Raw genomic sequence first — 57,671 nt, 5'->3', positions numbered from 1 at the left:
ATTCCTGACTATTTGGATAAAGAACCAAATACACCAGCTGGTGCAAGAGTTGATTCCAACGGTAGAACAATGGATTCTGATGGTGATGGTATTCCTGACCATATGGACAAGTGTCCATTTGCTCCAGGTCCAGCTTCCAATGGCGGATGTCCAATTGAAGAAGTAAAAGAAATTGACTACTTCAAAAAGGCTATCAACGAAGGATATGTAAACACTTACTTCGCGTTTGATAGTGCCAAACCACTTGGATATTCTTCATCTGCTGTAAACTATGTGGCCAACTTCTTGAAGAGAAACCCTGGTGTTAGCGTAGAATTGAAAGGTTATGCTGACGAATTAGGTCCTGAAGATTATAACATTAAGTTGTCTGAAAAAAGAGCTAAAGCGGTATTTGACATCCTTGTAGCCGCAGGTATTGATGCTTCAAGACTTTCTTACAAAGGATATGGCGAAGATACTAGCGTAGATAAGGCTTCTGATAATGCCCGTCAATTGGCTAGAAGAGTTAGCTTCGAAGTAAAATAATTTGATTAATTGCAATAAATATTAAAGGCTGTCTTAAAGAGACGGCCTTTTTTGTTTTTTAGGTTTCTCATTTTATCAAAATGGCTTGTTTTTGAAGTTATTCAATAGAATAGGAATACCTAAAAAAAGGTCCTTCGAATCTGATTCGAAGGACCTTTTTTTTATTGAACCGTAATTTTATTTAATCAATTCTGACAATGTCTGCTCCCAAGGCATTAAGCCTTTGGTCAATATATTGATATCCCCTGTCAATTTGTTCAATATTGTCAATGATAGAAGTGCCTTCCGCAGATAAAGCTGCAATTAACAAAGAGACACCTGCCCTGATATCAGGTGAGGTCATCCTTATTCCCCGTAACGGGTATTTTCTATCCAGACCAATTACTGTGGCTCTATGTGGATCGCATAGAATAATCTGTGCTCCCATATCAATCAACTTATCAACGAAGAATAAGCGGCTTTCAAACATTTTTTGATGGACCAAAACTGTACCTTTAGCCTGAGTAGCGGTGACTAAAACAATACTTAGTAAATCAGGTGTAAAACCAGGCCAAATGGCATCCGCTACGGTCAGTATAGAACCATCAATAAAGGATTCTATTTCATAGTGTTTTTGGGCTGGAATGAAGATGTCATCCCCGCGGAATTCCATCTTGATGCCCATTCTTTTAAAAGTATCAGGGATAATTCCCAACCTATGAATTTGCGCATCTTTTATGGTAATTTCTGATTGGGTCATGGCCGCAAGCCCTATAAATGAACCGATTTCTATCATATCGGGCAACATGGTATGCATGGTTCCTTTTAATTTTTTCACTCCTTCGATATGGAGAAGATTGGATCCAATACCTGTAATTTTTGCTCCCATCCTGTTCAACATATCACAAAGCTGCTGAATATAAGGCTCGCATGCAGCATTGTAAATGGTGGTTTTTCCTTCTGCGAGGACAGCTGCCATAATGATATTGGCTGTTCCTGTTACAGAGGCTTCATCCAAAAGCATGTAAGTACCTTTCAGGTTTTTTCCATCAATATGATAGATTTCTTTCTTTTTATCGTAGTGGAATTCAGCTCCTAGTTTTTGGAAACCAAAGAAATGGGTGTCCATTCTCCTTCTGCCAATTTTATCTCCTCCGGGTTTGGACAATCTTCCATGACCAAATCTCGCTAATAATGGGCCTAGAATCATTACTGAACCCCTTAAAGAAGAAGCCTTCTTTAGGAAATCATCGGTTTCCAGGTAATTTAGGTCTACATTGTCGGCTTGAAAAGTGTAAGATTCTGGCCCGATTTTATTTACCTTCACCCCCATGTCTGACAATAACTCAATGAGTTTGTTTACATCTCGAATGTTGGGGATTTTGTTTACCGTAACCTTCTCCGAAGTCAAGAGGACAGCACAAAGAATTTGCAAAGCCTCATTTTTAGCTCCTTGGGGAATGATTTCGCCTTTTAGCTTCAAGCCTCCCCTTACTTTGAATGATGACATTTATCTACGTTTTTTGGAATGCCCCCCATTTCTTCTTCTATCGTTGCCGCTGAATTTTCTTCTGCCTCCTCCTGAGGAAGAGGATTCAGAATCCGAAGGCAATTTAAAATCTCTCCTGGTATTGGTTTCGAAAAGTCCCATCTCCCTAACTTTTTCCAAATCTATATGGAGCTTTCCCTTGGATAGCGTTTTAATGTCATCAAGGATAATTGCGTCATCAAAGTTGTCCCTATTCCAGGTTGAATGAAAACTCCTCATCAATTGTCCAATATAAATAATGGCTGCTTCCTGCTCCTCATCATCCTCAATTTCTACTGCTTTTTCAATGAGTTTTTCAATATTTCTGCCATAATGCTTGAATTTCACTTCTCCTTTTGGATATCCTACCCTTTGTGGTTTTCTAAAAAGTAAGTCCTCTGCAGGCTTTGGATAAGGCCCATCCACATCCAATTTGAAACCTGACATGATATGTATATCATCCCATATTTTTTGGTCATTTTCAGCTTTCATCTGGGGGTTGAGCTGTTTGACCAATTCTACCAAGGCAAATGCACTCTGTGTACGCTTTTCCCTATCTTCCATTTCGGAAATGTGCATTGCTAATCTTTGAATATTTTTTCCGTACTCTTTAAGAGTTACTGAATGTTTACTGCTGTCTCTGTTCTCCATAAAGTGGTCATGAATGATGGGTGGTTAAAGCTTAAAAATCTTTATATATGCACCCGGCTAATCAATAATTCGAAGCTTTGCAAAGCTAAGTAATAATACCTTTTCTCCAAAATTATCAAATTGTATGGTTGCTTTCCTATTAATTCCTTCAATTTCTATTTTATTGACTTTCCCAAAGCCAAATTTTGGATGTTCCACCAACATGCCTTCCTGCAGATTATTGGTGTTCGAAGGCTTAAAATCCGGACTGGGTGTGTGGATTTTTGCTGTTGTCATTGTCCTGGTCGCTGGCTTTTTCAAACCAATAAACCCCGATTTTCCTTCACTGGATTCTTCCCTGAATGCCCCGGGAAATGCAGTAGTCATCCTCTTATTTACCTTAATACAGGCAGGATCAACCTCCTCTAAGAATCTGCTGGGTTCACAATTGAGTAAGCGGCCAAAACGATAACGCGTCAAAGCATATGTTAAGTATAATTTTTCCATGGCCCTAGTGGTCGCTACATAGAATAACCTTCTTTCCTCTTCTAAGTCTTCTCTGCTTTGCATCATCATTTGGGAAGGGAAAAGATCCTCCTCCATACCTACTACAAAAACCTGCTTGAACTCCAATCCTTTAGAAGAATGTATGGTCATCAAGGTAACTGCATCGGTACTGTCCTTGTCCCGGTCATTATCTGTCAACAGGGCGATTTCCTGGAGGAAAGCCCCCAAACTCTTATCCTCATTTTCCGGATTATCCACATATTCTTTAATGGCATTCAATAATTCCTGAACGTTTTCATACCTGTTCAGGCCCTCAATGGTTTTGTCTTCATACAGCTCCCGAAGTAATCCTGATTGCTTGGCAATGGAGTTGGCAGCTTCAAATGCATCCTTTCTTTCCGTTTCAATACCAAAACTTTTGATCATTGTGGCAAAATCATCGACAGCATTGGCAGCCCTACCACTAAGAAAACTATTCGCATTGATGATAACTTCCCAAAGTGAAATATCATGCTCATAAGCAGCAACTATGATTTTTTCTACTGTGGTATCCCCTATTCCTCTTTTAGGATAATTGATGATGCGCTTAAATGCTTCTTCGTCTTCCCTATTGACAACGAACCTCATATAGGCCATCAGATCTTTGATTTCTTTCCTTTGGTAGAAGGAAAGCCCCCCTACTATTTTGTAAGTGATGTTCATCTTTCTCAGAGCTTCTTCAATGGCCCTGGATTGTGAATTGGTCCGGTAAAGGACAGCGAAATCGTTATTGGATAATTTTTTGTTGTTTTTTTCTTCAAATATAGTTGTGGCCACCATCCTGCCTTCTTCATTGTCCGAACTGGCCTTGATCAGCTCAATCAACTCTCCGTGGTGGTTTTGGGTCCAGATATCTTTTTTAAGTTGTGCTTTGTTTTTGGCGATAATGCTGTTGGCTGCCTGAACAATATTTTTTGTGGAGCGGTAATTTTGTTCCAGCTTCACTACAAATAAATCGGGATAATCTTTTTCAAAATTCAGGATATTCTGAATATCTGCACCCCTAAAAGCATAAATGCTCTGTGCATCATCTCCGACTACACAGATATTTTGATGTACCGCTGCTAATTTTTTGGTAATGAGGTATTGGGATAGGTTAGTGTCCTGAAATTCATCTACCATCACATATTTGAAACGCTGTTGGTACTTGTTGAGTACATCCAAATGATCTCTGAAAAGCACATTGGTGTTAAACAATAAATCGTCAAAGTCCATGGCCCCGGATTTAAACAGGCGTTTTTGATAATTCCGATAGATTTCACCCATTCGTGGTTTCATAGCCGCTTCATCATCTGCCTTGATATAAGGATCATTGAGGTAATTTTCCCAGGAAATCAACCTGTTTTTTGCCCCGGAAATCCTCGATAATACAGTGCTTGGTTTATAGACCTTGTCATCTAACTTCATCTCTTTGACAATAGTCCGTAAAAGTGACTTACTGTCATCCGTATCATAAATAGAAAAGTTGGAGGGATATCCGATTTTCTCTGCTTCAACCCGTAGAATTTTGGCGAAAATTGAATGAAATGTGCCCATCCAGGTGTTTCTGGCTTCTAGACCAATGAGTTTCTCAATCCTTTGCTTCATTTCACTGGCCGCCTTGTTGGTAAAGGTAAGGGAAAGGATTTGAAAAGGATCAATTCCTTTAGCATGGATGAGATGAGCTATTCGGTAAGTAAGCACTCTTGTTTTGCCGGATCCTGCGCCTGCGATGATCATCACAGGCCCTTCAGTATGTTCAACAGCTTCTCTTTGGGGGGGGTTGAGTCCTTTTAAATAATCCATGCTTCAATTATTCCAACAAGCTTCAAAGTTAATGCTTTTTGTATAGGGAGGGAAAATAAAAATTTTCAAATTTTTTCTGTGGTTATTTTTAAAAATAATCTTGTTTTTTGTTTTAACTAAGTCATCTGCCTTTCTTTCCCTATTTCAGGTTGCTGGTATTTATAGCCTTCAATTTCAATTTCAGGTCTTTAATTTTCATTCGTCTTCTTCCATTTCCACCTATCATGGCTCCACAAGTAAAGTTCAGGATATTGCCGTATGTTTTCTTCTAAGCATTTGATGAATTCATCTGTTATGCTATGTTCTTCTGAATTTACATATGGGGGAGTACCGATTATCTCATACTTGAAATGGTAATGACCCCTTTTAGGTTTGCTGATATGGGAATAGAAAACAGGGTGGTTGAATTTCTTGGTCAATTTTTCAGCACCCTCAAAAAATGCTGTCTCGCGGTTCATAAAATTGGCCCAATATCTGATTTCTCTGTTATTGGGACGCTGATCTGCTGCAAGGACTATACATCTAGGTTGGTTTCGCTTCCTGAGATAATCTCTTTGAAATCCATCCTTCTCAACCATGTTGCCCCCAAACCTGGTCCTTATTTTAAACATTAAATTTTCAAAAAAGGGATTTTTGATTTTTGTATACACCACATCCAAGTTGTTGCTGACATTGGCAATTACGTGCTGAAGATGTAGCTCCCAATTGAAAAAATGTCCGGTTAGTCCTATGATTACCTCTCCCTTCTCTACGGCTTCCGGGATTATTTGGTAATTCTCAATCGTTATTCTCCGGTTAAGTTCCTTTTTGCTAATACTGTACATCTTGATGATTTCCGCAAAAGAATCTGTGAGGTTCCGATAGAATTTTTTGGCAATTTTTCTCCGTTCTAGTTCAGACTTTTCAGGAAATGCGAATTTCAAGTTTTCAAAAATGACTTTTTGTCGGTATTTGACAATGTGGTATCCAATTAGATAAAAGATATCCGAAAAAATATATAAAACCCATAGGGGAAGAAAAGATATTAATTTGAATAAAAACATGCCAATTGGTTTGTTTGCCTAATTTTGTAAATTTCAATTTAAGGCTCAAAATAAGCCAAAAGCACTGACTTTATTCAAAAAAATTAGTGATAAATTCACCCTTTGATTACTTTTGAATCTTATGTCTGAAGTTCAGCGAAAAAAATATACCGAAAAGGAAAAGAACCACATATTTGATCAGGAGTTTATGCCCCACATAGATTCCATGTACAACTTTGCCTATCGACTTACTTTTGATGAAGATGATGCCAAGGATTTGGTGCAGGATACCTATCTCAAAGCTTATCGGTTTATCAATTCATTTGAGCAGGGAACCAATGCTAAAGCCTGGCTTTTTAGGATTCTGAAAAATTCCTTTATCAATGATTACAGGAAGAAAAGTAAACAGCCTTCTAAAATTGATTATCAGGAAGTTGAAACTTATTACAACTCAGATGATGTTGATTATAGCAGTACTACGGATTTGAGAGTTGATGCTGTCAAAGACATGCTGGGTGATGAGATATCCAATGCCCTTAACAGTCTTGCCGTAGATTTTAGGACGGTTATCATTCTTTGTGACTTGGAAGGTTTTACCTATGAAGAGATGGCCAAGATATTGGATATACCAATAGGAACAGTGAGGTCAAGATTGCACAGAGCCAGGAACTTATTGAAAGATAAATTACGTTCCTATGCACAGACTATGGGTTATGATACCGACGAAGAAGAATAATAAGATTAAGATATTTTGCTAAATTAAGATTACTGATTATTAAAATGGATAACAATTCATCATCATCCGAAGGAAGAAAGCAGTCATGCGCTGATGTAAGCAAATGCTTTCAGCTTTTGGAAAGTATTTTGGACGGAGAACATATACCTAATTCAAAAGAGGTGCTTCAGGAAAAACTGGATAAATGCCAACCATGTTTCCAGCATTTTCATTTAGAGCAGGCCATCAGGGAAGTGCTAAAAACCAAATGCAGCAAGCAAGCAACTCCAAATGAACTGGTATTAAGGATCAGGGAGAAAATACAGGAAATTAAGTAGGATGTCTACCGGTAAGGCAATTATATTTTCCGCTCCTTCAGGTTCTGGTAAAACCACCATAGTCAGACATCTGCTGGGTAAATTTCCGAATTTGGGATTTTCCATCTCTGCATCTACAAGGGATAAAAGAGGGAGAACTGAAGAAAATGGCAAAGATTATTATTTTTTGACACCGGAAGAATTCAAGAAGAAAATCGATGAGGAGGCTTTTATTGAATGGGAGGAAGTTTATGAAGGTAATTTTTATGGTACTTTAAAAGAAGAAATACAAAGGCTTTGGGATGAAGGAAAACATGTTATTTTTGATGTAGATGTGAAGGGTGGGGTGAATCTTAAAAAATATTTTGGCGATAAAGCGCTTGCAATATATGTAAAAGTCCCCTCTTTGGAGGTATTGCATGAGCGGCTTAGAGATAGAGGGACTGAAACAGATGAAAGCCTTTCGAGAAGGTTGTTTAAAGCGAAGTTTGAATCCACCTTTGAAGATAAATTTGACGTGACCATTCTCAATGATGACATACAAAAATCATTTAAAGATGCAGAACAATTGGTCGGTGATTTTCTTTCCAAATAAACCCCTGTTTTACTTTGAAAATCGGCTTATTTTTCGGATCTTTTAATCCTATTCACATCGGGCATTTAATCATTGCCAATGTGATGCAGGATCAGACAGACCTGGATGAAGTGTGGTTTGTCGTAAGTCCGCAAAATCCCTTTAAGAAACAAAAATCTTTATTGCATGAATTTGATCGGCTAAAGATGGTAGAGCTCGCCATTGCCGATCATTTTTATTTTAGGGCTACCGATGTTGAGTTTCACATGCCCCGTCCAAGTTACACCATCGACACCTTGGCCTATCTTTCTGAAAAACACCCCCAACACCAATTTATTGTGATGATAGGAGGTGATAACCTTACCCATTTTCACAAATGGAAAAATCATGAGCAGATTTTGGAGCATTATGGTTTATATGTTTATCCTCGCCCGGGAGAACAACTGGTCTTTGAGCACTCTAATGTCCGCTTTGTTGAAGCTCCTCTGATGGATATCTCGGCCACTTTTATCCGTCAGACTATCAAAAGAGGTCATTCTGTGAAATATCTTTTACCCCAGCCAGTGGAAGAATATATCAAGGATAAGAAACTTTTTTTATAAAAGCTCTTATAAATCAATTGTTTAATTTACGATATTTATATTCTTTTAAACCTTTCATCTTTTATGAAACGCTTATGTGTGATTTTCCTTTTTTTATTGAATTTTTCCTGTGATGAAAAGGAAGTCCCAAAAGATATTGAGCCAATAGCAATTGAAGATAGAATGACCCTTGCAGAATTGAGTGAGGTAAGGGCTTTTTTGGATGTAGAACAAATTGGAGAGGATTTTGAGACAGGTTTTGTTTTTATGCTTGAATTAACGGATGATCCTGAGCCTAAATTTCTTCATGTAAGTAATGATGAATTGATTTGTGGTTTTCTGAATGATCAAATGGTATATGGAACAACCTTCAGTTCTAATTGTGCTAGAGCCGACTATTTTGAGCGCTATCTGTACGGTGGTTCTAAAGGAGGAAATTATCGAATGCATGTGACTATTAGCGGTAAAATAAAAGAGAAATTTGATTATGATCTTTTTTCCGGTAAACCATTTGTATTGGAAAACATCTTTAAGATTCCTTCCTGCCCAATTGTCTTTGAGGAAAAAGAAATGAGTCCAAACCTTGAAAATAATTTTTGGCAATTGCATGGGTTTATTGATGAAAATGGAGAAATACTGTCCTACCCCACCTGTGAAGACCCGAGAATTGGGATATACTTTTATGACACTTTATTATTAGGTACCCCAATAGAATTCCCTGAAGCAAAGACTTTTGAAGTCCAAACAGCCGCGAACACCCGTCCTTACCAACTTTTCTCTGTATATTCTATTGAAGGTGAAGGAAGAATAAGAATAAGCTTGGCAGTAAATTCAGGTTGGATGCCGCCCAGACCTCCCACAATTCCAACTGATAATTTTTACCGGTTGACTATGGAAATCAAAAATAAATATGACAGCCTCAACCTCATCCTAAGGGCTCCAAATGAAATAGAATATGCTATTGACGGGAATGTGCTTGAGCTTTACAACCCTGGAACTGGGGTGAGAGGAAGGTTTTTTATTCCTTGATATGCGTCCGATCGTCACATTTATTGTCCATGGTCAAATTAGCCGAAAGTCAAAATTGCTCAGGTTAATCAATGAAACCTTTGCGGGAGATTTTGTTGTAAAAGTAAAGCAGACCACTGAATTTCATCATGCCGATTTGCTGACAACCAAAGCGCTCGAAGAAGGGACCGATTTTTTGATTGCTGTCGGTGGAGATGGTACTGTCCATGAAGTAGTGAATGCTTACTTGAGCTTTGGTTTGCTTAAAGAAGTTCCTATTGGAATTATTCCGCACGGTCGTGGGAATGACTTTGTGAAAAGTCTCGGAATCCATCAAAACTTAAAAAGTCTGTTAAATGCTGTTCAAAAAAACCAACCCAAATCTATTGATGTGGGTTGGATGATGTTTTCTGATTCAGATAGGAATATCATCAACCGTTATTTTGTTAATATTTCTGACATTGGCCTTGGAGGACTGGCAGTCCAAATGATCAAAAACAGACCTAAATTCCTTTCCCCAAATATTTCCTATGCATGGGCAATTTTCAAATCCCTGATTTTCTACAAAAGTCAAAATGTGAAAATAATTACTCATGACTGGTCTTATGAAGGGAATGTCATGAGCCTATGTATGGCCAATGGAAAATATTTTGGAAGTGGTCTTTGTATAGCCCCTGAAGCGGAATTGGATGATGGCATTGCGGAAATTGTCATCATAGGGAATGTAGGTATTTGGGATTACCTGACCAAAATCTCGCAATTAAAAAGTGGGAAGAAAATCATTCATCCAAAAGTTTTTTATGGGAAGGCAAAAAAATGCAGCATAGAAAGCCAGGTTCCTATACCAATTGACATGGATGGGGAGTTTGTAGGTTATACTCCTTTAAAAATGGAAATGCTACAAAAGAAGGTAAAGATTTTGATCTGATATAAGAGTTAATCAGCATATTTCAAATTAGTCCTTCTTTACCTTGGGCAATCTCATAAAGCAGCTCCCTGGAACGGTGCAATTGTGCTTTAACAGTTCCCAATGGCTTATCCAGTTCTTGAGCTATTTCTTCATAGGATAACTCATCAAAATATCGTAATTGGACTAATTTTCGGTATTTGGCGGGTAGTTTGTCTACAAAAATCCTAACCATTTCAATCCGTTGGGATTTGATGAATTCATCCTGTGGGTTTTTATCATCATCCTCCACATCAATTGTTACTGAATTGCCTCCGTCATCACTCAAAGTGGTATTGAGACTCATTGTTTTCAGTTTTTTCTTCCGGATAAAGTCGATCGTGTTATTAGTAGCGATCCTAAAGAGCCATGTACTGAAAGTATAATCTTTTTTGAATTTATGGAGGTTTCTGAAAGCTTTGGCAAATGCCTCCATGGTCAGGTCCTCTGCATCATCTGCGTCCCTGATCATTTTGAGGATCATAAAATAAACAGCTTTTTTGTAGCGCTTCATCAAAGTAGCAAAAGCCTGTTGATCTTTATTGTTGACAGCTTTGTCAATCAGATCAAAATCCTCTAAAGCTTTGTTTGAAAATCCTCTTTCGTTTATTTCCATCTAACTTTTTTTGACTGGTACCCTAACGTGCCTAAAATCCAAAAGTAACCCAAATACATGACGTCGAAAAATCCTGTCCAAAACACTTTGGTTTCCCCCTCCAGTTTTTTTCTCGCCGATGTGAATACTGATGTCAGCAGTATGGATCGGACAATAATAATACCTAAAATAATTACAAATTGTTCCCAATTCTGCTCAATTCCCATTAAAGTGAGCAAAGAAATTCCAGTTAACCAAAATAAAAGGTGCGTAAATGAGTAAATCCCAATTTTCTGTTTATCCCCTGCTTTATAATATTTACCTGCGTGAAAATGTCTTTTCTTTTGGGTAAAGTAATCCTTCCAGGTTGTTTTCGGAGTAGAGAGGGTAATGCTATCCGGATCTACCACAACTGCAGTATTGTTTCCATCTGCATACATGTTGACAAAAAGGTCGTCATCTCCACAGTTAATATGCCATAGCCCTTTGAAGGCCTTTTTTTCCATAAAAAAACTCCTCCTATAACAAAGATTCCTGCCAACACCCATAAATGGTGCTTTCCATAATGCAAAGGAAATATATTGCAGTGCAGTCCATAAAGTTTCAAATTGAATCCAACTGTTTAAAAAACCATCATTTGAATTGTACTGGGAGTAACCTAAAGAAAATGTTTTGTTCGTTTCCCTTACCGGTGCTGTCATTAACCTTATCCATTTATCTGTTTTAGGAATACAATCTGCATCCGTCAACAATAGGACGTCATTTTTAGCAACTTTGATACCAAGTGTGAGTGCATATTTTTTGGAAGTAACATGTTCCGGAGTGTATTGAATGGTTACTGTTCTTAATTTTGGGTAAATGGTCATCATTTCTTCCAAAAGAAATCTTGTACCGTCGTGGGACCGGTCATTGACGATCATTACCTCATAATTAGGATAATCCTGATTGCATAAAGCAGGTATTAGTTTTTTGAGGTTTCCTTTTTCATTATGGGCCGCTACAATAACTGTTACCCCTTCATAGTTTAAAAGTGAAGGGCTTTTAGGGTTTTTATAAAAAAAGGAAATCCGTCCAAATAATACCACGATATAAAAAAGTTGCACAATAAGCGCAGTCAAAAATGTGATCCATAAAATATCGAATACCATTCCCTTTCCATTAACACACAAATATAAAATCAAATTGAGCATTCATTTAGAATATGCTTATATTTTTGTGTTTAGTTTGGGAGAAAAAAACGAAGAGGGTTCAAAACACCTCTTGATTTAATATTCGGGATGAAATTCAAATTAGAGAATATAGACAGTAAAAGCAAAGCCAGGGCAGGTACTATAAAAACTGACCATGGGGATATTGAGACCCCTATCTTTATGCCGGTAGGTACAGCAGGTTCTGTGAAAGCTGTTCATCAGAGAGAGCTTACCTATGATATCAAAGCGCAGATTATTTTAGGGAATACCTATCATTTATATTTAAGGCCGGGGCTGGATGTATTGGAGAAGGCAGGAGGACTACACCGGTTTAACGGTTGGTCCAAACCAATTCTGACTGACAGTGGGGGATATCAGGTTTTTTCTTTGGCTGAAAATAGGAAGCTAACGGAAGAAGGGGCTATTTTTAAGTCCCATATTGATGGCTCAAAGCATGTATTTACCCCTGAACGGGTCATGGATATCCAAAGGATTATTGGGGCTGACATCATCATGGCTTTTGATGAATGTCCGCCTTATCCCTGCGATTACACCTATGCCAGAAAATCCATGGAATTGACCCATCGATGGTTGAAACGATGCATTGACCGTTTTGATAATACAGAAAGTAAATATGGATACAGCCAGACTCTTTTTCCAATTGTCCAGGGGAGTGTATTTCCTGACTTAAGGAAACAATCCGCGGAATTTATTGCCTCCTGCGGCAGAGAAGGCAATGCTATAGGAGGCTTGTCTGTAGGTGAGCCGGTGGAAGAAATGTATGCCATGACAGAAATGGTAACAGATATTCTTCCCAAAGAAAAACCCAGGTATTTGATGGGTGTAGGGACCCCAGCTAACATCTTGGAGTGTATCGCTTTGGGTGTAGACATGTTTGATTGTGTTATGCCAACCCGAAATGCAAGGAACGGAATGTTGTTTACCTCAGAAGGAATCATTAATATCCGTAATGAGAAATGGAAGGATGATTTCAAACCAATAGATCCCCATATCAATTCCTATGTCAGTTCATTTTACTCAAAAGCCTATTTGAGGCATTTGACTATTTCGAAGGAAATATTGGCCGCTCAGATTGCAAGTATCCATAACTTGAGTTTTTATCTTTGGCTTGTTGGGCAAGCAAGGGAACACATCAAAGAAGGTGATTTTGCCAGCTGGAAAAACCAGATGGTTGAAAAAGTAAGCAGAAGATTATAACATGAAAATACTGGACAAACTGATTATCAAGGATTTTCTCAAGACCTATTTTTTTGTAGTGTTGATGCTGATCCTTATTGTCCTGGTGTTGGATTTTACCGAAAAAAATGATGCTTTTATCAGGAACAAAGTTCCTGCAAAGCATATTCTGGTTTATTTGGGTAACTATGGACTGTATCTCAACAACTTACTAACCCCTATCACCGTATTTATTTCCGTAATTTTTATTACATCCAAAATGGCAGGGAGAACTGAAATTATTGCCATTTTAAGCAGTGGAGTAAGTTTTGTAAGATTGCTTTTGCCTTATTTGATGGGAGCTTCCCTAATCGGGATTGCCAGTTTCTTACTAAATGGCTGGGTTTTGCCAGGCGCTACTGCAGGAGTTACGGAATTCAAATCCAGGTGGTTGGAAGAAAATAAATTCTACACTGAAAACAACATCCATATCAAAGTGGCTCCTGATGTTTATGCCTATATTTCCAGGTATTATACTTCTGGAAATACTGGATATAATTTCACCTTAGAGCAAATCAGGGATGGTGAACTCATTGCCAAACTTTCTGCAGACAGGATCGTGTGGGACACAGCTATTAATTCTTGGTCTGTAAAAAACTGGAGGTTACGGGAATTGAATGAAATGGGGGAGAAGTATACCGTAGGGGAATCTCTCGATACCCTGTTGTCCATTACACCTAATGATTTTGACCTTCCCACCAACCATCATGAAACACTGAAGTTGCCTGATCTGAAAAGGCAGATTCGGGTTTTGGAAGAAAGGGGAGCTGATAACGTCAATTATTACATCATCGAATTGTATGTCAGGTACATGTCGCCTTTTGCGGCCATCATTCTGACCTTTATTGGCGTAATTGTTTCTTCTCGCAAGACAAGGGGAGGATCTGGTTTTCAGATTGCCCTAGGATTTCTTTTAGCCTTTATCTATATCATCATGTTTTTACTTTCAAGGACTTTCGCTGAGGCAGGTACAGCTTATCCACTGCTGTCTGTCTGGATACCCAATTTTGTTTTTGCTCTGACCGGTCTATTGCTCTATAAAACTGTTCCAAGATAGTATGCATTCGGAAGCTTCTGTAAAGGATTATCTGGTACTCCACTTTATCGTTTTGATTTGGGGTTTCACAGCAGTTTTGGGTCTGCTGATCAGTATTCCGTCCATAGAAATTGTATTCTATAGAACCTTGATAGCCTCTTTGATTTTGGCTGGAATGTTTATTTATCAAAAGACATCTATCCGGGTTTCCCAACAAGAACTGATTAAAATTGTTGGAAACGGATTTATTATCTCTCTCCATTGGATACTCTTTTTTTGGGCCGCCAGGGTTTCCACTGCCTCTGTTTGCCTGGCAGGGATGGCGACCACATCCCTTTGGACTGCTCTTCTGGAGCCGTTGGCCAACAGAAATAAAATTAAGCCATTTGAACTGTTTTTGGGACTTTTGGTGATTGTAGGTTTATATGTGATTTTCAGATTTGAATTCGATTATTGGCTGGGGCTGCTGATGGCAGTTACATCTGCTTTCTTAAGTGCAGTCTTCACAGTCATTAACGGGCGATTTACCAAAAGACATAGTCCTTATATTTTGACTTTTTATGAAATGTTCGGAGCTTGTGTTTTTGCAGCACTACTTTTACCGCTATATGGATATTTTTTTGCACCGGAAGGTCTTCAGCTGATTCCATCTGCCATGGACTGGCTATGGTTATTATTATTGGCCGGTATTTGCACTGTTTATGCCTTTTCAGTTTCGGTGGAGCTGATGAGAAGAGTAAGTGCCTTTGCAGTAAATCTGACCATCAACCTTGAGCCTGTTTATGGGATTATCCTGGCTGTTTTGGTTTTTGGGGAAAAAGAAAAAATGACAGGAGGGTTTTACCTGGGAACCTTGATCATTTTGATTTCAGTGCTGATTTACCCCTTGTATAATTATTACCTGAGAAGGAAGGCAAGGGGGAATAATCTGTTGAGGGCTTGAGATGGGGTAATGAATATTTCAGCTCCATTTAATATCTGGAAGAATTCTACATATGTCTTAACAGTGTCCTGAGTTATTTTCTGACTTTACGGGAATTAAATCCTTTAAAGTTATGACTTTACGGGAATTAAATCCTTTAAAGTTATGACTTTACGGGAATTTTAATTTAAAATATCTTATCTTTGTCCATATAAACCTTTGATTAGATGAATTTTGAAAGAATCATCCAAGACTCCCTAGAAAAAAAAATTTTCTCGGGTAAAGCGATTGTCTTGCTTGGGCCTAGACAAGTAGGCAAGACTACGTTGGTAAGGGCTATTTTAAAAAAAAGGGATGAAAAGTTCCTTTACATGGATTGTGATGATCCGACAGTACAGGATATTCTTGAAAATGCAAATACTGAGACGTTGCGCACCATTATCTCAGATAATAAAATAGTATACATTGATGAGGCGCAGCGTGTCAGTAATATTGGATTAAAAGCGAAAATTATGGTGGATCAACTTAGCCATGTGCAATTGGTATTAAGTGGGTCTTCTGCTTTCGAATTGAATGAAAAGGTCCAAGAACCACTCACAGGAAGGAAATGGACTTTTCATTTATGGCCAATTTCGTGGCTTGAATATGAGAAGGAGGTAGGCTATTTGAAAGCAGAACAAAGTTTGGAAAACAGACTGGTGTATGGATTTTACCCAGACGTTATCAAGCAGTCTACTCAAGAGGTGGAAGTGCTTAAGGAATTGGCAGAAAGCTATCTCTACAAAGACGTTTTGATCTATGGGAATCTAAAAAAGCCTAAGCTGGTACAAAACATCCTTGAAGCCTTGGCTTTTCAAGTGGGCAACGAGGTGAAATATAAAGAATTGGGGGAGACGGTCGGTGCAGACCCGAAAACTGTCGCTTCTTACATCGATGTACTTGAAAAGGCGTTTGTGATTTTTAGTCTATCCTCCTACAGCAAAAACCTCAGGACCGAAATCAAAACAGCGAAGAAAATTTACTTTTATGATAATGGTATAAGAAATGCGATTATTAGAGATTTTACCCCATTAGCAGCGAGGCATGATGTGGGGGCTTTATGGGAAAATTTTCTGATAAGTGAACGCCTAAAAGTGAATTCATATACCAAAGGCTTGGCACAGACCTATTTTTGGAGAACCAAGCAGCAGCAAGAGATTGATTATGTAGAAGAACTAGCTGGACAGCTACATGCCTATGAATTCAAATGGAGTCCTAAGAGAAAAGTAAATTTCCCAAAGACCTTTACAGAATCGTATCAAAGTCAAAATAAGTTGATCAATAGGGAGAATTTCAGGGAATTTTTTGGTAGGTAACTCTTATTCCTCCATCTCAAATTCATTGAAAGGGTAAAATCTCAGTTCAAGGTTGTAATATCCTGAAGTGTCCCTAAAGCCAGTTGAAGTTCAGCCTTTGAAATTTCGCCGATTTTCTCAACCAGTCTTTCTTTGGAAATGGACCTGATATGGAAAATCATCATTTCCGAGGTTGCTTTTAGCCTATTTTGAACATTTGGTTTCAAGATAGGGTTGCCCTGATAGTTTTTAACTTTTGTTGTCAGAGGCACGGTGATTACAACCTTCAGGTATTTATTGAGGAGATTGCCGCTAATTATTACTACTGGTCTAAAACCTGCTTGCTCAGATCCCATAACAGGGTTTAGGTCCGCATACCAGATCTCACCTTGTTTCATCTTCCAACTGCTTAAAGTAAGCTTCCATTCCCTCTTCTGCCAAGGTCAGCATATCCTCGTCCTGACCTGCACTTTTGTAAGATTTGGCATAGGCTGCCCTTTTGAGATGATCCAGATAAAGGCTCAATGCCTTCTCTATCAGTTTGTTTTTGGGCATATCCAATTTTTTCGCGTAATCCGAAAGCTTTTGGACCAGTTCATCAGGTAGAGAAGTTGTGATTGTTGCCATTTTATATTTATTTATTGTAAATATAAAATGTAAATATTATCTATACAAGTCCTTCAAAGACAAAGTATTCCGATGGCCATACGCTCTTTGGTGGGATTTCATTAAACAATCCAAATACAGTGGATCCCGAACCGGACATTGCCGAATAATAAGCTCCCATCTCATACAGTTTGGCCTTGATTTCAGCTATTTCGGGATACTGAGGAAAGATGCTGGCTTCAAAGTCATTGACAAGCTTTTCTTTCCATGAACCCTTATCCTTCAATAGGGATTTTAAGTCTGTTTCCGGCTTCTTTGGGGATACTCCAGCATAAGCTTCCTTGGTGCCTACATGTACAGGAGGTTTGATGAGTAGTATATAGTCTCCTTTCAAATCCACATCTACAGGTTCCAAGATTTCACCTCTACCAGTAGCTATTTTGGGTTTGTTTTCAATAAAAAAGGGACAGTCACTGCCCAATTGAGCAGCATAATCCTCCAGGATAAAATCATCCAAATACAGGTCGAAAAGTTTGTTCATCAATGTCAGTGCAAAAGCACCATCTGCGGACCCCCCACCCAATCCTGCTCCCATTGGAATGTTTTTGTGTAAGTGAATGTGGACTTGGGGCAAATCACTGAAATCCTTTCTGATTAACTTCAGGGCTTTAAGAATAAGGTTGTCTTTTTCTTCTCCCGGGATGGCCAAACCACTGGTTTCAAATATGGTTTTATTTTCAATAACCATTTCCAACGCATCAAAGAGCGGAATAGGAACCATACAGGTTTCAATGTCATGGTAGCCATCCTTTCTTTTGGAAGTAATGTGAAGCCCTAGGTTAATTTTAGCATTAGGAAAACAGATCATGGGGAGTAATTGTAAAATTTATCATAAATATGGCAATAAAATCTTTAAGTGAATATTGTCTTTCGTTTACTTGATCCGATGTTTTTTTATTTAATCATTTGCTTAATAATTTTTAGATTGAAAAAAAATCAAAAAAAATAACATTCTGTTAGATAATGTTGAATTCGAAACAAAATTTTGACAAATCGTAGGATAAAGCTGATTTTTCTCAATGATTGCTTGTGTAGATGCTGTTTTTTAAAATAAAATATGTAAAAAAAATATTTTACATACACTTTAAATCTATTTCAAGGGTAAAAAATGAAATTAAATATTGTATCTATGGAATTAGAACGTTAATATTGTACTGAAATTAAAAAGAACCATAACCGCATGTTTGAGATAGTCACTCCTCTAAGCTTTATTATTCTCATTTGTAATAAATGAAGAGGCGCTCGACTATTTTAACAAACGACCATATAATGTTAAGTGCCTCAATAAATGGGGCACTTTTTTTATAAACCTATTTGACCAACCTAGAGTAACCATGAGTTTGAAAAAATACAGTTGGGAAATCAGCCAAAATGAAGAGCATCCCGCAGGAAAAGCAATGCTGTATGCTACAGGGATGACTGATAAACAGATGAACCAGCCATTTATAGGTGTAGCCAGTTGTGGGTATGAAAGCAACCCCTGCAATATGCACCTTAATGACTTTGCCGGTCTGATCAAAGAAGCCTCAAAGGCTCAAGGTCTGACCGGTTTGGTTTTTAATACCATTGGTATTTCAGATGGGATATCAATGGGTACAATGGGAATGCGGTATTCTCTCGTATCAAGGGAGATCATAGCAGATTCCATAGAATCCTTTATTGAAGGACACTCTTTTGATGGCTGTGTTGCCGTGGCTGGATGTGATAAAAACATGCCAGGGGCAATTATGGGTATGCTAAGGATCAACAGGCCTTCCATCATGGTATATGGAGGAACCATTAGATCCGGAAATTACAAAGGAGAAAAACTGAACATTGTTTCTGCATTTGAAGCTTATGGTAAAAGAATCAAAGGGGAAATGAGTGATGAGGATTATCAGGGGGTCATTCAAAATGCTTGCCCGGGAGCTGGTGCCTGTGGAGGTATGTATACTGCAAACACCATGTCTTCTGCCATTGAAGCTATGGGAATGTCCCTGCCATACAGCTCTTCAACTCCTGCTACAGCGGAAGAAAAAATCAAAGAATGCCAAGAGGTATCCAAATATCTTAAAATATTATTGGAAAAAGATATCAAGCCCAAAGATATCGTTACAAAGAAAAGTCTTGAAAATGCGGTCCGTGTGGCTGTAGCCTTGGGTGGAAGTACAAATGCAGTACTCCATATTCTGGCTATAGCAAAGACAGCTGGAGTAGACTTTACCTTGGAAGACTTCAAAAAAGTAAACCATGAAACCCCTCTTTTGGGTGATTTCAAGCCTTCAGGTAAATTTTTGATGGAAGATCTTTATGAACAGGGTGGATTGCCCGCATTCATGAAATATTTGTTAAATAATGGAATGCTTCATGGAGACTGCATGACGGTTACCGGAAAAACTGTAGCGGAAAACCTGGCAGACATTGCTCCTGTAGTACCATCTATGGTCAATGTAATCCATCCCATCGAGACCCCATTAAAAGAAACAGGGCACCTTTGTGTCCTCAAGGGTAACCTTGCGCCCGAAGGAGCTGTGGCCAAAATTTCAGGAAAAGAAGGAAAGTCCTTTACCGGTCCTGCCAGAGTATATGATTCAGAATTGGAAGCGAATGAAGGTATCAAGAACAAGGAAGTTCAGAAAGGGGAGGTAATCGTTATCAGGTATATTGGCCCCAAAGGAGGTCCTGGAATGCCTGAAATGTTAAAACCTACTTCCATGATAATAGGTGCAGGTTTGGGTTCGGATGTTGCCCTGATCACAGATGGAAGATTTTCCGGAGGTACCCACGGATTTGTAGTTGGACATGTGACACCTGAAGCATTTACAGGTGGGCCCATTGGCCTGGTAAAAGATGGGGATATGATTACCATTGATGCAGATTCTTTGACTTTAAGCTTTGAAATCAGTGAAGAGGAGTTGGCAGAAAGAAGGGGAAAATGGAAAAATAAAGATTTGAGTAGCCTTCAAGGAACTTTAAAGAAATACAACAAGCTGGTAGCTTCGGCATCCGAAGGATGTGTTACTGATAAATAATCGAAAAATCAATAGACAATGATTAGAGGAGCAGATATCGTAGTAAAATCTCTGATTGCCGAAAATGCAGAATACATTTTCGGTTATCCCGGTGGTGCAATCATGCCGGTTTATGATGCCCTGTACGATTACAGTGATCAGATCAAGCACGTATTGACCAGGCATGAACAGGGTGCCATTCATGCTGCCCAGGGATATGCAAGGGTTTCAGGCAAGGTTGGGGTGGTTTTGGCCACGTCCGGCCCTGGTGCTACAAATTTGATTACTGGTTTGGCGGACGCCCAGATTGACAGCACGCCTTTGGTTTGTATTACTGGACAGGTGGCAGCCCATCTTTTGGGTTCAGATGCTTTCCAGGAAACTGATGTGGTAGGATTATCCATGCCGGGAACCAAATGGAATATCCAGGTAAGATCAGTAGATGAAATTGCTCCTGCTATTGCAAAAGCATTCCATATTGCCAAAACAGGAAGACCTGGCCCTGTATTGGTGGATATTACAAAAAATGCCCAAGTGGAATTTGGGGAATTCAATTATGTGCCTTGCTTAGGAATAAGATCTTACAAGCCTTATGTTAAAATAGATCAAAAAACCATTGATGCTGCTGCCGAGCTGATTAATAATGCAAAAAAACCATATGTTCTTTATGGGCAGGGTGTAGTTCTTGCAGGTGCGGAAGAACAGTTGAAATCATTTTTGGATAAAACCGGTATACCCGCAGCATCCACCCTTTTAGGTTCTGGTGCTTTGCCTCAGGACCACCCTTCCTATGTAGGAAAATTGGGTATGCATGGAAATTATGCACCCAATCTCTTGACCAATCAATGTGATATCCTGATTGCAGTGGGCATGCGTTTTGACGATAGGGTCACAGGGGATCTAAAACGTTATGCCAAGCAGGCAAAGGTAATCCATTTGGAATTGGACCCTTCTGAAATAGATAAAAATGTCAAATGTACTGTGGCGGTTCAGGGGGATTGTAAAGTGAGCCTTGAAATGTTAACCGATACAGTCCAAACCAATTCCCATCCCGAATGGATGCAAAGATTCAGAGACCTTGAAAATGAGGAAAAGGAAGCGGTTATGGCCAATGATCTTCATGGTACCCACGGTGGTTTGCATATGGGTGAAGTGATACGGCTAATCAACCAATTCAAAGAAGAAGATGCCATTTTGGTAACTGATGTAGGACAACATCAAATGATAGCCTGGAGGTATTTTGATTACAAAAAGACCAGAACACAGGTGACCTCAGGAGGCTTGGGTACCATGGGCTTTGCCCTTCCTGCTGCTTTGGGAGCTCAGTTGCATGATTATAAAAAACAGGTCATATGTGTGGTAGGTGATGGAGGAATTCAGATGACCATTCAAGAATTGGGCACTATCATGCAGACCAAAGCCCCTGTGAAAGTTGTGTTGCTCAATAATAATTATCTGGGAATGGTACGCCAGTGGCAACAATTGTTCTTTGATAAGCGCTACTCATTTACCGAACTTGAGAATCCTGATTTTATAAAGATAGCCGAAGCTTACAATATCAAGGCAAAAAAGGTAACCGAAAGAGATGATCTGGAAGCTTCTGTTGCAGAAATGATCCTACATCAAGGAGCTTATTTCCTAGAAGTAGTGGTAGAAAAAGAAGACAATGTTTTCCCTATGATTGCTACAGGTTGCTCGGTGGAAGAAGTAAGGTTAAGTTAATCGTTAATCAGGGTTTATGAATCGATATACTATATTAGTTTATACGGAGAATTTCATTGGAATTCTCAACCGGATATCCATCATCTTCACGCGCAGAGGCATCAATATAGATGCTTTAACAGCATCCGAAAGTAGATTGGACGGAATTCACAAAATCACGATTGAGGTAACCGTTACAGAGGAACAGATCGTCCACCTGACCAAACAAATAGAAAAAGTAGTAGATGTGATCAAAGCCTACTATTTCACAGATAGTGAGGTGGTTTACCAGGAAATAGCCCTTTACAAACTACCTATTGAAAGCCTGGATCCGGGATTGGAAAAGGTAATCCGGCAGTTTAATGCCCACATCATTGCCGCTGAAAAAGAGTTTGTGGTGATTGAGTTCACGGGCCATAAAGAAGATACACAGGCTTTGTTGGAAATATTGAAACCATTCAATTTATTGGAGTTTTCTCGCTCCGGTAGGGTGGCTATTGCTAAGCCAAAGTTTTCTGTTCAAGAATATTTAAATAATCAAACCTAATTAACAACACTATGAAACTGAAATTCGGATCAGTAGAAGAAAATGTAGTCACCAGGGAGGAATTTCCTTTGGAGAAAGCTAGAGAAGTATTGAAAGACGAGGTAATTGCCGTTCTGGGCTATGGAGTACAAGGTCCTGGTCAGGCACTGAACCTCAAAGACAATGGTTTCAATGTCATCGTAGGCCAAAGGAAAGGGTCAAAAACATGGGATAAAGCCATTGCAGATGGATGGGTTCCGGGTGAAACATTGTTTGAACTGGAAGAAGCCTGTGAAAGAGGGACCATTCTTCAGTTCTTACTTTCTGATGCCGGTCAGATCGCCCTTTGGCCAACAGTCAAAAAATACCTGACTCCTGGAAAAGCACTCTATTTTTCCCATGGATTTGGTATTACTTACAAAGAGAAAACAGGAATTATCCCTCCTGCGGATGTGGATGTGATTTTAGTGGCTCCAAAAGGTTCCGGTACTTCTCTCAGAAGAATGTTTGTAGAAGGTAGAGGGCTGAATTCTTCCTTTGCCATCTATCAGGATGCGACCGGAAAAGCAAAAGATAGGGTTATTGCATTAGGAATAGGTGTAGGTTCCGGTTACTTGTTTGAAACTGATTTCTATAGAGAAGTAACTTCTGACCTTACCGGTGAAAGAGGAACTTTGATGGGAGCTATCCAGGGAATATTTGCTGCTCAGTATGAGGTTTTGAGGGCCAATGGCCATAGCCCATCTGAAGCATTTAACGAAACTGTAGAAGAACTGACCCAAAGTTTAATGCCATTGGTTGCGGAGAATGGAATGGATTGGATGTATGCCAATTGTTCTACCACTGCCCAAAGAGGTGCCCTGGACTGGTGGAAACCATTTAGAGATGCCACAAAACCGGTTTTTGAAGAACTCTACAACAGTGTGAAAAGCGGTAAAGAAGCACAGAAGTCAATTGACTCCAATTCCAAGCCTGATTACAGAGAAAAACTGGAAGCGGAATTGAAAGAATTAAGAGAATCTGAAATGTGGCAGGCAGGTGCGACTGTCAGAAAATTAAGACCTGAAAATAACTAATAGAATTATGAGTGAAAAGCTATGGATATTTGATACCACACTCCGGGATGGAGAGCAGGTACCAGGGTGTCAGCTGAACTCCCAGGAAAAGATAGTGGTGGCTAAGGCTTTAGAAGACCTTGGAGTAGATATCATCGAAGCAGGATTTCCTATATCCAGCCCAGGGGATTTCAACTCAGTAGTGGAAATTTCAAAAGCAGTTTCAAATCCTATCATCTGCGCCCTTTCCAGAGCTGTGGAGAAGGATATTGAAGTAGCTGCAGCTGCATTGAAATATGCCAAAAAGGGCAGAATCCATACCGGGATTGGAGTATCTCCTTATCATATCCAATACAAATTACGGTCCACACCTGAAGAGATCATCGAAAGAGGGGTCAGGGCAGTGAAGTTTGCCAAGCGCTTTGTGGAGGACGTGGAATTCTATGCGGAAGATGCCGGAAGGGCGGAACTTCCCTTTTTGGCAAAAATTATAGAACAAGCCATCAAAGCCGGCGCCACAGTAGTCAATATCCCGGATACCACAGGCTATTGCCTACCCGAGCAATATGGAGCGATCATCAGATACCTGAAAGAAAATGTTTCCAATATCGATAAAGCCATCATCTCTACCCATTGTCATAATGACCTTGGAATGGCTACCGCCAATACCATAGCAGGAGTCCAAAATGGAGCAAGGCAGGCTGAACTGACTATTAATGGAATCGGGGAAAGGGCCGGAAACACCTCTTTGGAAGAAGTAGTGATGGCGATCAAATGTCATCAGACCATTCCGGTGCACACTGACATCAAGACAGAAAAAATCTACGGTACCAGCCGCTTGATTTCCAAATTGATGAACATGCCGGTTCAACCTAATAAAGCCATTGTAGGAAGAAATGCTTTTGCACATAGTTCAGGAATCCATCAGGATGGGGTTCTCAAGCATAGGGAAAATTATGAAATCATTGACCCAAAAGAAGTTGGGGTTCATGAGTCTTCCATTGTATTGACTGCCAGAAGTGGTAGAGCCGCACTAAAGCATCATCTGGATTCCTTGGGCGTCGAACTGGAAGGTGAAGCCTTGAGAGAGGTATATGAGGATTTCCTGAATTTGGCAGATAAGAAAAGAGATATAGGGCCAAAAGATCTGCTTTCTCTGGTCGGTAAATACATGGACGAGTCATCCTTTATTGAATTGGAAAAAGTCAGCTATCAATCCAATGGTGAAATCAAAGCCAAAGTGAGACTTAAAGTAGGAGACAAAAGCTACGAAAGTGATTCTACAGGCAACGGTCCGGTAGATGCGGTATTAAAAGCCATCGAAAAAGTGGTAAAACCTCATTATGTGCTGGAGGAATTCCTGATTCAGGCGATCACAGCAGGAAGTGACGATGTGGCCAAAGTACACATGCGTCTGATGCAAGGAGATAAGCCCTACTATGGTTTTTCTTCCAATTCAGATATAGTATTGGCCTCGGCTCAGGCATTTGTGGATGCCCTTAACAAGATTCCTGTCAAAGACAAAGCGACAATCGAGTAAAATGGAAAAGAAAACATTATTTGAAAAAATATGGGATGCCCATGTGGTACGCTCAGTACAAAATGGACCAGATGTCTTCTTCATCGATAAGCATTTTATCCATGAAGTGACCAGCCCTGTAGCATTCCTTAATTTAGAAAAAAGAGGTATTGGGGTACTTTATCCTGAAAGAACAATAGCAACCCCTGACCATAACGTACCTACGGTGGACCAGGATAAAACCATCAAGGACAAACTTTCCCGTATGCAGGTGGAAAAACTGCGAGATAACTGCAAAAAATACGGTATTGAACTTCATGACTTAGGTTCTGCCCATCATGGTATCGTTCATGTGATCGGTCCTGAATTGGGGGTAACACAACCGGGAATGACCATCGTTTGTGGGGACAGCCATACTTCTACCCACGGTGCCTTCGGTGCCATTGCTTTTGGTATTGGCACCTCTGAAGTGGAAATGGTATTGGCCACCCAATGTATCATGCAGTCCAAGCCCAAGAAAATGAGGATCACTGTAGATGGTACTCTTGGAAAGGGTGTTACTTCCAAAGATATTATTCTCTATATCATCTCGAAAATTTCAGCCGCCGGAGCAACAGGCTATTTTGTTGAATATGCAGGTTCAGCCATAACCAGTCTCAGCATGGAGGCCAGGATGACCATCTGCAACATGAGTATAGAAATGGGGGCCAGGGGAGGACTTATTGCTCCGGATGAGACCACCTTCAATTACCTGAAAGGCAAACAATATGCCCCTAAAGGAAAAGAATGGGATAATGCTGTTGCTTATTGGAAAACTTTGAAGACCGATGAAGGGGCTGTATTCGACAAGGAGTACCATTTTGACGGCAATGATATTGAGCCTATGATTACCTATGGGACTAATCCAGGAATGGGTATCAAAATCAAAGACAGAATCCCCACTACCGAAGGTATGGAAGGTAGCAATAAGACTACCTACCTGAAGTCTTTGGATTATATGGGCTTTGCTCCAGGTGAACCTATCAAAGGGAAGACAGTGGATTATGTATTTGTGGGAAGTTGTACCAATGGAAGGATTGAAGATATCCGTGCAGTAGCCAACTTTGTAAAAGGTAAGAAAAAGGCAGATAATATCACCGCTTGGATCGTGCCAGGATCCAGAGAAGTTGAAAAAATGGCACATGAGGAAGGCCTGGTGAAAATACTCGAAGAAGCAGGCTTTGAATTGAGACAACCCGGATGCTCTGCATGTCTTGCGATGAACGAGGATAAAATTCCTTCGGGAAAATATGCGGTTTCGACCTCCAATAGGAATTTCGAAGGACGTCAGGGTCCAGGTGCCAGAACCATGTTAGCCAGCCCTATTACAGTAGCCGCAGTGGCAGTAACTGGAAAAATCACCGATCCAAGAGAAGTTTTCTAATACCAAAAAAGATAATTCATGCCTTACGATAGATTTAATGTATTGAAAAGTACGGTGGTGCCTTTGCCTACCGAAAATGTGGATACTGACCAGATTATTCCTGCCAGGTTTTTAAAAGCTACCGAAAGGGAAGGCTTTGGTGATAACCTGTTCAGAGACTGGAGATATGATGTGGAAGGGAATCCCAAAAAAGACTTCGTGCTCAATGACCAAACCTATTCTGGTAAAATCCTATTGGCCGGGAAGAATTTTGGTTCGGGTTCCAGTAGGGAACATGCAGTTTGGGCCCTTTATGATTATGGATTTAGATGTGTGGTTTCCAGCTTTTTTGCAGATATTTTCAAAAACAATTGCCTGAATATCGGCGTGCTCCCTGTCACAATTACTCCGGAATTTGCTGAGGTTCTTTTTAAGGCGATTGAGGAAAACCCTAAGACAGAGGTAGAAGTTAATTTGGACAAGCAGACCATCACCTTGCTCAGCACAGGGCAGTCTGAGCCGTTTGACATCAATTCCTACAAAAAGGAAAATATGAAAAACGGTTTTGATGACATTGATTATCTCCTAAACATCAAGGATGAGATCATCAGCTTTGCACAACATAAAGTATAGATAAATCTGAATTCTTAACTTAAATGGGGTATCAAAGAAAAATAGAAATCATGGATACAACCCTGAGGGATGGTGAACAAACCTCAGGTGTTGCTTTTCTTCCTTCTGAAAAGCTCCAAATAGCTAAATTGCTATTGGAGGAATTGAGGGTGGACAGGATAGAAGTAGCATCCGCCAGGGTTTCTGAGGGAGAAAAGGAGGGTGTGAAAAAGATTACCCAATGGGCTGCGGAAAAGGGATATCTGGACAGGGTGGAGGTATTAGGTTTTGTGGATACCCCTGCCTCTGTGGATTGGATTGAAGAAGCCGGTGGAAAAGTAATGAACCTCCTTACCAAAGGATCACTTAACCACCTGACCCACCAATTGAGGAAAAGTCAACAAGAGCATTTTGAGGATATTATAGGTTGTGTGGGCTATGCTAGGTCCAAAGGAATTAGCGTCAATGTTTATCTTGAGGATTGGTCCAATGGCATGAGGAATTCCATGGATTATACCCTTGACCTAATTGCCATGCTGACCAAATTGCAGGTCCGAAGAATCATGCTGCCAGATACACTAGGACTCCTGAATCCCCGTGAAGTTTCTCATTTTGTAAAGTTAATCACGACTGAATTTCCGGATACTCATTTTGATTTCCATGCGCATAATGACTATGATCTATCCGTTGCTAATGTATTGGAAGCCATTTATAATGGAGTCAGCGGAATACATACCACAGTGAACGGACTTGGGGAAAGAGCTGGGAATGCCCCATTAGAATCCGTCATTGCGGTCATCAAAGACTTCACCGATTTCAGGTTGAGTGTCAAAGAGAATAAGATTTACCGTGTGAGTAAATTGGTAGAACAGTTTTCAGGCCAGCATATCCCCGCCAATAAACCCGTGGTAGGAGAGAATGTATTTACTCAGACTGCCGGTATCCATGCAGATGGGGACAATAAGAAAAACCTGTATTTCAATGACCTGTTGCCGGAACGTTTCGGCCGTCAAAGGAAATATGCTTTGGGGAAAACTTCGGGCAAAGCCAATATAGTCAAAAATCTTCAAGAGCTAGGAATTTCTCTTGAACCGGATGAGTTGGCCAAAGTGACCCAGAAAATCATCGAACTTGGTGATAAGAAAGAAAGGGTTACAACAGAGGATTTGCCCTATATTATTTCCGATGTGCTTCAGAACAATTCCATTTCCCATAACATTTTCATTGAAGGTTATAACCTAAGCCATTCCAAAGGATTGAGGCCTACTGTTCAGCTGAAAATGAATATCAATGGGGAGAGTTATGAAGAGGGCTCTTCCGGGGATGGGCAATACGATGCCTTTATGAAGGCCTTGAGTAAAATATACAAATCTATCCATAAAGAACTGCCGAAACTTACGAATTACCATGTAACTATCCCTCCTGGGGGCAAGACAGATGCCTTTGTGGAGACAGTGATTACCTGGGATTATGGAAGGATCTTTAAAACCAAAGGGTTGGATAGTGATCAGACAGTTGCTGCATTGAAGGCAACGGAGAAAATGTTGAATATTATAGACAAAATAGACTTAGGAAATGCCGGTCCTGAAGTGGCCAAAGAAAGCAATTCCGATATAGAAAAACAGACATTATATGGAAATGAATATCGCACTGCTGCCGGGTGATGGCATTGGTCCTGAAGTAATAGCCCAAGCTGTAAAAGTTGTTAAAGCGGTCGGCAATAAATTTGGTCATACGATCCATTTTGAAGAGGCACCTGTGGGGGCAACTGCCATCGATTTAACAGGTGACCCATATCCAGATGCTACCCATGAAGTATGCTTAAGAGCAGATGCAGTACTTTTCGGGGCCATCGGGGATCCAAAATATGACAATGATCCCAAGTCGAAAGTAAGACCTGAGCAGGGATTGTTGAGAATGAGACAAAAGTTGGGCTTGTTTGCCAACGTGAGACCAACTTTTACCTTCCCTTCTCTGATTCATAAGTCACCTTTGAAACTCGAGAGGGTAGAGGGTGTGGATTTTGTGTTTTTCAGGGAGCTAACCGGTGGGGTTTATTTTGGTGAGCCGAGGGGAAGGAATGAGCAGGGGACCAAGGCTTTTGATACCAATGTGTATTCCAAAGAAGAGATCACCCGCTTGGCAAGGATGGGTTTCGAAGCCGCCCAGAAAAGAAAAAAATTATTGACCTGTGTGGATAAGGCCAATGTCTTGGCCACTTCCAGGTTATGGAGGGAAACCGTTCAGGAATTGGCTCCTGAATATCCCGATGTGAAGGTAGAGTATGAATTTGTAGATGCCGTGGCCATGCGCTTGATCCAATGGCCAAAAGCATATGATGTCCTGATTACTGAGAACCTTTTTGGGGATATTTTGACCGATGAGGCATCGGTGATTTCCGGTTCTATGGGATTGATGCCTTCAGCTTCTTTAGGGACAGAGAATAAATTGTTTGAGCCTATTCATGGTTCCTATCCACAAGCTGCAGGAAAAGATATTGCCAATCCTTTGGCAACGGTATTGTCAGCAGCTATGATGTTTGATTATGCCTTTGGGCTGAAAGCTGAGGCACAGACCATCACCGATGTGGTGAATAAGTCTTTGGCAGAGGGAGTCGTGACAGAGGACATTGCCGAAGGCGGAAAAGCGTATAAGACCTCTGAGGTGGGGGATTGGTTGGCGGAGAATGTCTGAGAAGTAAGAGCCAAGGCAAAAGGAAAAAGGGGGAGGGCGGATTTCGGGACCGAGCGTTAACAAAATGTTCAGTGGTCCCGATAGTTCGGGATAGAGAGGGGCCAGGATGCAGGGAAGGAGAAAACCATTCAGAAGTGTAAGTATTAAGGGGCTCATTAATGAGCTGGAATTGGTGATTAATCTATGAGAAACCCGGATAAATTCGGTTTTTTTTAATTTTCCGAAATTTTTCCATTGAGAAAAAATCAATAATAAGCATAACCAATCCCATAGGGATTTCCTATCGGTAGCCAATTTACGTCTCATCGTTTCCACCAATCCCGTAGGGATTACCTATCGGTAGCAAATGAATGGGTAGATTCTGCCCATCAATCCTGTAGGGATTGCCTATTGAAATATTAAAGGTGTGTATAATATAGGCCATCCCTACAGGATGGTGGGGCGGTTCATTGGTTGGTTTTTGCTACAGATGGGTTGTGCCTCTGGCACAATTCGGTAATAGCCGTGCAGGTGATAGGGTTGTGATGAATTGATAATAACCAAATATGGGATTAGGTCAATTTCAAATCATGGTGGAACGTTGGTTGATGCTAGCCTCCAATCCCAGAGGGATTGCACATCGTAAGGCGATCAACGTTTTGTTGTGGGCATTAATCCCGTTAGGGATTACCTATCGGTAGCAAAATAACGTGCAATCGTGTTCACCAATCCCAAAGGGATTGCCCATCGGTAGCAAATGAATTGGTTGATACCTCCCATCAATCCCATAGGGATTACCTATCGGTAGCAAATTGACAATTGAATTCGCCGGCCAATCCTGTAGGGATTGCCTATTGAAAAATCCCCTTTTACATCACCGGCTTAAATAAATACCTTTCCTCAAATGGGATTTGAAATTTATCCAACATCTCGGTATACTCCTGCAAAAAGGTCTTTTTCTTGTGATGTTCCTCCTGTAATTGAATATATTTAATCACCCTGCTGATATGGGACATGCTATAAGAAAATGCCCCATATCCATCTTGCCAAGAAAATTTTGATTTAGTCAAACCGGAATCATTAATAAAGTTCATAGATCCGATTTTTGTTTCTTTCATCAAATCAGAAATTGATTGTGAAGGCCTAAGTCCAATTAGAATATATACATGGTCAGAAACCCCATTGATGGCCAGTAATTTATGTTCTCTTTTTTGAATTATTCCTGTCATGTACCTGAAAAGATCATCTTTCCATTCAGTGCGGATTAAACTGGCCCTGTCTTTCACCGCAAAAACTGCCTGAATATGAATTTGGGTATATGTATTTGCCATAGTTTTAAAAAATTTTAGAATATGAAATTAAAAATGTTGATACAGACATAAAAGAAATTGAGTCATATTAAACGGATAAGTTAAATTTTTCAGACCATCCCTACAGGATGGTGGGGTTGATCGGTCGGGGTTTTTGCTACCGATAGGTTGTGCCGCTGGCACAATGCGGTAATATCCTAGAAGGGTTAGAAAACAACAAAATGAAAATTTAAAATAAGGGAAATGGGTATATCACTAATCAAAAACAAAAAACCGGTAACTCTAAGTTACCGGCTTCTAGTTTTTTATGATTTTTTATTTTTTACTATGTAATCTTAAACAGGACATTCAACCTCTATTTGTTCTTTTGTTTGCCATTCAACATCCAAATGGACACCGTAGAAGGCGCTTTGAGGTATTGTGATTGAGACCGAATTCCCTTTATAGGTCGTAAATAGTCCCGGAGAAGGGTTTCCTGATGGAGCAGAAGAATAGCCCTGGATTTTGACAGCTTCATTTCCTTTCTTCAATCTCCATCCATCATTCAAAGAAATGGTAATTGTAACCTTGCCTCCACTTGCGGCTGAAAATGCCACTGTACCGGCATTCATTGTCTGCCCAGCAAACAGGGTTACTGATTTGGCACTTCCTGAATAAGCAGTATAAGTAGCCCAGTTGCCCCGATTATTATACCTTAAAGTTCCAGAAGTATTTCCATTTGCTGCCCAGGCAGTCTCACCTTTCCAAACGAAATCGAAGCATGGTTCATCACATTCTTTGAGTGTAAGTTTAACCGCCGTCCTTTCACTGGCACATTTTGTCTTATCATCTACAGCCTCAGCATAATAAGTCACTGTTTGATCACCACCTATTGATTCATCATAAGATAAGGAAGGATCATCAACTTTATTTCCATCTTTATCGTACCAAACGATTGTGATTCCATTAGGAACATCTTTAACAGTAGCAGTAAGTACATCATTACAATCCCCTTCTTGATCTCCACCAGATATCGGTGCAGCAGGCAAAGCCCAGATAGTCAAAGTGGCTTTTTCTGAAAAATCACTTGAACAACCGTTTACAAAAGCAGCATAATAGTCAATAGTGCCTACTTCATCCAATTTTGGATCATCAACTTCTACAAATTCACCATTTACTTTTTTGTACCATTGAAGTGTATATCCGTCCGGAGTGGTAGAACCATCCTTCAATTTTGCTCTCAATACCAAGCCATCTTCATCACATGCCTCATCACCTACTACTTCTGGTGCTTTTGGCTTTTCCTCCAAGGTGTAGCAAAAACGAAGATTACTTAATCCAGCAGGCTCTCCACTAGAATTTGGAGGAGAAGCCAATCCAGAATCACTTCTTACATCTCCTTCATAGAAATAAACATTAGCATCATTGGAACCCTTAACAACTGCTGCAAGGTATTTGACACAATACCCATCAGGAACGTCAATAGTCCAAGAAACAAGAGTTCCATCTGTTGTAGCAGTAATGGCACCAAATGTAGCTTGATTTCCAGAAAAGTCTTCTGCATTAATTTGTTCAAAGGAAGTTCCAAAAGAAGGGATACCGTATGCGGTTGCTACTTCAGCACAAGTTCTATTGCCACCTTGATTTGCACCAGGAATAATATATGGCGTAATTCCACCATTAGACTTTGGTGTAGAAGCGGTTCCTGTTAAAGGAGCCCTCGCATTTTCCAATCCATTACCGATAGGACTCAAACCAAATGCCGCAGCCATTTCCTCTGCGCTTTGCTCTAAAGTTGCTTTATCGGGCTCAATGGCCTCAAACTGGGTACATGCTGCCATGATGACAACAAGGGCTATTATCCAAACCTTGTTCGGAGAAATAGCGTTGTAAAAATTTTTCATAGATTTTAACTTAAGCGTTTAAGTAATGACTCAATTTAGTTCTAGATAAATGAATGGCCAAAAATGTATTTCGAATGGAATTAAATGTCGTTACAAGCAAAAAATAAAACTTGACACTACAATATTTAATTTGGAATTTATTAAATCATACGATTTTCAATTTTGATATTAAAAAAATTATAATTTTTATAAAATAGTATAAATTATGAATTTAGTAACAGAACTAATTTTAGAATTTCTGAACTTAAATTTTTTGACATATGTCAAAAAATTTCATTGCTTTGGGTAGAAGTAATTACCAATTTCTTTCAATTTTTTTTATAAAAACCCTAATTTTTAACTAAAAATTGGGTTTTTAAAAGGTTTTAAATTATCCTAATTTCACTTTTCTATTGATCAGTGCATTTGACTTTTTACGGAATTTTTAGTAATAAACCATTTTGCAATCAAGGAGCTCCATAAATAAACCTTAATTATGGTCATGATGGGATTCAAGCAATATGGATTTGGGGTATTCCCAATCCTTTTGAGATTACCTCGAAGGCTTTTCTTATTTTTGGCAGGTAAAACTTTCAATGTATGCAGACACGTCCCCATACCTACCTTTTTTATATTCAATACCTGGGATTGCGGTACGCTGGTTGGCAAAGGCAAAAAGGTGTAAAAACCATCCAGGGAAGTCTGGAGAGGGGCATTCGTTATGTGTTGGGCCATGAAGATTTTACAGTTCTTGGCGCAAGTAGAACCGATTCAGGGGTTTCCTGTAACAGGGGGGCTTTTGAACTTTTTTTAAAACATTCCCTTGAAATCCAGGAGTTTATCTACCAGCTGAACTGCAATCTCCCTTCAGATATCCGTATACTGGAAGGAAATGCCGTACACAAAGAATTTAATGTTATCCAAGATGTGTTATGGAAAGAATACCGCTATCATTTTGCCATGGGAGACAAATTCCATCCTTTTTTGGCGGGCACCCTATCTTATTTTCCAGGTGAGTACGACTTGAACCTAATGAAGGCAGGTTCGAAATTGTTTATCGGAACCCACGATTTCCGTAGGTTTTGCTCAATTGATAAAGTTACGGTCAACTATTTCAGAACGGTTTTTGAATCCTCCATTGACTTTCATCCCCAAGCTGGACAAGGTGATATGCCCAGGGATAGCTTTGTCTTTAAGGTCAAAGGAGAGGGTTTTTTGCGTTATCAGGTGAGGATAATGGCTACTGCTTTAATTGATCTGGGAACGGGAAAAATCAGTTTGTATCAGATCCGTAATGCTTTACAGGAAAAGGAGGCAAAGCCCATCGCCATCACTGCCCCTGCCAATGGCCTGGTGCTTTGGGACCTGGCATTCAGGATGGATAAATAACCTTTACACTTTTTACAGGAAACCCATACTGATAATTCCTGCCATCATCAGCAATTTGGACAGAATACTCAGTTGGCTGAAATGGGCCTTTCGGTCTGCCATGTAGATTTTGTACATAAATACAAAAAATAGGATACTCAGGATACCGAAATAAAAAAACAAAAGGATATTGTTGATCCTGAAGGTAACGTACAAAATGGAAATGACAAAGACCAAGGCAATCATAAAGATGATCCTTTTGGTATTGCGGAATCCAAATACAATGGGCAGGGTACGGCAACCGTGTTTTCGGTCTCCTTCACGGTCTTCTATGTCTTTGATAATTTCCCGGATCAGGTTGACAAAGAAGGCAAAAATCGCATAAGTAAGTACCAAGAGAACGGATTTTTGATAGTAGAATCCGATCATCCAAATAGAGGTACCTGTCAGAAGAGCTACGGTAAAATTACCGATAAAAGGTTGTCTCTTTAAGGAGTTGCTGTAAAGCCAAAGTAAAAATGCAGCCATGAAATTGATTACTGCGATACGGGGACTTACGATCAGCCCAATCCCAACTCCTGCGAAATTCAGTATGGTATGGAAAAAAATAGCCACCCTTCTTTTCATCCCACGTCCAATGATTACCTCATCAGGTTTGTTTACATAATCGATTTTTACATCATAATAGTCATTGATCATATAACCTGCTGCAGCGATCAAAATGGTGGAAAAAATGATCAAATAAAGATTGATGTCCATGTATACAGGAAGGCCTTTGCGGTTGGTCTCCACCAAAAAAAGGGCAGTCATCAATTGGGCAAATCCCAATATGGCCAAATTGATTGGCCTACTGATTTTAAGCAGACTCCAAAAGGTAAAGCTTTTGGTGTATGAGGAGACTTTCATGGCCCAATATTACTAATTTTGTACCTACGGAGCAGCACTGTAAACCCTAACATAATCAATTTCCAAACGTTGTGGCCAGATTTCGGTATCTACTCCCTGGGCACCTCCCCAATTTCCCCCTACAGCAATATTCAGGATCAAATGGAAAGCGTGGTCAAAAGGCCATTCCTCCCAGCTTCCTTTGGTGTTTTCAAAGGTATGGTACTTTTCCCCATCCATGTAAAAGTCGATTTTGTTTTCCTGCCAGTCGATAGCATAGACATGGAATTCTTCCGAGCAGTCTTTTACCTGGATGGTCTTACCTTTTTGAGTTCCTTTGGTGTGGTTGAAGGCTTCCGTGTGCACAGTCCCATGAACGGTTCCATGATCATACCCCACATGTTCCATGATATCAATCTCTCCGCTCTTTGGCCATCCTCCGTATTTGTTTTCTTCTGGCAGCATCCAGATGGCTGGCCAAGTGCCCACTCCTTTGGGAAGTTTTGCCCTTACTTCTATATACCCATACTTCCAGGAAGCTTTTCCTCTGGTCAATAGCCTGGCTGAGGAATATCCTTTTTCAAAGCTGCTATCCTGATGTGCTTCAATGATCAGGATGCCCTTTTCTGCTCTGGCATTTTCCAAATTATTCTCTGTGTAATACTGCAGTTCGTTGTTGCCCCAACCATTATCTCCCAGATCATATACCCATTTTTCGGGATCTGGAAGGCCCTCATAATCAAACTCCTCAGACCAGATTAGGTTTGAAACTTCTTTGGGCGAAGAACAGGAAAAAAGAAATATGATATATATCGGAAATATTATATTTTTCATAAATTAAATTTTAAAATAGGTGTTTTGGAATAGCTTTTGCTTTATTTTATTTAAATTTTATGTTAAACTCTAAAGATTAAATGATATGTCACTTGAATTAAAGATAAAAGGAAATTGGAACGAACTGAAAGGTAAATTGAAAGAAAGGTATGCAGAGCTGACAGATGACGATCTGGTTTATGCAGAAGGTCAAGAAGATCAGCTGTTGGGCAAGATACAAAAGAAAACAGGTGCTGCGAAAGCTGAACTTACGAAGTTTCTATTTGGAGAAAAGGAGGAAGAGGCGTCCGAAATTCAAAAAAAATAATTATCCCACAAAGCCTCCAAGAAGCACAAGGTTATTTTTCTTGGTGGTACTTTGTGCCTTGGTGTGAGCAAATTCTTAAGCCCATTTATTGTCTAGCATGGAATTTTGTTTCACGCAGCGGTCGTTGCGGAATTAGTTGCGTTCGCCGTGTGAAATTTTTTTCCGGGAACTTGAATTTGGTGGGAGAATAAAATTATCCCGCAAAGCCTCTAAGAAGCACTAAGTTTAATATTTCTTGGTGGTGCTTTGCGCCTTGGTGGGAAAATAAAATTCGGTGTTGAATATTATCGAAGCGCTTCCCTCGAAATCACAATCTTCTGTATCTCGGAAGTACCTTCACCGATGGTGCAGAGTTTTGCATCCCTGTAATATTTTTCTACCGGATAATCCTTGGTGAAGCCATAACCCCCAAAAATCTGAACTGCCTCATTGGCTACAGAAACCGCAACTTCTGATGCAAAATATTTTGCCTGAGCACTGGCCATGGTAACTTTTTGCCCTCTGTTTTTAAGATCAGCTGCCTTAAAAGTCAGCAATTTTGCCGCTTCCACCTGTGTGGCCATATCTGCCAGTTTGAAGGAAATACCCTGAAATTTGCTGATGGGCTGATTAAACTGATATCTTTCTTTGGAATATTGAATGGATTCCTCCAAGGCACCTTCTGCAATCCCCAGAGAAAGGGCGGCAATTGAAATCCTGCCTCCATCCAGAATTTTCATGGATTGTATAAATCCTTCCCCCACCTCACCCAAAACCTGACTTTCATGCACCCTACAGTCCTCAAAAATCATCTCTGCTGTTTCGGAAGCCCTCATTCCCAATTTGTCTTCTTTTCTTCCACCTTTAAAACCTGGGGTTCCTTTTTCCACTATAAATGCCGTCATGCCATGGGAATCCCCGATAGCCCCTGTTCTTGCGATGACCACCGCCACATCTCCGGATATGCCGTGGGTTATGAAATTCTTGGCACCATTAATGATATAATGCTCTCCTTCTTTTATAGCCACTGTCTTCATATTACCCGCATCCGAACCTGTATTGGGTTCAGTCAGTCCCCAGGCACCCAAAAATTCGCAACTGGCCAATTTGGGCATGTACTTTTTCTTTTGTGTTTCATTGCCGAACATCATGATATGACCTGAACAGAGAGAATTATGTGCGGCCATAGAGAGGGCAATGGCAGGATCCAATTTTGCCAGTTCTTCAATTGCGGTTACATATTCAAAATACCCAAATCCTGAACCTCCATATTCAGAAGGCACTAAAACCCCCATTAATCCCAATTCTCCCAATTTTTTAAAAAGTTCCAAAGGGAAATGCTGCTTATCATCCCATTCTTTTCTATAAGGGCTGATTTCCTTTGCTCCGAAATCCCGGATCATCTGAGCAATCATCACCTGATTCTCATTCAAATCAAAATTCATCATAATAGTATATTTGGGTTTATGTTCTCCTAAGATACTAACTTGTTGTGAAACACAATGGTTTGCTATTCCAGACCACTTTATTGCAGGTCTTTTGAATCGTCAAACATAGGCGTACTTATTTAAGAGTCCCAGGAATCCTAATCAAAATTTTTTTCTTATATTTTATATTATATCGGAATAATATTCTGATAGAAATCATGTAAAATTTTCCCGGATTTTAAAAATCAGGGTAAAAACAACTCGGTAAAATCAAATTTTTGACCGTCGAAGAGGCCTTGATCGCTTAATTTCAGATCAGGAATGACCAAAAGCGCCATGAAGCTGAGGGTCATAAATGGAGATTGGAGTTTAGATCCCAGATTTTTGGCCATCAGGTCAATTTTGGTGTAGGCCTCCGCTATTTTGTACCCATCCTCTGCTGACATGATACCCCCTACAGGTAGGGGAAGCACCATTTCCTGATCTGGGCCCACTACTGAAATTCCACCTTTCTTTTCAATAATGAGATTGACCGCCCGGCATAAGGATATGTCATCAACACCTATTGCAATGATATTATGGGAATCGTGTCCGACAGAAGAGGCAATGGCCCCTTTTTTCAATCCGAAATTTTTGATGAATGCCACTGCTGGAGGGGAATCTTCATAGCGGTTGACGACTGTGATTTTAAGGATGTCTTTATCAACATTGGATGTTGCCATCCCATTCACTATTCTGATGGACCCCTGGATTTCGGGTGTGATCAATTGGCCGTCCAAGGCCTCGATGACCCTTACTTTCGATCCTTTGGCGGTAATTTGAAAGTCTGATTCTTTTTTTGGATGCGTTTTGAAATTGTTGATGATTCCGTTTTTGACGGAGTGAATAAGGCTTTTTTCATTTTCGGCTACTTTGGTTCCATTGATATAGGTAGCCTTAACACGGAAGTTTTTAAGGTCTTCGACCACAATAAAGTCAGCAGGGTCATTAAGTCTAAGATAGCCTACTTCCATATGATAATGATGGATTGGGGTGATACATGCAGCTCCCAACACATCGAAGAGATCCTTTCCTTTTTCCAATGCCCTTACAACCAGTTCATTGATATGGCCGATAGCCAAGTTGTCAGGGTGCTTATCATCTGAACAGAACATGACCATTCCGGGATAATCATCGATGATATCAATCAAGGCGTCAAAGTTTTTGGCAGCACTTCCTTCCCTGATGGCTATTTTCATCCCCAATTTCACTTTGTCCAAAGCTTCATCCAAGGTAAAACATTCATGATCGGTGGTGATTCCTGCACTGGCATATTTTGCAGCAATTTCCCCTTTAAGGCCTGGGGCATGACCATCAACCTGTTTGCCATATTTTTTTGCCAAGGCTATTTTTTCCATAACTATGGGATCCCTGTTTACTGCGCCTGGCCAATTCATCATTTCTGCCAAATAGCGTACTTCCTTACTTTTCAGAAGTTCTTCGATATCCTGAGCAGAAATTTCAGCCCCTGCAGTTTCAAATGGGGTGGCAGGTACACAGGAGGGTGCTCCAAAATAAAACTTAAAGGGGACCTTTTTGCCGTTTTCAATCATATAATCTACTCCTTTCATTCCGCAGACATTGGCGATTTCATGGGGGTCAGAAACTGTGGCCACTGTACCATGGCAGACTGCCAACCGTGCAAATTCCGAAGGGACCAACATGGAGGATTCCACATGGACATGTGCATCTATAAATCCGGGCATTATATAGGGGAGGTCAGGCTTTTGAGGGATTTTTTTGATGGATACTATCTTCTCTTGAACCACTTCTATTTCAGCGGTAAAAATTTCACGATTAGGAATATCAACGATATTTCCGGAAAGTTTAAATGAAGTCATTTTGATCGGTTTTAAGGAATAGGGTTTTCACATTTCAACATTAAAATGGATTATCCTTACATAGTAGTGTAATACATTTAAATCAGAAAGAAAATAGATTTAAAACTACTATATTTGCGGCTATAATTTAAAAAAGCAAAGGCTACTTTTCTTAAATGCAAAAAATTGTAATTGCGATAGACGGATTTTCAGGATGTGGTAAAAGCTCAACTGCGAAAGCACTTGCCAAAATTTTAGGCTATACCTATATAGACTCAGGTGCCATGTACCGGGCTGCCACTTTACACTTTTTGAACCATAAGGTAAATTTGGAAAATAAGGAAGATGTGGCCTCCAGCCTTGAAACGCTGAAGATTTCTTTTGAATTTAATCCGGAAACAGGAAAGCAGGAGACTTTTCTTAATGGGCAGAATGTAGAAAACGAGATCAGGTCCCTGAGAGTTTCTGATCATGTCAGTGAAGTCAGTAAAATCAAAGAAGTTAGGGAAGAGCTTGTCTCCCAGCAACAGGATCTGGGGAAAAATAAAGGTGTGGTAATGGACGGCAGGGATATTGGTACGGTAGTATTTCCGGATGCGGAATTAAAGGTCTTTATGACAGCGGATCTGACCATCCGGGCGAAAAGAAGACTGAAAGAGCTGCAGGAAAAGGGTCAGCAGGTAACACTTGATGAAATTGTACGTAATCTTGCTGAAAGAGATGAGATGGATTCCACCAGAAAAGAAAGTCCGTTATTAATGGCGAAGGATGCGGTGGAATTGGATACGAGTCATTTGGAATTTGATGATCAGGTAAATCAAATTGTTTCGTTTGCAAAAGATAGGATAGTCCTTTATAGTAAATAATATGGAAGTAACCATTGATAAAAATTCCGGCTATTGTTTCGGTGTTGAGTTCGCCATTAAAATGGCAGAAGATGAAATGGAAATGTCGGATAAACTTTATTGTTTAGGTGATATTGTTCACAACGATATGGAAGTAAAGCGGCTAAGTGAGAAAGGTTTGGTGGTGATAGACAGAGACCAACTCCAGGAATTGAGTGACTGTAAGGTATTGATCAGGGCCCATGGTGAGCCGCCTGAAACCTATAAAATGGCCATTGAAAATAACATAGAGCTTATAGATGCCTCTTGTCCGGTAGTTTTGAAACTGCAGCACAGGGTGAAGACAGCCTTTGATAAGATGGAAAAAGAAAATGGCCAGATTGTCATTTATGGTAAAAAAGGCCATGCAGAAGTGATAGGACTTACTGGACAGACCTTGGAAAAAGCCATTGTGGTCATGGAAGACAAAGATTTGGATAAAATTGATTATTCCCGATCTGTGACTTTGTTCAGCCAGACCACTAAAAGTACCAAAGGGTTTTATGAATTAAAGGCGAAAATTGAAGATAGGATCAAAGCGGAAAAAGGAGAGCTGAACGAATTGGATTTCAATGCCAATGATTCCATATGCAGGCAGGTTTCTAATAGGGAACCACAACTTCAAAAGTTTTCGCAGGAAAACGATGTCATTATTTTCGTGTCCGGAAAGAAAAGTTCTAATGGAAGGGCCTTATATCAGGTATGTAAAAACGAAAATGACAGGAGCTATTTCGTAGAAAACGAAACAGAAATAGATCCTTCATGGTTTAGACCAAATGATAAGGTCGGAATTTGTGGGGCTACCTCCACACCAATGTGGTTGATGGAGCAAGTCATGCAACATATCAATTCATTGGAAGAAGGTTTGATGTTGGAAAATAAATGATCTGACCATCCATCAAAAATCTTGGAGCTATGTATCAATACTCACAAATATTAGCAAAATAATCTTCTATTAACTGATCTATTTTATTAGATTTGAGGCGTTTTTCAAAAGACCATTCAGTTCAAAAATCATATGTCAAAAACAGTAAAGCTTAAGAAGGGATTCGATATTAAGCTCGTAGGAAAGGCTGAAAAGCAAATTTTAGACTTTCAACCCGCCAAGACTTTTGCGATCAAGCCCACAGATTTCCCGGGCTTACAAAGACCAAAAGTAACTGTAAATGAAGGTGATACAGTGAAAGCAGGCACCCCCATTATGTTTGACAAAGCTATGGATAGGGTGCAGTATGTAGCTCCAGTTTCCGGTGAAATTGTCGAAATCAAAAGAGGTGACAAAAGGAAGCTTTTAGAAATCAAAATCCTTGCTGATTCAAAAATTTCTTATGAATCTTTTGATAAATATTCAGGATCCACCCTGCAATCTTTGAGTAAAGAGGACGCTATAGGCCAAATGACTAAATCCGGGGTCTGGCCCCAGATTATCCAAAGGCCATTTGGGATTGTGGCCAATCCTGAGGATACTCCTAAGGCCATTTTTATTTCAGCTTTTGACACCAATCCTTTGGCACCTGATTACAGTATCACTCTTCAAGGGGAAGAGAATAATTTTCAGGCCGGAATTGATGTTTTGTCGAAATTAACGTCCGGCAAAATTCATTTGAACCTGAATGCAGAGGGAGAAACTCCATCTGTTTTTTCCAATATAAAAGGAGTTGAGGTCAATAAATTCAGTGGCCCGCACCCTGCAGGTAATGTTGGTGTTCAAATTCACCATCTTGATCCGATCAATAAAGGTGATATTGTATGGACTGTCAGTCCTTATGGTGTCTGCCAGATAGGTAAACTCTTCCTTGAAGGTAAATATGATGCCTCCAAAATTATTGCAGTAACCGGTTCAGAAGCTACAAAAACAGGATATTTCAAAACATATGTCGGAGCCTGTGCGGATACCTTGGTAGAAGGAAATTTAAAACAGAACCACATAAGGGTTGTTTCAGGGAATGTTTTGACAGGAGAAAAAATCAGCAAAAACGGATATTTAGGTTTTTATGCCAACCAGATCACCATCATCCCTGAGGGTGATTATGAGGAATTTTTGGGATGGATAAAACCTAGTACCACAAAACTTAGTTTCCATAAGGCTATAGGATTGTTATCTTTCCTCAATAAAGGAAAGGAATATGTTGTGGATACCAATACGCATGGAGAAGAAAGACCTTTTGTGGTCACTGGTGTATTTGAGAAAGTCCTACCTATGGATATTTTGCCTACATACCTTTTCAAAGCTATCATTTCCGAAGATTTTGACGAAATGGAAGAATTGGGAATTTATGAACTCATTGAAGAAGATGTGGCAATCTGTGAATTTGTTGATCCCTCAAAAAATGAATTGCAGGGAATATTGAGAAATGGGATTGAATTATTAATGTATAGTTAACATATGAAAGCATTACAAAATCTCTTCGATAATCTTAAGCCAAACTTTGAGAAGGGCGGAAAGTGGGAGAAATTCCATACATTATACGAAGGACATAGAACAATAGCATTTGCACCTGACTTAATTACGGGTTCAAAAGGAACCCAGATCAAAGATGCCGTTGACCTTAAAAGGGTCATGATTACCGTAGTGATTGCCATGGTTCCTGCGCTTTTATTTGGGATTTTCAATGTTGGACATCAGCATTTTCTTGCTACAGGAGTTGAAGCAACTTTCCTTGACAAGGTGTTGATCGGACTCATTTCTGTGCTTCCGATACTTATTGTTTCTTATGCCATAGGTTTGGCGACAGAGTTTACTTTCTGTGTGATAAGAAATCACCCTGTTAGTGAAGGTTTTCTGGTAACAGGTATGTTGATTGCTTTGGTAATGCCTCCAAACGTCCCACTTTGGCAGGTTGCTTTAGCAACCATCTTCGCTGTGGTAATCGGAAAAGAAGTTTTTGGTGGTACGGGAATGAATATCCTGAACGTAGCCATGACAGCAAGGGCATTCCTTTATTTTGCGTATCCTGCGCAGATTTCAGGTGATCAGGTTTGGACTTATCTTGGTGATAAAACCCCTGTGGATGGCTTTTCAGGAGCTACTGCCTTGGCGGTTGCTTATACAGCCGGTGTGGATGGAGAGCCTGTAACCAAAGCTTTAGCGGAACATAATACTGTACTTGGTGATGGGCTTTTCAGTTTTAGTAATCTTTTTATTGGTTTGATTCCTGGGTCTATTGGTGAAACTTCCACCTTGATGGCTTTGATCGGTGCTGTCATCTTGATCGCTACTGGTGTAGCCAGCTGGAAAATAATAGTAAGTGGATTTGCAGGAGCTTATGCAATGGGCCTTATTTTGAATCTTTTTGCAGCCAACGAATATATGGCCATGGCACCTCAATACCATTGGGTAATGGGAGGTTTGGCTTTCGGAATTGTTTTCATGGCAACTGACCCAGTTTCAGCAGCCCAAACAGAAGCAGGTAAATGGATTTATGGTCTGCTGATCGGGGTATTGACAGTCATCATTAGGGTGACAAACCCAGCTTATCCTGAAGGGATTATGCTGGCTGTTCTTTTCATGAACGTGTTTGCCCCATTAATCGATTATTATGTAGTTAAAGCTAATAAGAAAAGGAGGTTACAACGTGCAACAGTCTAACGCTTATATCATTACTTTCTCCGTAATTCTAACTATTGTTTTGGGATTACTTTTGTCAGGGACTTCTCAGGTTTTGGGTCCTATGCAGAGAAAGGCCGAAGAACTTGATACCAAGAAGCAAATCCTTGGTGCAGTTATAGATGCAGATCAATTGAAAGCCATGAAGGCAGATGAAGTTTTGGCTTTTTATGAAAACAGAATAGCTTCTAAAGTGGTGGATATCAATGGTAATATTTTAGAAAAAGATGCAGATGGGAATCCATTGATGGCAGAAAAGGTAAATGTGGGTAAAAACTACAAAATGCCTGCAGATAAAAGAATGTATCCAATATTTATTTTCCATGCTGAAGGCAACCCAGAGGCAGTTGAGTCTTATGTTCTACCAGTTTACGGAGCAGGACTGTGGGATGAAATCTGGGGTTATCTTGCCTTGCAGACAGATCTGAACACTATCGAAGGGGTAACCTTTTCCCATAAAGGAGAGACCCCAGGCCTTGGTGCTAGAATCACTTCAGCAACTATTCAGGAAAGGTATCAGGGTAAAGAAATCTTTGATGCTTCAGGTCAAATCCAGTCAGTAGTGATGCAAAAAGGAGAGGGAAAAGATTATTCCTCAGATCCCCATAAAGTAGACGGAATGTCTGGAGCAACCATTACGGCCAACGGGGTAAATGATATGATTAGAAATTACCTTCAACATTACAGTGCATTTTTGGAGAAACAAAAGTCTTCCCAAAAAACTGAAATGGCTTCTTTAAATTGATTTTGAACGTTTCAATCTTAAAATAATGAGTACAGAAACTACAGTTGCAGAAGTTAAAAAACCCGCTGAGGAACTTCTGTCCAAAAGAAGAAAAAAATTAATCTCAGATCCCTTGGTGGACAATAACCCGATTACCATTCAGGTTTTGGGTATTTGCTCTGCACTTGCAGTTACCACACAAATGCAGCCAACTCTGGTTATGGCGATTTCTGTAATATTTGTTGTTGTCATGTCCAACCTAACCATCTCTTTGATGAGAAATACGATTCCAACTAGGGTTCGTATCATTGTTCAGTTAGCGGTAGTGGCAACATTGGTAACTTTGGTAAGTGAATTTTTGAAAGCTTTTGCTTTTGACATGTATAAGGAACTATCTGTGTTTGTAGGCTTGATCATCACCAACTGTATTGTGATGGGACGTTTGGAAGCATTTGCTTTGGGCAATAAACCTTACGATTCTATTCTTGATGGATTTGGCTCAGCCTTGGGTTATTCATGGATCATTCTTGCTGTAGCTTTCTTCAGGGAATTGCTTGGATCAGGCTCTGTTTTCGGAGTACCTGTTTATGATACCCTGGCAAGTTTTATCGGGGATGACTTTAGCTTTGCAACCAATGGTCTGATGGTTTCACCGGTTGGTGCATTCATCATACTTGGATTGATTATCTGGGTACAGCGTACCAAAACGGGTTATGTTGAACACTAATAAATTAGAGAAGAAATGGAATTAATTAACTTAGGTATAAAATCGATTTTTATCGATAATATGGTATTTGCCTACTTCTTGGGAATGTGTTCTTTTTTGGCCGTTTCCAAAAAAGTAAGTACTGCCTTGGGTCTTGGTGCAGCAGTTATTTTTGTTTTAACCGTAACGACGCCAACCAACTGGTTGTTGAATGAATTCGTTCTAAAAGAAGGGGCTTTGGCATGGCTAGGTGAATCATTTGCTACCATCGACCTGACCTTCCTGAGATTTATCATGTTTATTGCCATTATCGCTGCTATGGTACAGTTGGTGGAAATGGTAGTTGAAAAATTTGCTCCTGCTCTTTATGGTGCCTTGGGAATTTTCCTTCCCCTTATCGCAGTAAACTGTGCTATTTTGGGAGGTTCTCTATTTATGGCCCAAAGGGATTACACCTTGGCAGAAGCTACTGTTTACGGGTTTGGATCAGGTACCGGATTCTTCCTTGCCATTATTGCTTTGGCTGCTATCAGGGAAAAATTAAAGTATTCAAACGTTCCTAACGGATTGAAAGGTTTGGGAATTACCATGCTTTTAACTGGATTAATGGGTATCGCTTTCATGTCATTCATGGGAATTGACCTTTAATCTGCTATTCATAATATGTAAAAAGCCTTGAGAGAACCTCAAGGCTTTTTTATTTTCAATTCTCTATATTAAATTCTTAATGATCCCAAGAGCCAAATTTTCCCAATTGATAATCACGATAGGCTTCCATAATTTCTGCCTGTGTATTCATCACAAAAGGGCCTTGGGCTACCATAGGCTCGTTGAACGGTAAGGCATGACCCAAAATAATTACAGCGTCTTCGGTAGCCTCAAAGGACAGCGTATCCCCGTCATGATTGAATTCGATCAGATTTCTGAACGGAATTTCTTCACCTAATATTTTCACACTTCCCCTTACTACATAAAAGAAAATATTTTCCTTGGCAGGAATTTCCTTTTGAATCTTACTGCCTTTATCTAAATAGATGGTGCTTAGAAAAATGGGGGAAAGCGTTTCAAATGACCCTTTATTCCCGCCCCATTCACCTGCAATCAGTTGCACATTTACTTTGCCTTCATCCAAGGAGAATGAAGAGATTTCATCTTTTTGTAAACCAATGTACCTTGGCTTGGTCATTTTATATTTTGCAGGTAGATTCACCCATAACTGTAGAATTTCCAGGTCTCCGCCTTCTTTTTTAAATTTGTCTGAGGATACTTCTGCATGGATCAGGCCACTTCCAGCAGTCATCCATTGAATTCCTCCTGCTTCAATGACCGATTCATGCCCCCCAGAATCTTTGTGCATGATATCTCCCTCCAAGATAAAAGTCACTGTTTCCATGCCTCTATGGGGATGAGGACCAAATGGAAGTCCATGATTGTTGGGTTTATATTTTTGGTAACCATGATGGTTCAAAAATATAAATGGATCTATCTGCCTTAATTTAGGTGAAGGCAATGGATTATAGGTGATCAAGTCAGCGATTGGATGATAATTTGCTTTGTGTATGGCTTTGATTGTTCTCATGATGCAAACGTATGTATAGACATATAAATCAAATTTTATGGGTTTTGTTCCATTTTAATAAAAATTACTGGGTGATTTTTGGGGATTTGGAGTTTCGGTAGAAGTAGGTAGATTTTGAAAATGAAAAAAGCCTGAAGGAACTTCAGGCTTTTTTATTATTTTAACCAAGCTAAGCTTATCTCATCTGGTGCTTTCATTCTGTCCGCTAACCTCATGTAGCGATCGGACAAATTGGAAAGGTAGTCCTGTGCTTTGGCCGCCATATCGGACAGGCCGGTAAGGTTTTCAATTTTCCAAAGTTTGACCAAATGGTCAATAATCCTTGCGTAGTCCCAACCTGTGTAAACACCAATTTTTTGTGTGATGGCGGAAAACTGATTGAATAAATTGGGATTGCTGCTTCCCTCTCCCATTAGTACAGCAGGCATCACTATTTGCTTTCTCATCATTTTTTCAAAAGCCAAAATGGCACCACTTGGGTCGATTTCAAAAATCTGTGTCATAAAGCTTTTATACGCTTTTTCGTGCCTAGCTTCATCTCCTGCAATGGTTTTACAGATTCTGGAAAGGACATCATCCCCGGCTTTATCAGCCAGTTTACCAGTGTTTACATGAGAAATTTTGGTTGCTCTTTCCTGAAAGGAGGTATAAATAATGGCTTGATAGGGGTCCTTCTCGGAACGGGGATCAAATCCATTATAGATTAAGCGGTGAATGGTCTGTTCTACTTTTTTCATATCCGCTCTCCCGGAGAGATATAGGTATTTATTCAATAAATCACCATGGCGGTTTTCTTCTGCTGTCCAGGCCTTTGACCATTTTACCCAACCTGAATTACTTAATAAACTTCCCTCCACATTGATGCCTTCAAGTAGATTGAAATAGGTTTGATAACTTGGAAGGGCTTCTTCGGTGATCATATTCCCTATCAAGGAAGTAATGATGGTATCTGGGATATTGGCTGCCCTTTCCTGTAATTTTTTGACCTCATCAAATGCATCCAACTGGGCCATGTCCGGCAAAAAGTCCGAAGGTTGCCAACATTCATCAGGATCCACTAATATATTTTCCACTGCATGGTTTACATAGCCATCCAACTGTGAGATGACTTCCATGTTTTTCTCTAATTCGTAATCGATTTTTTCTGATTTATTCATTTTTTGATACTTTCCGATAAATAGGGTTTTGAAATTACAATCCCAATAGGCTTTCTTTCAGGACCTCTTTTATCTTGTATTAATCTCTAAAGATAAGGACAATAACTTGTAAACTTTACAAAGAAACCCGATTTCTGATTTGGGTTTCTATTAGCAAGATTGTTTACTTTTTCAAAGTCCATGTTTTTTGGTCAAAACCAGAAGGGGCAGTTGCCTTTAGTCGATTGGCGATTTTATCCAAATACATCGTATTATATCGCAATCTGGTGATATAGTTGGGAAGTTCTGGGTCTCCGTTCCAGCAATGCTCTGCCCTATCTCCATATAATACCTCACCTCCATAATAAGGATTTTTTGTACTTTCCAGGAAATCTTCAGTAAGGTAAACGGCATTGTTGAGATAGTAATTATCCATGTCACCACAGTAAATATGGATTTTCCCTTCTAATTCTTTACCGATTTTACTCCAATCCCTTTCCATGATATACCGGAGGTCAAAATTTTCTTTCCAATAGTTGGCAACCTCTTGATCTATTTCACCTGTCAATTTATCCCATATGGGTTTTGGATAACCATCATTGCCTACAGGTGAATATACCGCCTGCCAAATATCCCACTGATCTCCAGAAAGACTTTTGGTCCCACCTAGTGCCAATTCCTTATGATTCATATCTTTGAGCATGGCAGAAACATGTCCAAGGTAATTTCTCTTTCCCACCCTGTCAGTGGTTCGGAAAGGACCTTTGATATAATAGGCATTTTTATCCTCATAGATATTTACTGTGGTATATGCTCTAAAGTCAATGGGATCAGGACATGCTGCAAAGCAGCCATTGTATTCATTAGGATACTTAACCTGTACAGCCAGGGCTTCCCAGCCACCTGTGGATCCCCCATAGGTAAACCTGGCCCATCCTTCTCCAATGCCACGAAATTGTTTTTCTATATAAGGGATTAGTTCATAAGTAATGGCATCGCCATATGGCCCAATATTTTCAGAATTGACCGCATAGCTATCATCATAAAAAGGATTGGCATGTTGGATTTCAATGACAATGAATTTCTGAAAATCGGGAGAGATCCATTTTTGATAAAAATCATAGGCCTCTTGCTGTTGAATTTTATTGTAGCCATAAATTCCAAACCTTGGGTTATAATCATCTTCCAAATTTTCATCAGGTGGAACTGTTCTAAATCCCCCAAAGTCTGAGGGAAAGTGGCCATGAAATATCATCAAGGGGTAATACTCATTACTGTTTTTTTCAAAATCCCTGGGCAGGAGTATATGGGCACCTAAATAAATGTCTCTTCCCCAAAAGGCTGAAAGGAGCTCACTTTTCATTTTTATGTGTTTGATGAATTCAGTATCCTCAGGTTCATTTACCGGTGGATTGACCTGATCAATAGTTAGCTTAACTCCTGTTTTTCCATCCCAGGAAATTTTCTGTGGGGTGCTGAACAAATTTCCAGGGGTTCGGTTCCATTGTCTTCCTTCCCATTGATCCATAGGCATTTTCACGGTATGTCCATCAGACCTATTGAAGGTCTCATATTTCACTATATATGCTTGGACCCAATATTCCCCATTTGGAATATCGTTCCAATCAGCTATAGGATAACCAAAACCATCCAGCTTAAATTCAAAGCCTCTTCCTTCTTGGTAATCTTCAAAATCCATTCCTATTACCTGTGCAGAGGTGACTTCATCATTTACAGCAAACCGAGGTTCTGTATTTTCAGAATGATGAAGAAGAAATAGGAGCCTACCATCTTTCAGGTCAGTTTCCAGTTCAGGCGCTATTTGGATTGAAATTTTTGGAGATTGGCCGGTCTGGCAACCAAAGGTTGCCACCACCATCAAAATAAGTAAGTATCTCATAAGGGAATGATTTAGAGTTCTTTGAATATAATCAAAAAATATAACTCTGTTTCCTTGAGTTTATTCAATTATACAAACGGAGGAAAATTACTTTTTCAGCCATATTTCTGACCGTTTATATATCTAATCATCTTTAACCAAATTGATTGGTTTATTTTAGATTCCAAACCAAAGAAACTATGAAAAAAATATTGCTTAGCATGTTTGCCTCCTGGATTCTGTTTTCATGTAATGATAAAGAACAGGTTGTTGATTATACACTACTTTCTGATGAAGAAAGATTGGAAGTGGCCAAAGAAATTGCCCATAATACGATCATTGTGGATGGTCATATGGATTTGCCATTTAGGATGTACAATCTCGGTAATGACCTAAATGGAGAAGTATTTGATTTTATGACACGAAGTGATGAGGGGAATATAGATTATGTTAGGGCTAAAGAAGGAGGGGTTGACGCCCCATTTATGGCAATTTATATCCCTGCTTCCTATCAAGAAACCGGAGGTGCAAAAGGGCTTGCAGATACCTTGATCATGATGGTAGAAAGGATGGTGGATACCTGGCCTGATAAGCTCGCTTTGGCAAAATCACCTGAAGAGATTGAGAATAATTTCAAAAAAGGTTTATTGTCTTTACCCATGGGCATTGAAAATGCAGCAGCTATTGAAGATGACATCAAGAATGTTTCCTATTTTTATACTAGGGGAATTCGGTACATGACCTTGACCCATGGTAAAGACAACCTGGTCGGTGATTCCTCCTATGATGATACTGAGACGCACGGGGGGTTGAGTGAATATGGAAAAGAAGTGGTTAAGGAAATGAATAGATTGGGAATGATCATTGATGTTTCGCATATCACAGATAAGACATTTTTTGACGTGGCGGCTCTCAGTGAAGCTCCCATTGTAGCAACCCATAGTTCTGTAAGAGATTTTACTCCTGGATTTGAAAGAAATGTTTCCAATGAAATCATCCAAAAGCTGGCAGAAAAAAACGGCATGGTCATGATTACATTTGGGGGCAGTTTCCTGGATCAAAATTATGCGGATGCAAATGCTGAAATCAGGGCCCATATTCAGGAATGGTTAAAAGAGAATAGCCTGAATTACCGGGATGAGGCAGCCCAAGAGTATATCAGAAATTATTCTTTAGATAAAAGACCTGTTGTTCATGTTTCCAAAGTGGTCGATCACATAGACCATGTAGTGAAATTGGTAGGTATAGATTATGTAGGGCTAGGTTCAGATTTTGATGGAGTAGGGGATTCACTTCCTGAAGGTCTAAAAGATGCTTCTATGTATCCCAATATCATCGCAGAGTTATTGAAAAGAGGCTATTCTAAAGAGGAAATTGAAAAAATATGTTACAAAAACTTCTTTAGGGTTTGGAAAGAGGTGGAAAGTATAGCGACGAAATAAGTATCCAAATAAATAAAAAAGGGAGGTTGAACCTCCCTTTTTTAATGGGCATTTGCCATTTCCTCACTTAACTTTTGCAAGGTAGCCTCTGCTTCTGTATTAATCATTTCAAACTTTTTGATGTGTTTGGGATTTTCTAAATCCTCAAAACTTTCAACAGCGGCACATAATTCCGCTAATTTGGTAAAATCGAGATTCAGTGCCACACCTTTAAGCGCATGGCAAGAAGATTTTACCGCTTTAAGATTTCCTTCAAGGATTTTCTGCTGTAATTCATCCTTGATCTTCTGGATATTCTGCATACTCAGATCCAACAATTGTTTAAAAAATTCTGGGTCTGATTGCCTGAATTCATCCAATCTTGAAAGAACTTTTTTCTCAGGTTCCTGTGCTGGTTTGCCTAGGTATTTATCCAACATTTTTTGGATATCAGCTACGACTACCGGTTTGGATAAATAATTATCCATACCTACTTCTATGCACCTTTCAAATTCTCCTTTTACAGTACCAGCTGTCAAAGCTACTATGGGTACTCTTCCTGTATTGTTTTCAATTCTTCTGATTTCCATTGTTGCCTCATAACCACTCATCTCCGGCATTTGAATATCCATAAAAATCATAGATGGGTCATCCTTGATGAAGACTTCTACTGCCTCTCTTCCGTTTTTTGCTTCCAAAATCTGGACTTTGGGTATAAGATTTTTGACTATGGTTTTTGCAAGAAGCATATTGACCGGGTTGTCATCCACCAATAGTATTTTCAGAGCCCTTGCTCCATCCAGTTTGTTATTTGAAGAAGAAACTAAGTTTTGGTTTAGCTTTTCTTCTTTAGAAGACGGGTCTTCCTCAACTTCCGAAATAGGCAAACTTAATTTGAAAAAGAATCTACTTCCTTTTCCCAATTCCGTCTCAAGTTCGAGATGGCTATGCATCAGTTGAAGGATTTTATTGCTTATGGTCAGACCCAGGCCAGTACCTCCATATTTTCTGGTAATGGAATTGTCCTCTTGGGCAAACGCTTCAAAAATGATTTTTTCTTTCTCCTTGGATATCCCGATTCCAGTATCTCTTACAGAAAATTCCAATTCTGCTGTTTTACCATCGGCTTTTAATCCTGTATTTTGGATGGATAATTCAATTTCTCCCTTATGGGTAAATTTGGCTGAATTGCTCAATAAATTGATCATCACCTGTTTGATCCTGGTAGCATCCACTAAAACACCTTTCGGAATCGTTGGATCAACTGTTAACCTCAATTTGATTTCTTTACTTTCAAGAGCTGGTTCTATTAAATTTAATGTCTCCTTGGCCAAATCCCTTAAATTGGTTTGAATCGGACTTAACTCAAGCTTTCCTGCTTCAATTTTTGAAAAATCAAGAACGTCATTGATCAGAGCCAATAGCAAATTGCCAGATTGAATAATGGATTTTAGAAACTCTTGTTGGGTCTTATCCAAATTGGTTTTCATCAAAAGATCAGAAAAACCAATAACCCCATTCATTGGTGTGCGGATCTCGTGGCTCATATTGGCAAGAAATTCCGATTTGGCAATACTGGCTTCTTTGGCCTGTTCCATGGATAGGCGCAGGTTCTGTTCCATGTTTTTCCTCTCTACGGCATTGGAAATACTTTCCGCAAAACTTATTAATAAGGCCGTTTCTGCATCGCTCCACTCTCTTTCTTTTTGGCAATCGTCAAACCCTACAAAGCCCCAAAATTTCTTTTCAACGAAAATCGGAATAAGCAATATGGATTTGATTCCCTGACTTTCCAATAAGGCTTTTAATCCCTCGTCTTCAATTTTTTCTACAAAACTAAGGTAGATTTCATTTTCTAGAAGGTATGTCATGGATTCCCCAAATATGCTAATAGGGAGGTTTTGCAATTCCGGATTGTCAATTTCAGGAGGGACACCCAATGCACTCCACTCAAATCTTTGAGAGCTATAATAGTTGCCTTCTTCATCAACACTGTTTTCAAACAAATATGCCCTATCTGCGCCTGCCCCGTCTCCGAGAATGGTGATTGCTTTTTGGGTTGCTCTTTGAAAATCGGAATTGGACAAAAGTTCTTTGGTAGCAAACGCTATAGAGGTGAGCATTTTCTCATTCCTTAAAAGGCTTTTGTTGATGCTCTGGAGTTTCTGTTCATTTGCCCTTATTTTTTCCTCTGCTTCTTTTTGGTTGGTGATATCACGTAGGAATAGGTATTTGATATATTTATCAGCATCTTTTTCTGCATTTTTGATGTTTTTCAGGAATGCTGTAAAATATTTTTCATCCTGCTTTAAAAAGAATTCAATGTTCTTTTTTTGATTTTTTTCATCAAACAATTCAGATAGTTCAGGCCAATGGTCAATCAATTCTGACACATTGGAAACCTTGCTGAGGGCAAGGTGTTTTTGCAGAATGTTCGTTCCCCTTTTGTTGGTGGCGATCACAGCCCCATTTTCATCAAATATGATAATTCCATCGGAGAGGTTGTCAAAAATTGTGCGAAAGGCAATTGGATTGATTCTGAATATATTGTACCTGAAAAGTGCCCAAAAAAACAATAATCCACTAAAGGCCAATAGGAAAGGAACTGGGTCCAACCCATAAGGATAATAGCCAAAAACTACCAACAAATAACCTATCCATGGCAATAAGGTGCCGATCAACATAATGATTACCTGACCCCGATAAATGTCAGGAACAGAAAATAGCATTCTGATCAATAAAAGATTGGCGATAATAATCAACAGGGAATTATAGCCTGCATACATCCAATGCAGAATTCCCTGATCAATAGCCACAGACAAAAAATAGGAATTGAATCTGGAAGAAATTTCATTATAAAATAAATAATGGAGATCATTGGTCAGTGCCATCATCAAAAAGAAGGTGGAAATGCCAAAAAGTATTCCCATCCAGGTTTTGGTAATGTACATAGACCTGTCCGAATATTTTAAAACGAACAAAACCAACAAGGGTGCAATGAATACACCACCTATAAATTCAAGTTGATAAAATAATTTGATGGTGGCAGTATTTGTCCCGAATAACTCAATTCCGTAAAAGAATGAGTAAAAGAAACAGCTGAGCATCAAGAAAGAAAAGTATTTTTCACCAGCCTGATTTGGTTTTCGGTAAGATAAAAGGACCAAAACTGCAAAAAGAATACTGGTTAAAAAAACTGGAATTGCATAAGGGTTATAGGAGAACTGAAGGTTCATATATATATCTTAAATAAAAAGCAAGGTAATATTTATCTTTTGAACTACTAGGGCGATTCTCAATCAGTAAAAATAAAAGTTTTGGTTTCTAAAAAAAATAAAAAGTGCTAAAACTGCTATTATTGAAAAAAAAATCTCTTACATTAAATTATTAAACTTATTTTATTATGAATAATGGTGTAAATATCTTGCTTTTGTTCTTTTTTAAATTTTATCCAATTTCAAAGAGATTTTGAAAGGTATAAGCAAATAGAAGATTAATCAATATAAAATAATGATTTCAAGGGCCGTCATTTTGGAAAAGTTGGCGGTTTTTTTCATGTCAAAAAGTCTTGGATTTGTAATTTCAGGTGATTTTTTAGGACATAATTGCCGATTCCCCCTCTTTTTTTTGTTTGGTGAATGATTTGATGAAGAAGTAATATCCAATCTTTGATTCGGAGAAAACATAGATCATTCTAACCAACTATAACCATGGATTTCAAACAATTCACCATCAAATCCCAGGAAGCCATTCAAAAGGCTGCAGAATTGGCAACGGCCGAGCAGCAGCAGGCAATTGAATCAGCCCATATATTGAAAGGAATTTTTGCGGAAGATGAAAACGTGACTGATTTCTTGTTTAAGAAACTATCTGTCAATAAGGTATTGATTACCCAAAAATTGGAAGAAATAATCAAAAGTTTTCCCAAGGTAAGTGGGCAACAGCCTTATTTATCCAATTCAGGAAATCAGGTATTGACCAAATCCAAGGATTACCTCAAAACCTTTGGGGATGAATTCGTTGCCATTGAACATTTGATATTGGCAATTTTGGCGGGCAGTGACAAGACTGCTCAATTATTAAAGGATCAGGGATTGACTGAAAAATCCTTGATTGAGGCAATTAAGGAATTAAGAAAAGGCAATAAAGTGACAGATCAAAACGCAGAATCAAAATATAGGGCTTTGGAAAAATATTCCAAAAACCTGAATGATCTTGCCAAAAAGGGAAAAATAGACCCGGTAATCGGCCGTGATGAAGAAATCAGGCGTGTATTGCAGATATTGGCAAGGAGAACAAAAAACAACCCAATTTTGCTTGGTGAACCAGGTGTTGGTAAAACAGCCATTGTGGAAGGACTGGCACAGCGAATTATCAGTGGAGACGTTCCGGAAAACCTTAAATCCAAAACTTTGATTTCTTTGGATATGGGTTTGCTCGTGGCCGGAGCCAAATATAAAGGTGAGTTTGAAGAAAGATTAAAGGCTGTCATCAAGGAAGTGACGGATTCAGAAGGAGAAATTATTCTTTTTATTGATGAGATCCATACCCTTATTGGTGCAGGAGGTGGTGGTGAAGGAGCCATGGATGCAGCCAACCTTCTGAAACCAGCTTTGGCAAGAGGTGAACTCCATGCCATCGGTGCGACCACCTTGAAAGAGTACCAAAAGTATATTGAAAAAGATAAAGCTTTGGAAAGAAGGTTCCAGGCAGTCATGGTGGATGAACCTGATGCATCGGATGCCATTTCAATTCTAAGGGGAATTAAGGATAAATATGAATTGCACCATGGTGTAAGGATAAAAGATGATGCAGTGATTGCGGCTGTGGAACTTTCCCAAAGGTACATTTCCGATAGGTTTCTACCTGATAAAGCTATTGACTTGATGGATGAGGCAGCAGCCAAACTGAGAATGGAAATTGATTCTTTGCCCCAGGAGTTGGATGAGCTGAATAGAAGGGTTATGCAATTGGAAATTGAAAGAGAGGCTATCCGTAGAGAAAACAATAAGGACAAAGAGGCGGTTCTCAGCAAGGAAATTGCAGAACTTTCCGAGAAGAGGCAAAGTGTGAAAGCCAAATGGGAAAGTGAAAAGTCAGTAATTACCGGAATCAGGAATGAGAAAGAAAATATCGATAAACTGAAACTGGAAGCTGAACAGGCAGAAAGAGCAGGTGATTTTGGCAAAGTAGCCGAAATTAGATATGGCAAGATTGTGGAAGCAGAAAAAAGACTTGAAAGCTACAAGTCTCAATTGGAGGAAATGCAACAAGGTTCCCCACTCTTGAAGGAAGAGGTAGATAATGAGGATATTGCAGCAGTAGTATCAAAATGGACCGGTATTCCTTTATCAAAGATGATTCAAAGTGAAAGGGAAAAACTTTTGCACTTGGAAGATGAATTAGGGAAAAGAGTTGCAGGTCAGAAGGAAGCCATTATTGCACTTTCGGATGCTGTCAGGAGAAGCAGAGCTGGATTGCAGGATCCAAAGAGGCCAATCGGATCCTTTATTTTCATGGGAACCACAGGTGTCGGTAAAACTGAATTGGCCAAAGCATTGGCGGAATATTTATTCAATGATGAAAACGCCATGGTCAGAATCGATATGTCGGAATATCAGGAAAGGCATTCTGTCAGCAGACTGGTTGGAGCCCCTCCAGGATACGTAGGTTATGATGAAGGCGGGCAGTTGACTGAGGCAGTTAGAAGAAAGCCGTATTCTGTGGTGTTACTAGATGAGATTGAAAAGGCCCATCCGGATGTATTCAACATCCTTCTACAAGTATTGGACGATGGAAGATTGACTGATAATAAAGGCAGAATAGCAAATTTCAAAAATACCATCATCATACTTACCACAAACATCGGTTCACATCTTATCCAGGAAAGATTTGCCGAAATGGAGGAATGGAATAAAGAGGAGATTATGGAGCAAACCAAAAAAGAGGTTTATGAACTTCTGAAAAAATCCGTGCGTCCTGAATTCCTCAACCGTATAGATGAAACTATTATGTTTGAACCCTTGAATCAAAGCGTCATCAGAAAAATTGTAGATATTCAATGGAAGGAAATCCAAAAACGATTGGCAGAAGCAAATATTGAAATTGAGGCAACCCAAGAAGTTTTGGATTATCTGGGAGAAGTTGGATTTGATCCTCAATTTGGTGCACGTCCATTAAAAAGAACCATGCAGAAGTTGATTTTGAATGAACTCTCCAAACAGATTCTGGCGGGTTATATCAAAAGTGATTCCGCGGTATTGGTAGATTTAGATGTGGATAAACAGGTGT

General features: G+C 39.6%; 50 protein-coding genes (2 of these 50 running past the window's edge). 31 read left to right on the top strand and 19 right to left on the bottom strand.

What is annotated here, in order from left to right:
- On the top strand, positions 1 to 525 hold the end of the coding sequence (locus tag ACFSKV_RS12500) for an OmpA family protein (protein ID WP_380803179.1). 753 nt of this gene lie to the left of the window's left edge; 525 of the gene's 1,278 nt are visible here — the last part of the coding sequence; the start codon falls outside the window, past its left edge; its stop codon occupies positions 523 to 525.
- A 181-nt stretch (positions 526 to 706) separates the two neighbouring features.
- Here ACFSKV_RS12500 and murA read toward each other — a convergent pair whose 3' ends face one another.
- From murA to ACFSKV_RS12480, 4 genes are all read right to left on the bottom strand, one after another.
- Positions 707 to 2,014 (bottom strand): UDP-N-acetylglucosamine 1-carboxyvinyltransferase, encoded by a 1,308-nt coding sequence (gene murA / locus ACFSKV_RS12495; protein WP_380803177.1) that lies wholly within the window; start codon positions 2,012 to 2,014, stop codon positions 707 to 709.
- Positions 2,015 to 2,683 (bottom strand): DUF4290 domain-containing protein, encoded by a 669-nt coding sequence (locus ACFSKV_RS12490; protein WP_380803174.1) that lies wholly within the window; start codon positions 2,681 to 2,683, stop codon positions 2,015 to 2,017. It lies immediately after the preceding gene.
- A gap of 57 nt (positions 2,684 to 2,740) precedes the next feature.
- On the bottom strand, positions 2,741 to 4,993 hold the full coding sequence (locus tag ACFSKV_RS12485; RefSeq protein ID WP_380803172.1) for an ATP-dependent helicase: 2,253 nt from the start codon (positions 4,991 to 4,993) through the stop codon (positions 2,741 to 2,743).
- Positions 4,994 to 5,181: 188 nt separating this feature from the next.
- A complete protein-coding gene (locus ACFSKV_RS12480; RefSeq protein ID WP_380803169.1) occupies positions 5,182 to 6,036 on the bottom strand; it encodes a lysophospholipid acyltransferase family protein in 855 nt (284 codons plus the stop codon).
- 121 nt (positions 6,037 to 6,157) lie between these two features.
- Here ACFSKV_RS12480 and ACFSKV_RS12475 point away from each other — a divergent pair, with 121 nt between their 5' ends.
- The 6 genes from ACFSKV_RS12475 to ACFSKV_RS12450 all read left to right on the top strand — a co-directional run bounded on the left by ACFSKV_RS12475 (position 6,158) and on the right by ACFSKV_RS12450 (position 10,138).
- Positions 6,158 to 6,751: a sigma-70 family RNA polymerase sigma factor gene (locus ACFSKV_RS12475; protein ID WP_380803167.1), complete on the top strand. Its 594-nt coding sequence runs from the start codon at positions 6,158 to 6,160 to the stop codon at positions 6,749 to 6,751.
- 44 nt (positions 6,752 to 6,795) lie between these two features.
- Positions 6,796 to 7,068, top strand: a complete 273-nt coding sequence (locus ACFSKV_RS12470; RefSeq protein ID WP_380803164.1) for an anti-sigma factor — start codon at positions 6,796 to 6,798, stop codon at positions 7,066 to 7,068.
- Position 7,069: 1 nt separating this feature from the next.
- A complete protein-coding gene (gene gmk / locus ACFSKV_RS12465) occupies positions 7,070 to 7,642 on the top strand; it encodes a guanylate kinase (RefSeq protein WP_380803161.1) in 573 nt (190 codons plus the stop codon).
- A gap of 14 nt (positions 7,643 to 7,656) precedes the next feature.
- Positions 7,657 to 8,223 (top strand): nicotinate (nicotinamide) nucleotide adenylyltransferase, encoded by a 567-nt coding sequence (gene nadD, locus ACFSKV_RS12460; protein ID WP_380803158.1) that lies wholly within the window; start codon positions 7,657 to 7,659, stop codon positions 8,221 to 8,223.
- 63 nt (positions 8,224 to 8,286) lie between these two features.
- The gene (locus ACFSKV_RS12455; protein WP_380803156.1) at positions 8,287 to 9,231 is read left to right on the top strand and encodes a hypothetical protein; all 945 of its coding nucleotides are present in this window, start codon (positions 8,287 to 8,289) and stop codon (positions 9,229 to 9,231) included.
- A 1-nt stretch (position 9,232) separates the two neighbouring features.
- Entirely contained in the window at positions 9,233 to 10,138 is a 906-nt protein-coding gene (locus ACFSKV_RS12450; protein ID WP_380803154.1) for a diacylglycerol/lipid kinase family protein, read from the top strand.
- A 22-nt stretch (positions 10,139 to 10,160) separates the two neighbouring features.
- On the opposite strand, the gene ACFSKV_RS12445 is transcribed toward ACFSKV_RS12450, so the two are convergent.
- Together ACFSKV_RS12445 and ACFSKV_RS12440 are read right to left on the bottom strand one after the other, a co-directional pair.
- Entirely contained in the window at positions 10,161 to 10,772 is a 612-nt protein-coding gene (locus tag ACFSKV_RS12445; protein WP_380803151.1) for an RNA polymerase sigma factor, read from the bottom strand.
- Entirely contained in the window at positions 10,763 to 11,899 is a 1,137-nt protein-coding gene (locus ACFSKV_RS12440) for a glycosyltransferase (protein ID WP_380803148.1), read from the bottom strand. The genes ACFSKV_RS12445 and ACFSKV_RS12440 overlap by 10 nt, the downstream gene beginning before the upstream one ends.
- Before the next feature lie 129 nt (positions 11,900 to 12,028).
- Here ACFSKV_RS12440 and tgt point away from each other — a divergent pair, with 129 nt between their 5' ends.
- The 4 genes from tgt (at position 12,029) to ACFSKV_RS12420 (ending at position 16,490) form a co-directional block, all read left to right on the top strand.
- A complete protein-coding gene (gene tgt / locus ACFSKV_RS12435) occupies positions 12,029 to 13,159 on the top strand; it encodes a tRNA guanosine(34) transglycosylase Tgt (RefSeq protein WP_380803146.1) in 1,131 nt (376 codons plus the stop codon).
- Position 13,160: 1 nt separating this feature from the next.
- Entirely contained in the window at positions 13,161 to 14,234 is a 1,074-nt protein-coding gene (locus tag ACFSKV_RS12430; protein ID WP_380803144.1) for an LptF/LptG family permease, read from the top strand.
- Position 14,235: 1 nt separating this feature from the next.
- Positions 14,236 to 15,156 carry a DMT family transporter gene (locus ACFSKV_RS12425; protein ID WP_380803141.1) on the top strand — a complete coding sequence of 307 codons (921 nt, stop codon included), beginning with the start codon at positions 14,236 to 14,238 and terminating at the stop codon, positions 15,154 to 15,156.
- A gap of 206 nt (positions 15,157 to 15,362) precedes the next feature.
- Positions 15,363 to 16,490, top strand: coding sequence for an ATP-binding protein (locus tag ACFSKV_RS12420; protein ID WP_380803139.1), 1,128 nt, complete (start codon positions 15,363 to 15,365; stop codon positions 16,488 to 16,490).
- 41 nt (positions 16,491 to 16,531) lie between these two features.
- On the opposite strand, the gene ACFSKV_RS12415 is transcribed toward ACFSKV_RS12420, so the two are convergent.
- The 3 genes from ACFSKV_RS12415 to ispE are packed head-to-tail and all read right to left on the bottom strand — an operon-like array spanning position 16,532 to position 17,943.
- The gene (locus ACFSKV_RS12415; protein WP_380803137.1) at positions 16,532 to 16,867 is read right to left on the bottom strand and encodes a type II toxin-antitoxin system PemK/MazF family toxin; all 336 of its coding nucleotides are present in this window, start codon (positions 16,865 to 16,867) and stop codon (positions 16,532 to 16,534) included.
- Positions 16,854 to 17,096, bottom strand: coding sequence for a ribbon-helix-helix domain-containing protein (locus ACFSKV_RS12410; RefSeq protein ID WP_380803134.1), 243 nt, complete (start codon positions 17,094 to 17,096; stop codon positions 16,854 to 16,856). The genes ACFSKV_RS12415 and ACFSKV_RS12410 overlap by 14 nt, the downstream gene beginning before the upstream one ends.
- 40 nt (positions 17,097 to 17,136) lie before the next feature.
- Positions 17,137 to 17,943 carry a 4-(cytidine 5'-diphospho)-2-C-methyl-D-erythritol kinase gene (gene ispE / locus ACFSKV_RS12405; RefSeq protein ID WP_380803132.1) on the bottom strand — a complete coding sequence of 269 codons (807 nt, stop codon included), beginning with the start codon at positions 17,941 to 17,943 and terminating at the stop codon, positions 17,137 to 17,139.
- Between the two features lie 526 nt (positions 17,944 to 18,469).
- Here ispE and ilvD point away from each other — a divergent pair.
- The 9 genes from ilvD to leuB are packed head-to-tail and all read left to right on the top strand — an operon-like array spanning position 18,470 to position 29,634.
- A complete protein-coding gene (gene ilvD / locus ACFSKV_RS12400; protein ID WP_380803129.1) occupies positions 18,470 to 20,146 on the top strand; it encodes a dihydroxy-acid dehydratase in 1,677 nt (558 codons plus the stop codon).
- 18 nt (positions 20,147 to 20,164) lie between these two features.
- Positions 20,165 to 21,847 (top strand): biosynthetic-type acetolactate synthase large subunit, encoded by a 1,683-nt coding sequence (gene ilvB, locus ACFSKV_RS12395; protein ID WP_380803126.1) that lies wholly within the window; start codon positions 20,165 to 20,167, stop codon positions 21,845 to 21,847.
- Positions 21,848 to 21,863: 16 nt separating this feature from the next.
- Complete coding sequence (gene ilvN, locus ACFSKV_RS12390; RefSeq protein ID WP_380803124.1) at positions 21,864 to 22,373, top strand: acetolactate synthase small subunit; 510 nt, start codon at positions 21,864 to 21,866, stop codon at positions 22,371 to 22,373.
- A gap of 11 nt (positions 22,374 to 22,384) precedes the next feature.
- The gene (gene ilvC, locus ACFSKV_RS12385) at positions 22,385 to 23,428 is read left to right on the top strand and encodes a ketol-acid reductoisomerase (RefSeq protein WP_380803123.1); all 1,044 of its coding nucleotides are present in this window, start codon (positions 22,385 to 22,387) and stop codon (positions 23,426 to 23,428) included.
- Between the two features lie 7 nt (positions 23,429 to 23,435).
- Positions 23,436 to 24,947, top strand: coding sequence for a 2-isopropylmalate synthase (locus ACFSKV_RS12380; RefSeq protein ID WP_380803122.1), 1,512 nt, complete (start codon positions 23,436 to 23,438; stop codon positions 24,945 to 24,947).
- A gap of 1 nt (position 24,948) precedes the next feature.
- On the top strand, positions 24,949 to 26,349 hold the full coding sequence (gene leuC, locus ACFSKV_RS12375; protein WP_380803121.1) for a 3-isopropylmalate dehydratase large subunit: 1,401 nt from the start codon (positions 24,949 to 24,951) through the stop codon (positions 26,347 to 26,349).
- A gap of 18 nt (positions 26,350 to 26,367) precedes the next feature.
- Complete coding sequence (leuD, locus tag ACFSKV_RS12370) at positions 26,368 to 26,961, top strand: 3-isopropylmalate dehydratase small subunit (RefSeq protein WP_380803120.1); 594 nt, start codon at positions 26,368 to 26,370, stop codon at positions 26,959 to 26,961.
- 23 nt (positions 26,962 to 26,984) lie between these two features.
- Positions 26,985 to 28,604 carry an alpha-isopropylmalate synthase regulatory domain-containing protein gene (locus ACFSKV_RS12365; RefSeq protein WP_380803118.1) on the top strand — a complete coding sequence of 540 codons (1,620 nt, stop codon included), beginning with the start codon at positions 26,985 to 26,987 and terminating at the stop codon, positions 28,602 to 28,604.
- Entirely contained in the window at positions 28,573 to 29,634 is a 1,062-nt protein-coding gene (gene leuB, locus ACFSKV_RS12360; RefSeq protein ID WP_380803116.1) for a 3-isopropylmalate dehydrogenase, read from the top strand. The genes ACFSKV_RS12365 and leuB overlap by 32 nt, the downstream gene beginning before the upstream one ends.
- An 848-nt stretch (positions 29,635 to 30,482) precedes the next feature.
- Here leuB and tnpA read toward each other — a convergent pair.
- A complete protein-coding gene (gene tnpA / locus ACFSKV_RS12355; protein WP_380803114.1) occupies positions 30,483 to 30,944 on the bottom strand; it encodes an IS200/IS605 family transposase in 462 nt (153 codons plus the stop codon).
- 314 nt (positions 30,945 to 31,258) lie between these two features.
- Entirely contained in the window at positions 31,259 to 32,806 is a 1,548-nt protein-coding gene (locus ACFSKV_RS12350) for an Ig-like domain-containing protein (RefSeq protein WP_380803112.1), read from the bottom strand.
- Positions 32,807 to 33,385: 579 nt separating this feature from the next.
- Between ACFSKV_RS12350 and truA the strand changes: the two genes are divergently transcribed.
- Complete coding sequence (gene truA / locus ACFSKV_RS12345) at positions 33,386 to 34,174, top strand: tRNA pseudouridine(38-40) synthase TruA (RefSeq protein WP_380803109.1); 789 nt, start codon at positions 33,386 to 33,388, stop codon at positions 34,172 to 34,174.
- Between the two features lie 12 nt (positions 34,175 to 34,186).
- On the opposite strand, the gene ACFSKV_RS12340 is transcribed toward truA, so the two are convergent.
- Together ACFSKV_RS12340 and ACFSKV_RS12335 are read right to left on the bottom strand one after the other, a co-directional pair.
- Positions 34,187 to 35,059 carry a geranylgeranylglycerol-phosphate geranylgeranyltransferase gene (locus ACFSKV_RS12340; protein WP_380803105.1) on the bottom strand — a complete coding sequence of 291 codons (873 nt, stop codon included), beginning with the start codon at positions 35,057 to 35,059 and terminating at the stop codon, positions 34,187 to 34,189.
- A gap of 24 nt (positions 35,060 to 35,083) precedes the next feature.
- Positions 35,084 to 35,872, bottom strand: a complete 789-nt coding sequence (locus ACFSKV_RS12335) for a glycoside hydrolase family 16 protein (protein WP_380803103.1) — start codon at positions 35,870 to 35,872, stop codon at positions 35,084 to 35,086.
- 85 nt (positions 35,873 to 35,957) lie between these two features.
- Here ACFSKV_RS12335 and ACFSKV_RS12330 point away from each other — a divergent pair, with 85 nt between their 5' ends.
- Positions 35,958 to 36,179 (top strand): CsbD family protein, encoded by a 222-nt coding sequence (locus ACFSKV_RS12330; protein ID WP_380803100.1) that lies wholly within the window; start codon positions 35,958 to 35,960, stop codon positions 36,177 to 36,179.
- 284 nt (positions 36,180 to 36,463) lie between these two features.
- Here the strand turns inward: ACFSKV_RS12330 and ACFSKV_RS12325 are convergent, their stop codons facing one another.
- A complete protein-coding gene (locus tag ACFSKV_RS12325; protein ID WP_380803328.1) occupies positions 36,464 to 37,603 on the bottom strand; it encodes an acyl-CoA dehydrogenase family protein in 1,140 nt (379 codons plus the stop codon).
- 227 nt (positions 37,604 to 37,830) lie between these two features.
- Positions 37,831 to 39,465 (bottom strand): adenine deaminase, encoded by a 1,635-nt coding sequence (gene ade / locus ACFSKV_RS12320; RefSeq protein ID WP_380803098.1) that lies wholly within the window; start codon positions 39,463 to 39,465, stop codon positions 37,831 to 37,833.
- 155 nt (positions 39,466 to 39,620) lie between these two features.
- Here ade and cmk point away from each other — a divergent pair, with 155 nt between their 5' ends.
- The 7 genes from cmk to nqrE all read left to right on the top strand — a co-directional run bounded on the left by cmk (position 39,621) and on the right by nqrE (position 46,013).
- Positions 39,621 to 40,310: a (d)CMP kinase gene (gene cmk / locus ACFSKV_RS12315; RefSeq protein ID WP_380803094.1), complete on the top strand. Its 690-nt coding sequence runs from the start codon at positions 39,621 to 39,623 to the stop codon at positions 40,308 to 40,310.
- A gap of 1 nt (position 40,311) precedes the next feature.
- Complete coding sequence (locus tag ACFSKV_RS12310; protein WP_380803091.1) at positions 40,312 to 41,214, top strand: 4-hydroxy-3-methylbut-2-enyl diphosphate reductase; 903 nt, start codon at positions 40,312 to 40,314, stop codon at positions 41,212 to 41,214.
- Positions 41,215 to 41,346: 132 nt separating this feature from the next.
- Positions 41,347 to 42,711 carry a Na(+)-translocating NADH-quinone reductase subunit A gene (locus tag ACFSKV_RS12305; protein ID WP_380803090.1) on the top strand — a complete coding sequence of 455 codons (1,365 nt, stop codon included), beginning with the start codon at positions 41,347 to 41,349 and terminating at the stop codon, positions 42,709 to 42,711.
- A 3-nt stretch (positions 42,712 to 42,714) separates the two neighbouring features.
- On the top strand, positions 42,715 to 43,917 hold the full coding sequence (locus tag ACFSKV_RS12300; RefSeq protein ID WP_380803088.1) for an NADH:ubiquinone reductase (Na(+)-transporting) subunit B: 1,203 nt from the start codon (positions 42,715 to 42,717) through the stop codon (positions 43,915 to 43,917).
- Positions 43,904 to 44,680 carry an NADH:ubiquinone reductase (Na(+)-transporting) subunit C gene (gene nqrC / locus ACFSKV_RS12295; protein WP_380803085.1) on the top strand — a complete coding sequence of 259 codons (777 nt, stop codon included), beginning with the start codon at positions 43,904 to 43,906 and terminating at the stop codon, positions 44,678 to 44,680. The genes ACFSKV_RS12300 and nqrC overlap by 14 nt, the downstream gene beginning before the upstream one ends.
- Positions 44,681 to 44,705: 25 nt before the next feature.
- Positions 44,706 to 45,386 carry an NADH:ubiquinone reductase (Na(+)-transporting) subunit D gene (locus tag ACFSKV_RS12290; RefSeq protein ID WP_380803082.1) on the top strand — a complete coding sequence of 227 codons (681 nt, stop codon included), beginning with the start codon at positions 44,706 to 44,708 and terminating at the stop codon, positions 45,384 to 45,386.
- 15 nt (positions 45,387 to 45,401) lie between these two features.
- Entirely contained in the window at positions 45,402 to 46,013 is a 612-nt protein-coding gene (nqrE, locus tag ACFSKV_RS12285) for an NADH:ubiquinone reductase (Na(+)-transporting) subunit E (RefSeq protein WP_380803080.1), read from the top strand.
- A 76-nt stretch (positions 46,014 to 46,089) separates the two neighbouring features.
- On the opposite strand, the gene ACFSKV_RS12280 is transcribed toward nqrE, so the two are convergent.
- From ACFSKV_RS12280 to ACFSKV_RS12270, 3 genes are all read right to left on the bottom strand, one after another.
- Entirely contained in the window at positions 46,090 to 46,944 is an 855-nt protein-coding gene (locus tag ACFSKV_RS12280; protein ID WP_380803077.1) for a pirin family protein, read from the bottom strand.
- A 155-nt stretch (positions 46,945 to 47,099) separates the two neighbouring features.
- On the bottom strand, positions 47,100 to 48,101 hold the full coding sequence (locus tag ACFSKV_RS12275) for an acyl-ACP desaturase (protein WP_380803074.1): 1,002 nt from the start codon (positions 48,099 to 48,101) through the stop codon (positions 47,100 to 47,102).
- 163 nt (positions 48,102 to 48,264) lie between these two features.
- Positions 48,265 to 49,980: a hypothetical protein gene (locus ACFSKV_RS12270; RefSeq protein WP_380803072.1), complete on the bottom strand. Its 1,716-nt coding sequence runs from the start codon at positions 49,978 to 49,980 to the stop codon at positions 48,265 to 48,267.
- A 179-nt stretch (positions 49,981 to 50,159) separates the two neighbouring features.
- Between ACFSKV_RS12270 and ACFSKV_RS12265 the strand changes: the two genes are divergently transcribed.
- Positions 50,160 to 51,401 (top strand): dipeptidase, encoded by a 1,242-nt coding sequence (locus ACFSKV_RS12265; protein ID WP_380803070.1) that lies wholly within the window; start codon positions 50,160 to 50,162, stop codon positions 51,399 to 51,401.
- 41 nt (positions 51,402 to 51,442) lie between these two features.
- Here ACFSKV_RS12265 and ACFSKV_RS12260 read toward each other — a convergent pair whose 3' ends face one another.
- Positions 51,443 to 54,616 carry a histidine kinase N-terminal 7TM domain-containing protein gene (locus ACFSKV_RS12260; protein ID WP_380803068.1) on the bottom strand — a complete coding sequence of 1,058 codons (3,174 nt, stop codon included), beginning with the start codon at positions 54,614 to 54,616 and terminating at the stop codon, positions 51,443 to 51,445.
- A 474-nt stretch (positions 54,617 to 55,090) separates the two neighbouring features.
- Here ACFSKV_RS12260 and clpB point away from each other — a divergent pair, with 474 nt between their 5' ends.
- A protein-coding gene (gene clpB / locus ACFSKV_RS12255) for an ATP-dependent chaperone ClpB (RefSeq protein ID WP_380803062.1) crosses the window boundary here: on the top strand, positions 55,091 to 57,671 show its 5' portion. Its footprint extends 32 nt past the window's final position; only the first 2,581 of its 2,613 coding nucleotides appear in the window; the start codon lies at positions 55,091 to 55,093; its stop codon lies off the right edge, out of view.

The organism is Shivajiella indica (assembly GCF_042683085.1).
GTDB lineage: Bacteria > Bacteroidota > Bacteroidia > Cytophagales > Cyclobacteriaceae > Shivajiella > Shivajiella indica.
Note: the sequence above shows the minus strand (reverse complement) of the source record. Positions and strands in the feature narration are given on the sequence as shown.

What these genes read in the sequence shown, in the direction of transcription:
- ACFSKV_RS12265 (WP_380803070.1), top strand. Translation starts at nt 50,160, where the DNA reads ATGAAAAAAATATTGCTTAGCATGTTTGCCTCCTGGATTCTGTTTTCA.
- murA (WP_380803177.1), bottom strand. Translation starts at nt 2,014, where the DNA reads ATGTCATCATTCAAAGTAAGGGGAGGCTTGAAGCTAAAAGGCGAAATC.
- ACFSKV_RS12300 (WP_380803088.1), top strand. Translation starts at nt 42,715, where the DNA reads ATGAAAGCATTACAAAATCTCTTCGATAATCTTAAGCCAAACTTTGAG.
- nqrE (WP_380803080.1), top strand. Translation starts at nt 45,402, where the DNA reads ATGGAATTAATTAACTTAGGTATAAAATCGATTTTTATCGATAATATG.
- ACFSKV_RS12340 (WP_380803105.1), bottom strand. Translation starts at nt 35,059, where the DNA reads ATGAAAGTCTCCTCATACACCAAAAGCTTTACCTTTTGGAGTCTGCTT.
- ACFSKV_RS12325 (WP_380803328.1), bottom strand. Translation starts at nt 37,603, where the DNA reads ATGAATTTTGATTTGAATGAGAATCAGGTGATGATTGCTCAGATGATC.
- ACFSKV_RS12270 (WP_380803072.1), bottom strand. Translation starts at nt 49,980, where the DNA reads ATGAGATACTTACTTATTTTGATGGTGGTGGCAACCTTTGGTTGCCAG.
- cmk (WP_380803094.1), top strand. Translation starts at nt 39,621, where the DNA reads ATGCAAAAAATTGTAATTGCGATAGACGGATTTTCAGGATGTGGTAAA.
- ACFSKV_RS12415 (WP_380803137.1), bottom strand. Translation starts at nt 16,867, where the DNA reads ATGAAACAAGGTGAGATCTGGTATGCGGACCTAAACCCTGTTATGGGA.
- truA (WP_380803109.1), top strand. Translation starts at nt 33,386, where the DNA reads ATGCAGACACGTCCCCATACCTACCTTTTTTATATTCAATACCTGGGA.
- ACFSKV_RS12480 (WP_380803169.1), bottom strand. Translation starts at nt 6,036, where the DNA reads ATGTTTTTATTCAAATTAATATCTTTTCTTCCCCTATGGGTTTTATAT.
- ACFSKV_RS12470 (WP_380803164.1), top strand. Translation starts at nt 6,796, where the DNA reads ATGGATAACAATTCATCATCATCCGAAGGAAGAAAGCAGTCATGCGCT.
- ade (WP_380803098.1), bottom strand. Translation starts at nt 39,465, where the DNA reads ATGACTTCATTTAAACTTTCCGGAAATATCGTTGATATTCCTAATCGT.
- ACFSKV_RS12260 (WP_380803068.1), bottom strand. Translation starts at nt 54,616, where the DNA reads ATGAACCTTCAGTTCTCCTATAACCCTTATGCAATTCCAGTTTTTTTA.
- gmk (WP_380803161.1), top strand. Translation starts at nt 7,070, where the DNA reads ATGTCTACCGGTAAGGCAATTATATTTTCCGCTCCTTCAGGTTCTGGT.
- ACFSKV_RS12280 (WP_380803077.1), bottom strand. Translation starts at nt 46,944, where the DNA reads ATGAGAACAATCAAAGCCATACACAAAGCAAATTATCATCCAATCGCT.
- leuB (WP_380803116.1), top strand. Translation starts at nt 28,573, where the DNA reads ATGGAAATGAATATCGCACTGCTGCCGGGTGATGGCATTGGTCCTGAA.
- ilvB (WP_380803126.1), top strand. Translation starts at nt 20,165, where the DNA reads ATGATTAGAGGAGCAGATATCGTAGTAAAATCTCTGATTGCCGAAAAT.
- ACFSKV_RS12455 (WP_380803156.1), top strand. Translation starts at nt 8,287, where the DNA reads ATGAAACGCTTATGTGTGATTTTCCTTTTTTTATTGAATTTTTCCTGT.
- ACFSKV_RS12440 (WP_380803148.1), bottom strand. Translation starts at nt 11,899, where the DNA reads ATGGTATTCGATATTTTATGGATCACATTTTTGACTGCGCTTATTGTG.
- leuC (WP_380803121.1), top strand. Translation starts at nt 24,949, where the DNA reads ATGGAAAAGAAAACATTATTTGAAAAAATATGGGATGCCCATGTGGTA.
- ACFSKV_RS12310 (WP_380803091.1), top strand. Translation starts at nt 40,312, where the DNA reads ATGGAAGTAACCATTGATAAAAATTCCGGCTATTGTTTCGGTGTTGAG.
- ACFSKV_RS12305 (WP_380803090.1), top strand. Translation starts at nt 41,347, where the DNA reads ATGTCAAAAACAGTAAAGCTTAAGAAGGGATTCGATATTAAGCTCGTA.
- ACFSKV_RS12445 (WP_380803151.1), bottom strand. Translation starts at nt 10,772, where the DNA reads ATGGAAATAAACGAAAGAGGATTTTCAAACAAAGCTTTAGAGGATTTT.
- ACFSKV_RS12485 (WP_380803172.1), bottom strand. Translation starts at nt 4,993, where the DNA reads ATGGATTATTTAAAAGGACTCAACCCCCCCCAAAGAGAAGCTGTTGAA.
- leuD (WP_380803120.1), top strand. Translation starts at nt 26,368, where the DNA reads ATGCCTTACGATAGATTTAATGTATTGAAAAGTACGGTGGTGCCTTTG.
- tnpA (WP_380803114.1), bottom strand. Translation starts at nt 30,944, where the DNA reads ATGGCAAATACATATACCCAAATTCATATTCAGGCAGTTTTTGCGGTG.
- ACFSKV_RS12330 (WP_380803100.1), top strand. Translation starts at nt 35,958, where the DNA reads ATGTCACTTGAATTAAAGATAAAAGGAAATTGGAACGAACTGAAAGGT.
- ACFSKV_RS12430 (WP_380803144.1), top strand. Translation starts at nt 13,161, where the DNA reads ATGAAAATACTGGACAAACTGATTATCAAGGATTTTCTCAAGACCTAT.
- ACFSKV_RS12490 (WP_380803174.1), bottom strand. Translation starts at nt 2,683, where the DNA reads ATGGAGAACAGAGACAGCAGTAAACATTCAGTAACTCTTAAAGAGTAC.
- ilvC (WP_380803123.1), top strand. Translation starts at nt 22,385, where the DNA reads ATGAAACTGAAATTCGGATCAGTAGAAGAAAATGTAGTCACCAGGGAG.
- ACFSKV_RS12380 (WP_380803122.1), top strand. Translation starts at nt 23,436, where the DNA reads ATGAGTGAAAAGCTATGGATATTTGATACCACACTCCGGGATGGAGAG.
- ACFSKV_RS12335 (WP_380803103.1), bottom strand. Translation starts at nt 35,872, where the DNA reads ATGAAAAATATAATATTTCCGATATATATCATATTTCTTTTTTCCTGT.
- ACFSKV_RS12425 (WP_380803141.1), top strand. Translation starts at nt 14,236, where the DNA reads ATGCATTCGGAAGCTTCTGTAAAGGATTATCTGGTACTCCACTTTATC.
- ilvN (WP_380803124.1), top strand. Translation starts at nt 21,864, where the DNA reads ATGAATCGATATACTATATTAGTTTATACGGAGAATTTCATTGGAATT.
- ACFSKV_RS12420 (WP_380803139.1), top strand. Translation starts at nt 15,363, where the DNA reads ATGAATTTTGAAAGAATCATCCAAGACTCCCTAGAAAAAAAAATTTTC.
- ACFSKV_RS12410 (WP_380803134.1), bottom strand. Translation starts at nt 17,096, where the DNA reads ATGGCAACAATCACAACTTCTCTACCTGATGAACTGGTCCAAAAGCTT.
- tgt (WP_380803146.1), top strand. Translation starts at nt 12,029, where the DNA reads ATGAAATTCAAATTAGAGAATATAGACAGTAAAAGCAAAGCCAGGGCA.
- ACFSKV_RS12450 (WP_380803154.1), top strand. Translation starts at nt 9,233, where the DNA reads ATGCGTCCGATCGTCACATTTATTGTCCATGGTCAAATTAGCCGAAAG.
- ACFSKV_RS12290 (WP_380803082.1), top strand. Translation starts at nt 44,706, where the DNA reads ATGAGTACAGAAACTACAGTTGCAGAAGTTAAAAAACCCGCTGAGGAA.
- ACFSKV_RS12350 (WP_380803112.1), bottom strand. Translation starts at nt 32,806, where the DNA reads ATGAAAAATTTTTACAACGCTATTTCTCCGAACAAGGTTTGGATAATA.
- ACFSKV_RS12475 (WP_380803167.1), top strand. Translation starts at nt 6,158, where the DNA reads ATGTCTGAAGTTCAGCGAAAAAAATATACCGAAAAGGAAAAGAACCAC.
- ispE (WP_380803132.1), bottom strand. Translation starts at nt 17,943, where the DNA reads ATGATCTGTTTTCCTAATGCTAAAATTAACCTAGGGCTTCACATTACT.
- ACFSKV_RS12275 (WP_380803074.1), bottom strand. Translation starts at nt 48,101, where the DNA reads ATGAATAAATCAGAAAAAATCGATTACGAATTAGAGAAAAACATGGAA.
- ilvD (WP_380803129.1), top strand. Translation starts at nt 18,470, where the DNA reads ATGAGTTTGAAAAAATACAGTTGGGAAATCAGCCAAAATGAAGAGCAT.
- ACFSKV_RS12365 (WP_380803118.1), top strand. Translation starts at nt 26,985, where the DNA reads ATGGGGTATCAAAGAAAAATAGAAATCATGGATACAACCCTGAGGGAT.